We start from the raw sequence: 56,821 nt of genomic DNA on the forward strand, positions 1-56,821 counted from the left end.
CGGCTTGGTGCGCCCGCCCACTCGTTCGCCCCGGTCGGGCGTTGCTTCAATCGCCGTGTCGAGCTCCTGACGACGAGGACGGTGGTGGCAGGTGGACCTGAACACGGTGGTGGAGTGGCGCGACGCGCGGCAGCGCGACGCCTGGCGTCCCGGCGACGCCTGGCTCGGCGGCGGCACGTACCTCTTCTCCGAGCCGCAGCCGCAGCTGCGCCGGCTCATCGACCTCAGCCGGCTCGGCTGGGACCCGGTGCGGCTGACTCCTGCGGGCGACCTGGAGATCGCCGCGACCTGCACGATCGCCCAGCTCTCGCGCTTCGCCCAGGGCCAGGACTGGCCCGCGGCGCCGCTGTTCGAGCAGTGCTGCCGCGCCTTCCTGGCCTCGTGGAAGATCTGGAACATGGCCACCGTCGGCGGGAACCTGTGCAACGGCCTGCCGGCCGGTCCGATGATCTCGCTCACCGCCGCCCTCGACGGCGTCTGCCGACTGCAGTCGCAGTCCGGTTCGTTCCGGGAGGTGCCGGTCGCGGACTTCGTCGTCGGCGCCGGGGTCAAGGTGCTCGAACCGGGCGAACTGCTGCGCTCGATCACCGTCCCGGCCCGGACGCTCGCCGCCAGGACCGCCTTCCGACAGGCCTCGCTCTACGGACTGGGCCGCTCGGGGGCGCTGCTCGTCGGCGCCCGCGACCCGATCGACGGCGAGCTGACGCTGACGGTCACCGCCGCCACGGTGCGGCCGATCCGGTTCCGCTTCGCCCTGCCGCCCAACGCCGAGGCGGTGCACGAGGCGCTGGAGCTCGGCATCGCGTCCGAGGACTACTTCGACGACATCCACGGCCTGCCGGCCTGGCGGCGGCACATGACCTTCCGCTTCGCCGAGGAGATCCGCAGGGAACTGATCGACTGCCAGGAGGCCGACAGATGAGCTTCTCCGTCACCGTCAACGGCCGCGAGGTCGACGCCGAGCCGAGGGCCGGTCAGTGCCTGCGCACCTACCTGCGCGACCGCGGCTGGTTCGGGGTCAAGAAGGGCTGCGACGCCGGCGACTGCGGCGCCTGCACCGTGCAGGTCGACGGCGAACCGGTGCACAGCTGCCTCTACCCGGCGCAGCGCGCCGAGGGCCGGGCGGTGACCACCGTGGAGGGCCTGGCCAAGGACGGCGAACTGCACCCGATGCAGCAACGGTTCCTCGACGCCCAGGGCTTCCAGTGCGGCTTCTGCACCGCGGGCTTCCTGATGACCACGACCGCCGCCGGATTCGACGAGGAGAAACAGGCCGACCTGCCCAGGGCGCTGAAGGGCAACCTGTGCCGCTGCACCGGCTACCGGGCCGTCGAGGACGCCATCCGCGGCGTCAAGCACACCGAACGGCCCTGCGCCGGCCAGGCGGTCGGCCGCAGCCTCGGCGCGCCCGCCGGGCCCCAGGTGGTGACCGGCACCGCACGCTACACCTTCGACATGGAGGTCGAGGGTCTGCTGCACATGAAGCTGCTGCGCTCCCCGCACCCCCACGCCCGCATCGTCTCCATCGACACCGCCGCCGCCCTGCGGGTCCCCGGCGTGCACGCGGTGCTCACCCATCACGACGCTCCCGACACCCTCTACTCCTCGGCCCGGCACGAGCACCCGACCGAGGACCCGGACGACACCCGGGTGCTGGACGACGTGGTGCGCTTCGTCGGGCAGCGCGTGGCGGCCGTCGTGGCCGACAGCGAGGCCGCGGCCGAGGAGGGCTGCCGCCGGGTGGTGGTCGAGTACCAGCCGCTCCCCCACGTGATCGACCCGGAGGAGGCGATGGCGCCCGGTGCGCCGGTCATCCACCCGAAGGGGCCGGAGTCGCGCATCTTCCGCGCCGGGAACAACGTCTGCGGCGAGGTGCACGGCGAGACGGGGGACGTCGAGCGGGGCTTCGCCGAGGCCGACGTCGTCTACGAGGAGACCTTCCGGACCCAGCGCGTGCAGCACGCCAGCCTGGAGACGCACGGCTGCCTCGTCTACTTCGAGGGGACCGACGAGGAGGGTGCCGACGGTGCGGACGGTGCGAACGGCGAGGAGCGGATCGTGGTCCGCTCCAGCACCCAGGTGCCCTTCCTGACCCGCCGCGCCCTGTGCGCGCTGTACGGACTCCCGGAGGAGAAGGTGCGGGTGGTCGCGGGGCGGGTCGGCGGCGGGTTCGGCGGCAAGCAGGAGATGCTCACCGAGGACATCGCCGTACTGGCCGCGATGAAGCTGCACCGGCCGGTGAAGCTGGAGTTCACCCGCGCCGAGCAGTTCCACGGCGCCACCACCCGGCACCCGTTCACGGTCACGGTGAAGGTCGGCGCCCGGCGCGACGGCACCCTGACCGCCCTCCGGTTCCGGGTCGTCGCCAACACCGGCGCCTACGGCAACCACGGTCCGGCCGTGATGTTCCACAGCGTCGGCGAGTCGATGGGCGTCTACAAGGCGCCGAACAAGAAGGTGAACGCCTACTCGGTCTACACCAACGTCGTGCCCGCCGGCGCGTTCCGCGGCTACGGGCTGGGCCAGGTCACCTTCGCCCTGGAGTCCGCCATGGACGAGCTGGCCCGGCTCCTCGACATGGACCCGCTCGTCCTGCGCGAGAAGAACGTGATCGGTCCCGGCGACCACATGGAGGGCCCCTGCGGCGAGGAGGAGGACCTGCACATCGCCAGCTACGGCCTGGACCAGTGCCTGCAGGTGGTCCGCGACGCCCTCGCCGACGATCGCAGCGCCGAACTGGCCCCGCCCGGCTGGCTGGTGGGTCAGGGCTTCGCGATGGCCGCCATCGCCACCGGTCCGCCCGGCGGACACTACGCCGACGCGACGGTCAGCCTGCTCGACGACGGCAGCTACGACATCGCCGTCGGCACGGCCGAGTTCGGCAACGGCACCACCACCGTCCACAAGCAGATCACCGCCGGCGCGCTCGGCACCACCGTCGACCGGATCGCCGTCCGCCAGTCCGACACCGACGTCGTCCGGCACGACACCGGAGCGTTCGGCTCGGCCGGCACCGTGGTGGCCGGAAAGGCGGTGATGAAGGCCGCCAACGCCCTGGCCGGGCAGATCCTGTCCTTCGCCGCCGAGTACGCCCGCGTGCCGCAGAGCCAACTCCGGCTGACGGCGGACGCGGTGGAGTGCCAGGGCCGGATCGTGACGTTGAAGGAACTCTTCGAGGCCGCCCGCGGCCAGGGAGTGGAGCTCGTCGGCACCGGGCACTGGGGCGGCTCGCCGCGCTCGGTGGCCTTCAACTCCCAGTGGTTCCGCGTCGCGGTGGACCCGGACACCGGGGAGATCAGGATCCTGCGCAGCGTCCACGGCGCCGACGCGGGCAAGGTGATGAACCCGCTGCAGTGCCGGGGCCAGGTCGAGGGCGGCGTCGCCCAGGCGCTCGGCGCGACGCTCTTCGAGCGGGTCCTGGTCGACGAGCGCGGCGAGGTCACCACCGCCGCCTTCCGACGCTACCGCCTCCCGGCCTACGCGGACGTGCCGCGCACGGAGGTGCACTTCTCGGAGACCTCCGACGCGATCGGCCCACTGGGCGCGAAGTCCATGAGCGAGAGCCCGTTCAATCCCGTCACCCCGGCCTTCGCCAACGCGCTGCGGGACGCCACCGGCATCCGCTTCACCGAGGCCCCCTTCCTGCGCGACCAGGTGTGGCAGGCGCTGGACCGGCGGCGCTGACGGTCCATTAGGCCGTCGGAATGGATCTCCGACGATGAGATGACAAACGCGGGCGAGAGTGGGGATCACCGTTCGTGTCCAAATGGAGCGTGTTCGCCCTAGAAGTTCACGCTCCGTCATCAATGGAGGATTCATGAGGCTTTTCCGCAAGGCGCTCCTGGGTGCCGTGGCAGTCAGCACCATCGTCGGTGTGATGGCCCCGGTCGCGGCATCGGCCGCTCCGCGTGCCGCAGCTGCCACCACCCACGGCGTGGTCGCCAGTGACCGTGACCACAAGCGTCACCACTGCCACCACGGCTGGCGCTGGGTGAAGGACGACGGCCGCTGGGTCAAGGTCCGTTGCCACGACCACGACCACGGCGTCGACGCCGGCGGCGGCGGCATGGCGAAGTCCGTCGCGGACCTGACTCGGCACGTTGGTGGCTGAGAAACGCCTCCTCGGTGGCGGTTGCCGTTCCGCGGCATCCGCCACCGCGTCGTTGTGCGCGGCGGCCGCCGTGCTGGCGCTGACCGGGTGCGGCACGGACGCCCCCGCGAGTCGGCCCGCCCGGCCCGCGCGGGCGGCCGCGCCTGCCGCCGCGTCGCCAACCTCCGCGGCGGCGGTGGCGGCCGCGGCCCTGCCGGTGACCGTGCCGACCGTCGGCCCCGCCCCCGTCCCGATGCCGGCCTCGATCCCGGTCCGCGTGGACCTGCGACGCATCGGCGTGGACGCTCCGCTGATGCAGGTGACCCGCGGCTCCGACGGGAACGTCGAGACGCCCCCGTACAGCAGGCCCACCACGGCCGGCTGGTTCAACGGCTCGGTGACGCCGGGTCAGACCGGAACCGCGGTGATCGTCGGGCATGTCGACACCCGGACCGGACCGGCCGTCTTCTACCCGCTCAGCACCAGCCGTCCCGGTGATCTGGTGGACGTCCGCCGGGCCGACCGCACGACGGCCGAGTTCACCGTCGACTCGATCCAGGTCATCCCGCGGGAGTCCTTCGACGAGTCCGCGGTCTACGGCTCCACGGGGCGGCCGGAGCTGCGCCTGATCACCTGCGGCGGCACCTTCGACAAGGAGACCCAGGAGTACTCCAGCAACGTCGTCGTCTTCGCCCACCTCACCCGGACGGCCCCGGGCGGCTCCGACTGAGGCCCTGCCCCCGGCGGCCGGTCAGGACCAGCTGCGGGAGCAGAGGACGAGCCGGTAGCCGTCGGGGTCCGCGACGGTGACGCCGTGGACGTCCCAGTAGGGGTTGTGCGCGGGGACCCTGGTGCCCCCGGCGGCCAGCAGCCGGTCGATCAGCTCCTGATCGGCCGGCCGGCCCAGGTAGACGACGAAGAGGTCGTCGACGGTCGGGGTGGGCTCCAGCGGATGCTCCGGGTCGTGGGTCAGCTCGAAGTGCCAACGGCCGCCCTCCGGGCCGACCATGAGCAGGTCGTGCTCGCCCGGCACGCGCTCGGTGGTACGCCACAGCACGGCCAGGCCCAGCGCCTGGACGTAGAAGCGCTCGGCGGCGGCCAGGTCGCGCGAGGGCCTGGCCACCCGGACGTGGGTGTCCGCGGCGATCACGCGGACGCCTCCAGGGCGGCGCGCCAGACCGGACTGTCGACGTAGTGGTTGTCGAACCGCTCCGCGGACTCGGCGATCTCCCGCGGATCGGCCTCCCCGCGCATCACCCGGCCCAGCAGGCGCAGGTAGTCGAAACGGCCCATGCCAGGCGTGAAGACGAACAGCACGTCGGCCTCGCAGCCGGGCGCGGCCGCGAAGGCGTGCGGGGTGTGGGGCGGGACGGCCAGGAGGTCGCCCGCGTTCAGCACGCTGATCTCCTCCCCGACCAGCACCCGCAGCGAGCCGCCGACCACGAAGAAGATCTCCGTCGCCTTCGTGTGCAGGTGCGCCGGAGCACCCACGGCTCCCGCCGCGAAGGTGGAGCGGTAGCTGGTGAAGCCGTCTGCGGTGCGGTCGGAGTCGGCCAGCAACGTGATGACGCTGCTCGGGTCGGCGCAGGTCTCGGCGTCCGCGCCGCGGGTGAGCAGCGGGGCGAAAGGGGCTTGTCCTTCGGTCATGACCGCCACCATATGATCTTGAAACTGGCTTGGCCAGCGGGTTCGGGGCCCCGCCGGCCGAGCCGGATCAGCTGGGCGGGGCGGCCGCGGAGGAGGGCGCCTGTTCGACCGGGGCGCTCGCCGGGGCCCCGGAGGAGACCGCGGGTGAGGGCGCCTGCTCCGAGGGCGAACCGCCGGAGCCTGACCCGGAGCCCGAGGGCGCAGGGGACGGCGAGCCCGAGCTGCCCGAGGGGCTGGGGGACGAGGTCGACGGCGATCCGGACGGGCTCTTCAGCAACGCGCCGGTCGACGGGCAGGGCGAGCCCGAGGCGGCGCCGGACGCGCTGGCGGAGGCGTCGGGGGACGCGCACGGCGTGGCCGAGCCGGTGGTGGCGGAGCCCGCCGATCCGCTCGCGGAGGCGCTCGGGTTCGGCGGCGGGATGCTGTGGTCCCCACCGCCCCGGCTGCCGACCGGCCGGACGAACCACTGCCCTGTGTCCTGGTCGTAGAGCGTGATGGTCTGCTGCTCGGTCACCGCGGGCTGCACGATCACGACGTTCTCGACCCTGAAGGTCGGCCAGGCGGTCCCGGTGAAGGTCTCGTCGCCGGTGGACTGCGGCGCGAGCAGCGGGTTGCCGCAGGCGCAACGGGCCCGGGGCAGACCGCGGTTGTCGATCAGTACCGCGGTGCCCACCTGCAGCACCGACTGGAACGAGGTCGCCTGCCCGTTCGCGAAGCCGTGGTTGGTGACCCTGGTGTCGGCGCGGAGCACGACCGGGGTGAGGGTCCGCAGGAAGGCGGCGATCTGGTCCTGCGGGATGCCCTCGACCCCGGCCCAGGCGCGACCCTTGTCCTGGTGCGTGGTCAGGAACGCGGAGAGCTGGGCCACGTCACAACTGGAGACGGACTCCGTGCCGCCGTACAGGCCGAGCGCGGTGCCGCGCACGACCCGCGTCGTCTGCCCGGTCGCGACGGGCGAGGCGCTCGCCGAGCCGGTCGCGCCGGTGTGCCGGGGCGAAGGACTCGCGCTGGGGTGACCGGGCGGCGGCGGGGTGAAGGGCTCGGGCCCCGTGGAGTCCGCGGGCTGGAGTGCGACGGCCTGGCTGGTTCCCGATCCCGTCAGCACCAGCGGCACCACCACGGCGGCCACGACCGCCGCGCCCAGCCCGGCCAGCAGACCCGGCCGCCGCCACCAGGGCCGGTGCGGGCCGCCGCCCTCGGGCGAGGAGCCCAGTCTGCGTCCGCCGGACGGCGGCTCACCGGGCGGCGGCGGGCCCGGCCGGTCCGCCATCTGCGTCGGCGGCTCGGCGCCGGGCTCGGGCGAGGGGGGCTGGGCGGAGGGGGCTGCGTCTGCGGGGCCGACAGGGGTCCTGAGGGCGGACCCGAGGGCGCGGCCGTGGGCCGTTCGGAGGGCGGGACACCGGACTCTCCGCCGGGGCGCTGCCAGGACGGCTCGGCCGGCGGTTCCATCGGGGGTTGGCTGCTCACGTGCCTTGCCTTCCGGGATCTCGGGGTCGCGGCCACCGATCACCGCCATTCTCCGGCGACCCTTCCGCGCTCGCACACGCGGCGACCGGGCCCGGTCGCCGCGCGTCACCCGGCCCGCCGCGTCGGACGCGCGCCGCGGGCCCACCTGAAGGAGCCTGGACTTGCCCGGCGGAACCGCGCGAACAGGGGCCGCCCCCGGCCGAGGGCCGGGCTGCCTCGCACCGGGCGGGCGCACCGCCCGGTGCGACCTCCGGTCCCGACGCGGCAAGGAGCACCATGCAAGCGGGTGACCGACACACCGGCACGGCGTCCCTGCCCGCGCGCAGCCTCGGCGCCGCGGCGGTGCTCGTCCTCGGCGCGCTCGCGGTGATGGCCGCGCTCGGCGCGCTGGGGCTCTGGCTGGCCGGGGCGGACGCCCTGCCCGGCGACTCGTTCGGGCCGGTGCTGGCCGCCACCATGCTGATGGCGCTCGGGGCTCCGGTGACCGTGGCGGGCACGGCCGGCGGCCTGGCCCAGGCGAACGCGGCCCTGGAGGTCCTGCCGCTGACCTTGAGCCTGGCCGGCGCCCTGGTCGTCGGGCTGGCCTTCCTGCGTCCGCTCCGGCACCGCGCGGTAGCCCATACGGGTGAACTGCTCGCACGTCTCGCGGCCGCCGCGCTGCTCTGGGCGGTGGCCGTCTGGCTGCTGGCGCTGACGGCCAGGCACAGCTTCGTCATCTCCACCGGCAGTTCGCTGACCGACCAGATCGGCAGCGCGCTGGGCGCCTCGCCGACGGTCGGCTTCCGGGTCGGTGTCGGCCCGGCGATCGGCTTCGGGCTGCTCTGGCTGCTGGTGGTACTGGCGCTCACCTTCCTGGTCTCCCGGTCGGCGCCGCTCCCGCCCCGGCTGCTGCGCTTCCAGGACGCGGTGCGCCCGGCGGGTTCGGCGGTGCTGGCGGTGCTGCTCGGCTACGTGCTGGTCGCCCTGGTCGCGGGGCTGGTCACCGCGGTGGTGCACGGCCCGGCCAGGGACGTGCTCGCGGTGGTCGTGCTGGCGCTGCCCAACGTCGCCTGGCTGGCCTTCGGCGTCGGCCTCGGCGGCTCCTGGCACGGCCATCTCAACGCCGGCATCGGTCTGCCGATGCCGAAAGTCCTCTCCGCCGCGCTCAGGGCCGCGGGCGCGGGGACCCACGACACGACCGTGGACCTGGCCACCCTCGCGCAGCGCGACGGCCGGGTCTGGCTGCTGCCCGTCCTGGCGGGCCTCGCCCTGCTCGGCTGCGGGGTGGCGCTGGGCGCGGGCGGCGTACGGCGGGCCTCCGAGGGCGGCACGTCACCGCTGTGGCGGCACGCGGTCAGCCTGGGCGTGGCGACCGCCTGCGCGATGCTGCTGGTGGGGCTGCTGACCCGGGTGTCGGCGGCCTACGGCCTCTCCCTGTTCGGGGTGGGCGGCACCGGCGGGCTCTCGGACCTGCTGGGCGATCTGACCGGCGGCGGCTCGGGTGGGTCCGGAGGCTCCGGCGGACAGAACAGCCTGGCGGCGGGCGCGGTCTCCCTGGTGCCCGACCTGGCCAGAGGTGTCCTGCTGGGCGCGCTGTGGGGCGCGCTCGCGGGCGCGGCCGGCGGCTGGCTCGGCGCCCGCCTGTGGCGCGGGCGCTACGTGGTCGGGGGCGCCGGGTCCGTCGGGTCGGCCCCGGGCGAGTAGACGGGCCAGGCCCAACGGGGCGGCGGGCGGATGCCCACGGACGGTCGCTCCTCGATCCCGGACCGGGACTCGCGCGGCGCGTGCACGATCCGGGTCGGCGCGTGGCCCGCCGCGGCGGGCGCGGCCGCGAGCGGCTGCGGGCTGAGCGCGCTGCGCAGCGCGGCGACGAAGTCCAGGCAGCTGTCGAAGCGGTCCCCGGGCACCTTGGCCAGGGCTCGGGCCAGCACCGCGTCCGCGCCCGAGGGGAGCCCGGCGCGCAGCTCGGTCGGCGGCGGCGGATCGTCGTACTGGTGCGCCCAGAGCAGGGCCATGTCGTCCTCGCGCCGGAACGGCGGCCCGCCGGTGAGCATCTCGAAGACGACGCAGCCCAGGCTGTAGACGTCGCAGCGCCCGTCGACGGGCTTGCCGGAGATCTGCTCCGGCGCCACGTAGTCCAGCGTGCCGACGAACTGGCCGACGCTGGTGAAGCCGGTCAGCGAGAGGGACTTCTTGGTCAGCCCGAAGTCCGTCAGGTAGACGTGCTCGGGGTGGTCGGCGTCGGTGCCCTCGGCGACCAGCACGTTGCCGGGTTTCACGTCCCTGTGCACCAGCTGGTGCGCGTGCGCGGCGTCCAGCGCCGAGGCGACCTGGACGGCGATCCGCCCGGTCTGCGGCAGCGGCAGCGGTCCGGTGCGGTCCAGCAGGGCCCGCAGGTCGCGTCCCTGGACGTAGCGCATCGCGATGAACAGCACGCCGTCGGCCTCGCCCGCCTCGAAGATCGGGACGATGTTCGGGTGGTCGATCGCGGCGGCGACCTTGGACTCGTGCTCGAAGCGCCTGCGGAAGACCTCGTTGCGGGCCAGCTCGGGCGCCAGCAGCTTGACCGCGACGGTCCGGTCCAGCCGGACGTCCCTGGCCCGGTACACGACGGCCATCCCGCCGCGGCCGAGCACCCGCTCCAGCTGGTAGCCGGCGATCCGACGGCCGGCCAGGTCGTCGGAGTCGGGGCCCATCAGGCGTCACCCGGCACCCGGGTCGGCGGCCCGCCGGCCGCGGCGGCCGGACGCGCGCCCGACTCCGGGGGCTCGACGGGCGCGTAGGTGCGCAGTTGCAGGCCGTCACAGTAGACCCAGCGGCTCTGGTCCAGATCGAGCAGCCAGGCCGCGTCCCCGTCCAGCACCAGGCCGAGGCGCAGCCCGTGGGTGAGCTGCCGGAAGGTCTCCAGGTCGATGGTGCCCTCGGTGACGTCCTCGACCTGCTCCCGGTAGTGGGCGAGCGCCTGCTCAAGCCGGCGGAGCAGGGGCCGTGGGTCGGCGGAGGGCGCGAGCGGCTGGGTGGTCCCCGGCGGACTGTGCGGGAGGGAGACCAGCAGCCGGCCGTCCACCCAGGCGGTCCAGCCGTTGGAGCAGACGACGCGGGTCCAGTCGCCGCGGACGTCGACGGCCAGCAGCGGCAGCAGCGGGTCGAGCCGGGCGCTGGGCTCGGAGAAGTCGGGCCTGGCCCAGGTGGCCAGACCGTCGGTCGGCGCGACGTGGGTGGGCCGGAACTCCGCGGGGTCCAGCGGGTCGGGGCCGTCGGCCGGGCTCACCGGCGCATCACCGCGGGCTCGTGCCGGCGCAACAGCCGGGCGACCAGGAGGGCCAGCACGGCGGACAGCACGACCAGCATGCCGACGTCCAGCAGCCAGGTGCCGGTCCGGTGGACGAACAGCGGATCGGAGGTCAGCGTGCCGGGCACCACCGTGTGCAGGTCGATCGTCCCGGCCATCGCGCCGAGGGCCCAGCGGGAGGGGACCAGCCAGGAGAGCTGGCCGAGGACGGGGACGCCGTTCAGCTTCAGCAGCGCGCCGCAGAAGACCACCTGCACGATCGCCAGCAGCACCAGCAGCGGCATGGTCACCTCCTCCTTCCGCACCAGCGCCGAGACCAGCAGGCCCAGCATCATGGCGGTGAAGGAGAGCATGGCGACGGTGATCGTGATCTCCAGCAGCGGCGGCATCAGCACCCCGCCGCCGCCCCTCGGTCTCAGCCGGACACCGAAGAGGCCGACCATGGTCAGCACCACGGCCTGCACCACGGTGACCGTGCCCAGCACGACGATCTTCGAGCAGAGGTAGGCGGAGCGGGACAGGCCGACCGCCCGTTCGCGCTGGTAGATGGTCCGTTCCTTGACCAGCTCGCGCACCGCGTTCGCGGCGCCGGTGAGCACCCCGCCCACGCACAGGATCAGCAGGGCGTTGAGCGCGCTGTTCTGGTCCAGCCTGCTGCCGGCCAGGGCGTGGGCCATCGCGCCCATCACGAAAGGCAGCGCGATCATGATCGCCAGGAAGGTGCGGTCCGCCACCAGCGCGGCGGCGTAGCGCCGGATCAGGGTGCCGAGCTGGGAGAACCAGCTCTGCATCGGCGGGCTCGGGGCGACCTGACGCCCGGTCGGCCCGGCGGCGCCGGCTCCGGCCGTCGCCTGGGCGATGTAGCGCTGGTAGGGGGCCGAGCCGTGGAACTCACCGGCCCAGTCGCGGTCCCTGTCGTTCTCGAACGCCTCGAAGGCGTCGGGCCAGTCGGGGAAGCCGAAGAAGGGCAGCGTCTCGTCGGGCGGCCCGTAGAAGGCGATCCTCCCGCCGGGGGCGAGCAGCAGCAGCCGGTCGCAGACCCCGAGGCTCAGCACGCTGTGGGTGACCACGACGACCGTGCGTCCGTCGTCGGCCAGGCCGCGCAGCATGTGCATCACCGACCGGTCCATGCCGGGGTCGAGCCCCGAGGTGGGCTCGTCGAGGAAGAGCAGCGAGGGCTTGGTCAGCAGCTCGAGCGCCACGCTGACGCGCTTGCGCTGGCCGCCGGAGAGGCTGGAGATCACCTGGTCCGCCCGTTGCTGCAGACCGAGTTCGGCGATCACCTCCTCCACCCTGGCACGCCGCTCCTCCTTGCCGGTGTCGCCGGGGAAGCGCAGCTCGGCGGCGTAGCCGAGGGCCCGGCGCACGGTCAGCTGGGTGTGCAGGATGTCGTCCTGCGGCACCAGGCCGATGCGCTGGCGCAGTTCGGCGTAGTCGCGGTAGAGGTCGCGGCCGTCGTAGCGGACGGTGCCCTCGTCGGCGGGCCGCAGCCCGGTGAGGGCGTTCAGCAGCGTCGACTTGCCGGCGCCGCTCGGGCCCGCGACGGCCAGCAGGCACTTCTGCCCGACCGGGAAGGAGACCCGGTCCAGCAGCGTCCTGCCGTCGCCGACCCTGACCACGATGTCGTCGACGTCGAGGGTGACCTCGCCGGTGTCGACGAACTCCTGCAGTTCGTCGCCGACCAGGCAGAAGACCGAGTGGCCGATGCCGATCAGCTGGCCGGGGCCGACCGGCGCGGGGCCGGTGACCGGCTGCCCGTCGAGGAAGGTGCCGTTGTGGCTGCCCAGGTCGACGATCTCGAAGCGGCCGCCGTCGCGGTGGAGTTCGGCGTGGTGCCGGGAGACCACCAGGTCGTCGACGACCAGGTCGTTGTCGGCCGCGCGGCCGATCCGCAGCGTGTGCTGCGGGGTCCGCAGGATCCTGGTCGGCTGCCGGCTGGAGCCGGTGATCGCGGTGAGCGCGGAAGGGCGTTCGGTCACCCTCGTCGGCTCCGGCAGCGCGGCCAGCGACGCCCAGGCGCCGTCGGCCGCGTCGCCGAAGCGCAGCGTCGTGCCGGGGCCGACGTCGAGATGCCGGACCCGGTGGCCTTCGGTCCAGGTGCCGTTGGTGCTGCCCACGTCGTCCAGGGTCCAGTGGTCGAGCTCGACGTGGAGCACGGCGTGGTGCCAGGAGACGCGCGGGTCGGCGAGGACCACGTCGCTCTGCGGATCACGCCCGATGTGGTAGCTGCGGTTCGGGCTGATGAGCTGCGAGTCGCCATCGATTTCGAGCAGGAGCTGCGACGCACCCGGGCGCTCTGCCATGTTCTGGATTTTATCGCCGCCCGCCGCACCCGGCCCGGCGACGGAGGAGCGCCGGTCACCAGGGCCGTTGCCTAAGCTGTTGGTCGTGTCCGACCCACGCCTGCGCCGCGCCGCCGTCCTCGTGCTGGAGGGCGCCAAGCCGCTGGACGTGGGGATTCCTGCCCAGGTGTTCACCAACCGGGCGAGCATGCCCTACGAGGTGCGGGTCTGCGGCGCCGCGCCCGGGCTGGTGACCGGCGGCGACGGTCTCTCGTACCACGTCGCCCACGGCCTGGAGGCGCTGGACTGGGCCGACATCGTCTTCGTGCCCGGGTACCGGCACCCCGACCGCGAGGAGCCGCCCGCCGCCGTCGTCGCCGCCCTGGTCTCCGCCCACGAACGGGGCGCGCGGCTGGCCGCGATCTCCACCGGGGCCTTCGCGCTCGCCGCGACCGGCCTGCTGGACGGCCGGCGCGCCACCACCCACTGGCACTACACCCGGGCGCTGGCCGAGCGGCACCCGCAGGTGCGGGTCGACGAGAACGTCCTCTTCGTCGACGAGGGCCCGGTGCTGACCTCGGCGGGCGCCGCCTCGGGGATCGACCTGTGCCTGCACATCCTGCGCGGCGACCTCGGCGTCGCCGCGTCCAACCACGCCGCCCGGCGGCTGGTGGCCGCGCCCTACCGCAGCGGCGGCCAGGCGCAGTACGTGCCGCGCAGCGTGCCCGAGCCGATCGGCGAGCGGTTCGCGGCCACCAGGGAGTGGGCGGTGCACCGGCTCGGCGAGCCGCTGACGGTGCGGAGCCTGGCCCGGCACGCGGCCGTCTCGCCGCGCACCTTCTCCCGGCGCTTCGTCGAGGACACCGGGTACACCCCGATGCAGTGGGTGATGCGCGCCCGCGTCGACCTCGCCAGGGAGCAACTGGAGCGCTCCGAGCGCAGCGTCGAGCAGATCGCCGCCGACGTCGGTCTCGGCACCGGCTCCAACCTGCGCCGGCACTTCCAGCAGATCCTCGGCACGACCCCGGGCGAGTACCGGCGCACCTTCACCAAGGGCGAGTAGGCAGCCGGATCGCGCGACGGGTGCCGGCCACGGCGACGACGGCGCAGGTCCGGGCGCACGCGTTGGCACGATCCTTGCGGACCGTGGCACTCACGCCACTGCCGCCGGTCCGCGCCGCGCGCGAGGGTTGATGTGCCACCCCACAGAAGGAGCACCACTCATGACCCGCATCGCCATCAACGGATTCGGCCGCATCGGACGCAACGTGCTGCGCGCCCTGCTGGAGCGCGACAGCAAGCTGGAGGTCGTCGCCGTCAACGACCTCACCGAGCCGACCGTGCTGGCGCGGCTGCTCGCCTACGACAGCACCGCGGGCCGCCTCGGCCGCCCGGTGACCGTCGAGGACGGCGCCCTGGTCGTCGACGGCCGCCGCATCGCGGTGCTGGCCGAGCGCGACCCGGCCCAGCTGCCGTGGGCGGAGCTCGAGGTCGACGTGGTGCTGGAGGCCACCGGCCGGTTCACGGCGGCCGAGGCCGCCCGCGTGCACCTGGCGGCTGGCGCGGCCAAGGTGCTGGTCAGTGCGCCGTCGGACGGCGCCGACGTGACCCTGGCCTTCGGCGTCAACAGCGACCAGTACGACCCCGAGCGGCACACCGTCGTCTCCAACGCCTCCTGCACGACCAACGCGCTGGCCCCGCTGGCCGCCGTCCTGGACGAGCTGGCCGGCATCGAGCACGGCTTCATGACCACCGTGCACGCCTACACCCAGGAGCAGAACCTCCAGGACGGTCCGCACCGCGACCCGCGCCGCGCCCGCGCCGCCGGGGTCAACATCGTGCCGACCTCGACCGGTGCCGCCAAGGCCATCGGCCTGGTCCTGCCGCAGCTGGACGGCAAGCTGTCCGGCGACTCGATCCGGGTCCCGATCCCGGTCGGCTCGATCGTCGAGCTCAACGCCACGGTGGCCCGCGACGTGACCCGCGACCAGGTGCTGGAGGCCTACCGGGCGGCCGCGGCCGGCCCGCTGGCCGGGATCCTCGAGTACTCCGAGGAGGCGCTGGTCTCCAGCGACATCGTCGGCAACCCGCACTCCTCCGTCTTCGACTCGGCGCTGACCCGGGTCGACGGCCGCCACGTCAAGGTCGTCGCCTGGTACGACAACGAGTGGGGCTTCTCGAACCGGGTCATCGACACCCTGGAGCTGCTCTCCGCGAACGGCTGAGCCGCTGCGCACCGCCCCGGGTCAGACAGTGCGGCCCGGGGCGACGTTCGGGTCGAGCGGCAGCTCGGCCAGCGGGTCCTCGCACCGGACGCCCGGTGACGGCACGAAGGTGAACTGGACCATGCCGCGGGTGGTCCCCTCCGGCGGGATGCCGGCACGGTGCAGACAGCGGGTGGTGTTGACGAACGCGCCCTGACCCGCGGGGGCCGTGAAGGGGACGACGCGCCCCGGGTCGTCCAGGTGCCGCCGCGCCGGTCCCTTGGCCCAGCCCTGACCGAGGAAGCCGCTGCGCATCAGCCGGCGGGTGCTCGGGACCGGATGCAGCCGGAAGGCGCCGCCCTCGGCGGTCACCCCGTCGCTGATCTGGACGAAGAACTTCAGCGTGGAGATCGGGTGCTGGTCGCAGTGCCAGAGGTTCCCGTAGTGGTGGAACCGGCGCTCGGGCTCGGGGATGTGGCCGATTCGCCACATGCGCACGTGCTGCACCCGCCACCGCCCGCCGTAGTAGGCGTCGAGCACGCTCAGCACGGGGGCGTTCAGCAGCTCCCGCAGGGCGGGCGCGCGGCCCACGGGGTCGAGCACGTAGCGGACCGTGTCCTTGATCCGGCCGCCCATGTCGACGGTGACCGTCGGATCGCCGATGAGCGCGTCGTAGCTCTCGCGGACCTCCTCGATCAGACCGGCCCGGTAGCCGGGATCGACGACCGCATAGCCTTCCCGCTCCGCCCTGGCCGCCAACACGCCACCGGCCGTATCGGCGAGAACGGCCGGTTCCGAACGCGACTTCATGAGGAGTCGACGCTGGCCCCTGTTGTTCTCCGTCCAGGCGTCGTTGCCCCAGTACAGGCGTGCACCCTCCAGAGCCGCAAGGCGCCGGAGCTCCCCGATGCGCATCTGACCTCCCCCGCTCTTCACTTGGTCTTCACAAGGTAGAGTCTCGGGGTCTTCGCGATCAATACTGTTGACGTTCAAGATTTCTGACGCGATGCCCGGCTTGACGTGGGCACCGACAAGGACGATTTCAGCCTTTTTGACGAAACGTCACACAGCATCGATATGAGCCGAGTTGCACAAACGTCCGCCCGGCGCGGAGTTGTGTGCTTATTGTGTGGAGTCACCTCCTCGGAACGTCCCTCAGCACGTCGCACGTCCTCCTGCACGTCTTGTCGCCTTCGACGCGGTGAAGGACCCGATGACCACCACACGCACCACGGCCCTCGTCGCGGCCGAGCCCGACCTCGCTCCGCTCCTGGAACGTCTGCTCCGACTGGCCGAGTCAGGCCTGCCCGAGATGTTCCGCACCGGACCGGAGAACTTCGTCTTCACCCGGGCGGCCGCCGCGCCGCCCGCAGCCGACGGCACGGTCCGGCTGGAGCAGCGCGGGGAGAGCCTGCGCTACGCCGCCATCACCGTGCTCGGCGCCCGCCTGCTGCCCGAGGATCGCCAGCGGCCGCTCTTCGGCGGCCGCACCGCCGCCGAGTACGCGGGCGTCCTCGTCGAACGGCTGCCCGGCGTCGGGAACCTGGGCGACGCCGCCCTGGTCGCCTGGGCCGCGGCCGACACCCGGCACCCGAAGCTCGACGACGCGCTGGCCCGGCTGGCCGCCCTGGACGACCTGGAGGACGGCGCCCGGCAGCCCCGTTTCACCGTCGAGGCCGCCTGGGTGCTCTCCGCCCTGGCCGCCGCACGCGGCCTCAGCGACGCGACCGGCGTGGAGCGCAGGCTGTGGACCGCCAGGGACCGTCTGCTGCGCGCCAGGATCGGCGGCAGCCCGATCTTCCCGCACGCGACGGGCCCCGGACTGCTGCCCTGGTACCGCGCCCACGTGGGCTGCTTCGCCGACCAGACCTATCCGCTGCAGGCGCTGGCCCGCGCCCACGCCTCAGGCGAGCGGAGCGGTTCGGGCGGCGACCCCGAGGCACTGTCCGCGGCCGACGCCTGTGCCGCCAGGATCTGCGATCTGCAGGGCGAGGGCGGCCAGTGGTGGTGGCACTACGACGCCCGGCGCGGCACCCTCGTCGAGGGCTATCCCGTCTACAGCGTGCACCAGCACGCCATGGCCCCCACCGCGCTGCACGACCTCGCCGAGGCCGGCGGCGCGGACCACGGCGCCGAGATCGGGCTGGGGCTGCGGTGGATGACCGAGGTCCCCGAACTGCACGCCGCGGGCTCGGGCGTCACGCCCGAACCGCTGATCCAGGACGAGCTCGGGGTGACCTGGCGCAAGGTCTTCCGCGGCGACCCGCGCAAGGCGGTCAGGGCCGCCCGCGGCGTCGGCAGCCGGCTCGTCCCCGGCCTGCGGATCGAGCCGCTGGAACGGCTCTTCCCGCCGGTGGCCGTCGACCGCGAATGCCGTCCCTACGAGTTCGGCTGGATGCTGCACGCCTGGCTCGGCTCCCTCGACAACGCTGCGGGTGAGGACATATGACCATCAGTCAACTTCCCCCGAGGCAGCAGGTCCTCGGGATATCCCTGGATCCGCTGACGCTGGCGCAGGCGGTGGACGTCTGCGCCTCCGCCGCGCAGGACGGACGGCGCCTGGAGGTCGGCGTGGTCAACGCGGCCAAGCTGGTCACCATGCGCAAGGACCGGCGGCTGGCCGACGCCGTCACCGGCTGCGACCTGGTGCTGGCCGACGGCCAGGCCGTGGTCTGGGCCTCCCGCCTGCTGCGCTCGCCGCTGCCCGAGCGGGTGGCCGGCATCGACCTCTTCCAGCAGCTGCTGGCCGTGGCCGAGCAGCGGGGCCTCTCCGTCTACTTCCTGGGGGCCAGGCGCGAGGCGCTGGACGCGATGCTGGCCGAGATCGCGGCACGCCACCCGCGGCTGCGGGTCGCCGGGGCCAGGGACGGGTACTTCAGCGACGCCGAGCAGCCGCAGGTCGCCGACGCCATCGCGGCCAGCGGCGCTCAACTGCTCTTCCTCGGCATGACCTCGCCGAAGAAGGAGCTGTTCACGGCCGCCTTCGGCGAGCGTTCCGGGGTGCGGGTGGTGCACGGCGTCGGCGGCTCCTTCGACGTGCTGGCCGGGGTCACCCGCCGCGCGCCGGAGCGCTGGCAGCGCCTGGGCCTGGAGTGGCTCTACCGGGTCGCCCAGGAGCCGCGCCGGCTCGGACGCCGCTACCTGGTCACCAACGTCCAGTTCGTGCTGATGACCCTGCGGGCGATGCTCGCCCGCACCACAGCACCTTCGCAACCGCAGGCACAGGCAGGGGGAAACTGATGCGCGTGGTCGTGGTCGGGCAGGGCTATGTGGGCCTGCCGCTCGCCGTGCGGGCCGCCGAGGTCGGGCACGAGGTCGTCGGGTACGACGTGGACACCGGCCGGATCAAGCGGCTGGCGGACGGCGAGTCCTATGTGGAGGACGTCGCCTCCGAGCGGCTGCGGGCCGTGCTCGCGTCGGGCGCCTACCGGGCCAGCGACGCCGCGCGGGACTGCGGGGGCTTCGACGTCGCCGTGGTGACCGTCCCGACGCCGCTGCACGAGGGGGTGCCCGACCTCACCTACATCGAGGAGTCCGCGCGCACCCTCAGCCGCTACCTTCGTCCCGGCGCGACGGTGGTGCTGGAGTCGACCACCTATCCGGGCACCACGCAGGACCTGTTCGGGCCGCTGCTGGAGGACGGTTCGGGACTGACCGCGGGCACGGACTTCCACCTCGGCTACAGCCCCGAGCGGATCGACCCGGGCAACGCGGTGTGGGGCTTCCAGCAGACCCCGAAGGTGGTCTCCGGCGTGGACGCCGCCTCGCTGGAGGCGGTGCGCTCCTTCTACGGGCAGCTGGTGGACACGGTCGTGCCGGTGGCCTCGCCGAAGGAGGCGGAGCTGGCCAAGCTGCTGGAGAACACCTTCCGGCACGTCAACATCGCGCTGGTGAACGAGATCGCGATGTTCGCCCGGCACCTGGACATCGACGTCTGGCAGGCCATCGACGCGGCCGCCACCAAGCCCTTCGGCTTCATGCGCTTCACCCCGGGTCCCGGCGTCGGCGGACACTGCCTGCCCATCGACCCCTCCTACCTGTCCTGGCGGGTGCAGCGCGAACTGGGCCAGAGCTTCCGGTTCGTGGAGCTGGCCAACGACATCAACAACCACATGCCCGAGTACGTGACCCGCCGGCTGATCGAGGCGTTCAACGAGCGCCGCCGCTCGGTCAACGGCTCGCGGGTGCTGCTGCTGGGCCTGGCCTACAAGAAGAACACCGGCGACGCCAGGGAGTCGCCCGCGCTGCGGGTGGCGCACCTGCTGCTGGACCTCGGCGCCGAGGTGCACGCGGCGGACCCGCACGTGGTCGAGCCGCCCGAGGCCGACGCGCGACTGGCGAGGGTCGAGCTCACCGCCGAGGAGCTGGCCGCGGCGGACGCCGTGGTGATCCTGACCGACCACGACTCCTTCGACTACGGGCTGGTGCGCGAGCACGCCCGCTACGTGCTGGACTGCCGCCGCCGCCTGGCCGCCGACGACGCGTCGGCCGGCCGGGAGGGCTCCCTGGTCGAGGTGCTCTGAGGAACGATGCGAATCATCTGCGTGGTGGGGGCGCGCCCCAACTTCATGAAGGTCAAGCCGGTGATGGACGCGCTGGAGCGGCGCGGCGCCGAGGTCCTGCTCGTCCACACCGGCCAGCACTACGACGCGGCGATGAACGACGTGTTCTTCGCCGACCTCGGCATCCGCCGCCCCGACCGCAGTCTCGGCGTCGGCTCCGGCAGCCACGCCGAGCAGACCGCCAAGGTGATGACCGGCTTCGAGCCCTTGCTGGCCGAGGTCGCACCCGACGCGGTGGTGGTCGTCGGCGACATCAACTCCACCGTGGCCTGCGCCCTGGTGACCGCCAAGACCGGACCGCTGCTGGCCCATGTCGAGGCCGGGCTGCGCAGCCGTGACTGGCGGATGCCGGAGGAGGTCAACCGCGTCGTCACCGACCGGGTCAGCGACTACCTGCTGGCTCCCTCGGCCGACGCGGTGGCGAACCTGCGGGCGGAGGGCTACCGCGAGGACCAGATCCATCTGGTCGGCAATGTCATGATCGACTCGCTGCTCGCCAACCTGCCCCGGGCGAAGGAGTCGGGCGCGCTCGCCCGGTTCGGGCTGGAACCCGGCGGCTACGGCCTGGTGACCCTGCACCGTCCGGCCAACGTGGACGACCCCGCCGTGCTGTCGGGGATGCTCAAGGCGCTCGGCGAGGTGGCGCGGCGTTGCCCGCTGCTGCTGCCCGCGCATCCGCGTGCGGCGGACCGGCTGACCGCCCTGGGGCTCCCCGAGGGGCTGCGGCTGGTGCCGCCGGCGGGCTACCTCGACTTCCTCGCGCTGCAGGCCTCGGCGCGGGTGGTGCTGACCGACTCCGGCGGGGTGCAGGAGGAGACGACCGCGCTGGGCGTCCCGTGCGTGACGCTGCGGGAGAACACCGAGCGCCCGATCACCGTCTCCGAGGGCACCAACGTCCTGGCGGGGGTGGAGCCCGAGGGCATCGTGGCCACCGCGCTCGCGGTGCTGGACGCGCCGCCGCCCCCGCGCCGACCGGAGCTGTGGGACGGCAGGGCGGGCGAGCGGATCGCCGAGGTGCTGCTCACCGGCGGCCCGGCCGGGAGCCGTCCGCGCCCGACCGACCTGCTGCCCGCCGATCCGCCGGACGGACCGCGTCAAAGCCCTCTCCTCCGAGGCCCTCAGGACATATGATCGTTCGTCAGTCGCGTGTCCCCGAAGCCGCCGACCGACCCACCGGACAAGGAGACTGAGTGGATCTCGCCGAGATCGCTCGGGTAATGCGGCGCCGCTGGCTCGTGCTGCTGCCCGGCGTGCTGCTGACGTTCGCGCTGGCCGTGGGCCTCTACGTGCTGTCGCCGACCAAGTACCAGTCGCAGGCCACGGTCGAGCTGCTCAACTCGCAGAAGGCGACCGTGCCGTTCGACGGCAACCCGTTCCTCAGCACCCAGACCTCGCTGACCGGGATGGCGGACTCGCTGGCCAGGAACGTCAACTCGGACGCCTCACTGGCCGAGCTGAAGTCGCTGGGGCTCACCGGCACCTCCGAGGCGAAGATCGCGGACAACGCGCAGGCGCCGCTGCTCTGGCTCACCGTCACCGGAGTGGACGGGCCTTCGGTGCTGAAGTCGGACCAGATCCTGGTCGACTTCACCACGCGCAAGCTCCAGCAGTTCCAGAACGACCAGCAGGTGCCGACGGCGGCGATGATCCGGATGACCGTGATCGTGCCGCCGCAGCAGCCGGCCGCCCAGCTCAAGACCAAGATCGAGTACGTGGTGCTGATCTGCCTGGCCGGACTCGCGATGAGCCTGGTCGCCACCTTCTACGTGGAGGCGCGGCGGCGTCCGCGCCCGGCGGCGGAGCAGCCCCCCGTCCAGGCCGTGGCCCCGACCGCGGTGCCGCCGCAGCCCGGTGGCGACGAGGCGGCGCGGGTCCCGGCCCGGCCCGAACCCGACGCGGCCGAGGAGCAGGCCGTCCAGGAGCCCGAACCGGAAGACCCGACCATGCAACTGGCCGTCCTTCCCACGCCCGGTGCCGCGCCCACCAAGCAGCGATCCAACTGGTTCGGCTGACCGGCGCCGGCCCCCGAGCCGCCCCTGAGGAGTCCCGCCATGGACACCGCGCCCGCGACGGGCCTCGATCCCCGCGGAACGAACGACAGACCGGACGGCCCGCCGGACGGTGACCTGCCCACCGGCGCCGCCCATCACGGCGACACCGGCCCGCCCGGCCCGGCCGCCGAGTCGGCTGCCGAGGAGCCGCCCGCACTGGGCTCCCGGGTCCGCAACGCCGCCCGGTGGAGCCTGATCAACACGGTGGTGATGCGACTGGGCAACTTCGCCGCCGGCGTCGTGCTCGCCCGTTTCGCGCTGGGCCCTGCGGCCTGGGGCGTCTACGGCGTCGCCCAGACCGTGCTGCTGGTCCTGCTCTCCGCCAACGAGCTGGGCATCGGCCTGGCCGTGGTGCGCTGGGACGGGGACGTGCGGCGCTTCGCGCCCACCGTGCTGACCCTGAGCACCCTGTCCAGCAGCCTGTTCTACCTGGTCCTCTTCGTGGCCGCGCCGCACCTGGCCACCGCCCTGGGCTCGCCCGGGGCCACCGGCGTGCTGCGGGTGATGTGCCTGTGCGTGATCCTCGACGGCGTCTCGCAGGTACCCGCGGGCATCCTGACCAGGGAGTTCGCGCAGGGCCGCCGGATGACCATCGACGCGCTCAACTTCGTGCTCAGCACCGCCGTGACGCTGATCCTGGCCTTCCGCGGCTGGGGCGCCATGAGCTTCGCCTGGGGCTCGGTCGCGGGCAACGTCGCGGCCCTGCTGGGCTGCGTGATCGCGGCTCCCGGGTCGCTGCGCTTCGGGTTCGACACCGCCCAGGCGCGCGCGCTGCTGCGCTTCGGCCTTCCGCTGGCCGGGGCCAGCCTGCTCGCGCTGGGCGTGCTCAACGTCGACACCTTCGTGGTCGGCTCCACCCTCGGCAAGGTGCAACTCGGCTTCTACGTCCTGGCTTTCAACATCTCCGGATGGCCGGTGCGGATCATCTCCGAGGCCGCCCGCCGGGTCTCCTTCGCCGGTTTCTCCCGCCTGGCCTCGTCACCGCAGGCCCTGGCGAAGGGCTTCGGCCGTGCCCTGGGCGTGCTGGTCACCGGCAGCGTGCCGCTCTGCGTCCTGCTGGCGGTGCTGGCCGCCCCTTTGATCCACCTGGTCTACGGCGGCCGCTGGCTGCCCGCGGCCGGCGCGCTGCCCTGGCTGATGGCCCTGGGCCTGGTCCGCATCTGCTGCGAACTGGCCTACGACTGCCTGGTGGCGATCGGGCGACGGCGTCTGCTCATCCTCGCCCAGGGGCTGTGGCTGGCCGCCCTGGTGCCCGTGCTGGCCACCGCGGCGCACCTGCACGGCATCGTCGGCGTCGCCGAGGGCCACGTCCTGGTGGCGGTGGGCGTGGTGGTGCCGGTGTTCACGGTCGGTCTGGCCCGCACCGGGATCACCCCGCGCGCGCTCGCCCGGGCCTGCGCCTGGCCGTTCGTCGGCGGCGCGGCGATGGCCGCGGTGGCGTGGGCGCTGCGCGGCCTGCTCGGCGCGAGTCTGCCCGCCCTGCTCGCGACCGGCGTCACGGCCATGGCCGTCTACGTCGTCTGTGTCCTGCCGAGCCGCAACCGGCTGCGCGGCATCGAACCTGAGCGCGGCCGGCACGCACGACCGCGGCGAGGAAGGTGAGCCCGATGCCGGGAACCAGACGCGCGGCCGCGCCGACGCCCCCTGACCGCTCGGGCAGACGGCGCACCGCCGTCCGCTTACTGCTCGCGGCCCTCGCCCTGGTCGCCGGGCTGCTGGTCGCCGACGCCCTGGGCGCCCACCTGGACGAGCGGTCCACGGCGGGCTGCCCGACCGGCTCCCCCTCGGCCTGCCGAACCGGTTCCTCCGCCGACGGCGCCTCCGGGCCCTCGGGCAGCGGCACGCGAACGGCCACGGGTTCCGCCACCCCGACGGCGACCACCTCCGGTTCGTCCTCGGCCTCCGCCTCGCGGAGCCCGTCGGCGACCGCCGGGGCGCCGGCCACGACCTCCGGCGGCCACACCGGCCCGTGCTCCTCCCCAGGCGCCTGCGGCTTCCCCTCCGCCGCCACCACCGGTCCGCGCGGCACGCCGGGCAGCCGGCACAGCGGCGACATCACCGTCAGGACCGACGGCGCGGTGATCGACGGATGGAACCTCACCGGTTCGCTGGACATCTACGCCAACGACGTCACCGTCGTGGACAGCAGCATCACCTCCAGCAACTGGTGGGGCGTCAACCTGCGCTCCGGGTACCACGGGCTCCGGGTGCTGCACAGCCGGATCACCGGCGTCCCCGGCAAGGGGCAGGACAACGGCGGGGAGGACTACGCGGTGTCCAACATGGGGACCAGCTCCGTGGAGGTCGGCTGGAGCGACATCTCCGTCTTCGGCAACGCGCTGTCCATGGGCCAGGGCAACCTGCACGACAACTACGTCCACGACCTCGCGCCCTTCGTCAACGCGAGCGGCCAGTGGCAGCACCTCGACGCGGTGATCAGCGACGGCGGCGGCAGCGGACTGCTGGTGATCCGCCACAACACCCTGCTCAACGCGGCCGGGGTGGACCGCGGCGCCTCCGCTGCGATCGGCCTGTACCCGGACACCGGCACGGTCAACAACGCCGTGGTGGACGGCAACTGGATCGCCGGAGGGTCCTACGCGCTCTACGGCGGCGGGCCGGGGTCGACCGGCGTCAAGGTCACCAACAACGTCTTCTCCGACATGTACCACCCGTCCTGCGGCTACTACGGCAACGTCGCCTACTGGAACGCGGGCGGCGCGGGCAACGTCTGGGCGGCCAACACCACGTCGGACGGAAAGCCGGTGACGCCGCAGTGAGCCGCGTGAAGAAGCTGGTGCGGACCGTGGCGCGGGCTCCGTGGGAGCTCGCCAAGCACCTGTTCGGCTGGCACGTCCTGTTCGAGCTGCGCAACAAGGTGCTGCTCGGCCACACGGCCCGGGCGCTGCGCCGGACCGAGGATGCGGAGGTCCGCCGGCTCGACCAGGGGACGTTCCCGTCCGCGCTGGTCGCCACGGTGATCGCCACCTACCGGCGGCCCGAGGCGCTGCGCGCCGCCGTGGCCTCCGCCCTCGCGCAGACGGTCGAGGACCAGGTCGTGATCGTCGTCGACGACGGGGCGGGCCTGCCCGACCTGCCGCAGGACCCCCGGCTCACCGCCGTCTCACTGTCCCGCAACGTCGGCATCGCAGGAGTGGTGCGCAACGTCGGCATCCGGCTGACCGACTCCCGCTTCGTCGCCTTCCTCGACGACGACAACCTGTGGGAGCCGGACCACCTGGAGCGGGCGCTGGACGCCCTGACCGCCGACGGCGGCCCGGAGGCCGTCTACACCGCGCTGCGCCGGGTCCTGCCCGACGGGACCGAGAAGGACGTGCTGTCGGTGCCGTTCGACCGGCGGCTCGCTGCACGCAAGGCGTTCCTCGACACCAACGCCTTCGTCGCGCGGCGGACGCCCGACCTGCGGTTCAGCCGGATCCGCCGCACGCCGGAGGTCCTGCCCAGGGAGGACTGGGAGCTGGTCCACCGCTACAGCCGCCGCCACCGGGTCGTCCACATCCCGCATGTGACGGTTCGCTACCTGACCAACCCCAGCAGCTACTACACGGAATGGCAGAGCTAGCCGATGCGCTCGCAAGTGATCCACAACGTGTCCTTCCACGGAGTAGGGACGCCCGGCCCGGAACGCGAACCCGGTGAGCACGACTACTGGGTGAGCCGGGACTCCTTCCTGCGCGTCCTGGACGAGTGCGCCGCCAGGCCCGAGGTCAGGCTCAGCTTCGACGACGGCAACGAGTCCGACGTCGCGATCGCCCTGCCCGCCCTGGTCGAACGGGACCTGAAGGCCGACTTCTTCCTGATCGCCGGCCGGATCGGCACCCCCGGCAACATCTCCGCCGAGGGCGTGCGCGCGCTGGTCGCCGCCGGGATGGGCGTCGGCAGCCACGGCCAGGGCCACCGGGCCTGGCCCGAGGTCCCCGACGCCGAGCTCGGGGCCGAGCTGGCGGACGCCCGGATCCGGATCGCGGAGGCGGCCGGACGGCCGGTCGACACCGCCGCCTGCCCGTTCGGCGCGTACGACCGGCGGGTGCTGCGACGGCTGCGGGCGCTCGGCTACCGGCGCGTCTACACCAGCGACCGCCGCCCGGCGGCCGGGGACGCCTGGCTGCAGGCCAGGTTCAGCGTCCTCGCCGACGACACCCTCGACTCCTTCCGGGCCGGGGTGCTGTCGCGGCGCGGCCCGGGCCGGCAGCTGCGCGACGCCGCCGTCGGCGCGGTCAAGCGGTGGCGGTGAGCGCGATGGACCGGGTGCTGATCGGCTTCGCCGACGCGCTGGCGGCGCCCGAGTCGGCGTTCTGCCTCGCCGACCAGGGCTATCGGGTGGTGGCCTTCGCCCGCCGCGGCAGCAGGCCCGCGCTCGCGGCCGCCCGAAGCGTCGAGATCGTCGAGGTGACGGCCCCGGAGACCGACGCGGACGCCTGCGTGCGCGACATCGCCGACGCCGTGGAGCGGTACCGGCCCGTCGCCGTGCTGCCGCTGGACGACCACGCGCTGTGGGCGTGCAGCCGCAAGGACCTCGCCGCGCCGCTCGCCGGGCCGCGCGGGGAGGCGGCCCGCTTCGCGCTCGACAAGCGCGAGCAGATCGACGCCGCGCGGGCGGCCGGCCTCGCGGTGCCCGGCCGGGAGGACGCGGCCGGGCCGTGGATCGTCAAGCCCGCGCTCGCGGTCGTCGAGCACGAGGGCCGGCTGCTGCGGCCGACCGGCGCACTCGCGCGCGACGAGGACGAGATCGAGACGCTCGGGGCGCGGATCGACGGACCGGTGCTCGTGCAGCGGGCCGTCACGGGGGTCGGCGAGGGTGTCTTCGGGTTCGCGACCGCCTCGGGCGTGCGCGCGTGGAGCGGTCACCGGCGGATCCGGATGATGAACCCCCGCGGCTCGGGTTCGAGCGCCTGCCGGTCGGTGCCGGTGCAGGAGCCGCTGCGCGAGGCGGCGGAACGCCTCGTCGAGGGGATCGGCTGGCGCGGTCTGTTCATGGTCGAGCTGCTGCGCGACCCGGAGGGGACGGCCTGGTTCATGGAGGTCAACGGCCGGACCTGGGGCAGCATGGCGCTGGCGGTCCGCCGTGGCTACCCCTACCCGGTCTGGGCGGTCCGCCAGGCGCTCGACCCCGGATTCACCCCCGAGCCGCCGCAGGGCGCGCCCGATCTGCTCTGCCGTCACCTGGGCCGGGAGCTCGTGCACCTCGCCGCCGTGCTCCGCGGCCCGTCCGGCGCCGACACCGGCCGCTGGCCGGGGCGCGCCGAGACGCTCAGGGCGGTGCTCCCCCGCCGCGGCGACCGCTGGTACAACTGGCGCCGCGGCGAGGCGGGGGTGTTCATCCGCGACACGTACACGACGGTCGCCGGACAGATCAGGAGTCGCACATGAAGCGCGTCAGGGCAGCCGCCCACATCCACTCCGAGTGGTCCGACGACGCCGCCTGGCCGCTGGAGAAGCTGGTCGAGTCGTTCCGCCGCCGCCGGGTGGACGTCCTGCTCATGTGCGAGCACAGCCGCGGGTTCAGCGACGAGCGGTGGTCGCGGTACATCGAGGCCTGCGCGCGGGCGAGCACGCCGGACGTGCTGGTCGTCCCCGGGCTGGAGTACAACGACGCCGACAACGTCGTGCACGTCCCGGTCTGGGGCGACGTGCCGTTCCTCGGCGAGACGCCGGAGATCGGGGAGGTCCTGGCACGGGCGGAGGCCGAGCGCGGAGTGGCGGTCTTCGCCCACCCCTGGCGCCGCGACGCCTGGCGGCGCTTCGATCCGCAGTGGGCCAAGCGCCTGACGGCCGTGGAGGTCTGGAACCGCAAGTACGACGGCTGGGCGCCGAACCGCCGGGCGCTGGCGTACCAGGAGGAGCTGGGCCTGCCAGGCTTCGTGTCGCTCGACTTCCACACCGCCCGTCAGTTCTTCCCGCTGGCCATGGAACTGACCCTCGACGGCGGGACGAGCAGGGAGACGGTGGAGGCCGCACTGCGCGACGGCCGCTTCGAGGCACTCGCGTTCAGCCGCAGCGCGCTGCGGCTGGCCGCCGGCGCGAGCGGCCGGGTCCTCGCCGCCGCCGAACTCCTGCGCGGCGTCGCCGCGAGGGCCCTGCGCGGCATCCGGTAGAACCCGGGCCTGGTCTCGCAGCTCCCTGCGGCCCGCTGCCGAGCGCGACCCGGGCCCCCGGTGCTGTCGACCGCACGAGGGCAGAACGCCCTCGACGTAGCGGCCCACGCGGTGTGCGGCTGCGGCAGACCACGCCGCGCGCAGGACGCGGGCGATGGCCGGTCGGCCGAAGGCCACGGGCAGCCGGGCCGACGCCCGCACCCCGTCGCACTCCGGCAACCCGCCCAGGTCGACCGCACGGCGGCGGCGCGGGGTCAGGGGCCGGGCTTCTCCGCCAGTCGGGACGGGCTGAGCAGGGCGGCCGCGGCCGCCCTGCTGGGTCCGCGGCCGAGCAGGGCCCTGGATCCCTCGCGCAGCAGTACGCCGGCGCGGAACGCCGCGGTGGCCGCGGCTCCGTGCCGCAGCCGGAACAGCCGCACCCGGTTGAGGGTGAGCAGCGTCCAGAGCCGGGCGGAGACCCGGGAGTCGCCACCCAGGTGCACGGCGGTCGCCTCCGGCGCCAGGCAGGTGGCGTAGCCCAGGTCCTTGGCGCGCAGGCAGTACTCGGTCTCCTCGGAGTAGAGGAAGAACGACTCGTTCCACGGTCCGCAGGCGTCGAGACAGCTCCTGGACAGCACCATCAGCGCGCCGCCCGCCCAGTCCGCGCGGGTCGGCCGGGTGTACGCCGCCGGGTCGGTGATCATCTCGCCCCAGCGCCGGAAGCGCCCCGCCCGGCGGTTGCCGAGCACCGCCTCGCCGAAGGCCCTGGCCACGCTCGGCTCGCGGCGCAGCGAGGGGAAGAGCGCGTCGTCCTCCTCCCTCAGCACCGGGACCGCGATGCCGGTGCGCGAACCGTCGGGCTGCGGCGCGTCCAGGGCCTCGACGAGCGCCCGGGCGCAGCCGGGACGCATCCGCACGTCGGGGTTGCACACCAGCACCGCCCTGGTGGCCGCCGGGTCGCAGGCGGCCAGTGCGGCGTTGAGGCCGGCCGCGTAGCCGGCGTTGCGGCCAGTCTGCACCACCTCGGCCCGTGGGGCCAGCTCCCGGAGCACGGCGACGGTGTCGTCGGCCGAGGCGTTGTCCGCCACGACCAGGCGCCAGTCGTCGAGGCCGGCCATCCCCTCGGGCAGCGCCGCCAGGAATCCGGGCAGCACGGCGGCGCTGTTCCAGGTCACCGCGATCACGACGACCTGGCCGCCGACGGTGCTCCCCGCCGCCGCTCGCGGGGTGGCGAAGGACTGCTGGTCGATGGTCATCGGGTGGCCTCCAGAACGGGCACGGGGACGGGCGGGGACGCCACGGCCGCGGCGGCGGGCCGACGCGCCGCCGCCTGCTCCGCCGCGGCGTGGTCGCGGCGCAGGAAGCCCAGGTGGCTGGCGCCGGTGCCCAGGGTGACGAAGAAGATGCCGGCGAACATCGGGAAACTGAGTGCGTCGAACGTCGCGGCGATGACGAGGGTGACCACGGCGGTGGCGAGGTACGCCTGACCCAGCTCCCGGTCGGCGTCGGTGCGGGCGAGCCGCCGGATCGCGCCGCCCTGGTGGATGCCGGTGAAGCAGAGGACCAGCAGCGCGATCACGCCCAACGCGCCCATCTCGGCGGCGATCAGCATGTACTGGTTGTCCGTGAAGAAGTACAGGTCGGGTGTGAAGGTGCCGAAGCCACGCCCGAACAGCGGGCGTTGTTCCAGGTAGGGCAGGATCTCGGCGTACTTGACGGTGCGGGTCTGGGTACTGCTGTCGGAGTTGCTCAGGAACGAGCTGAACAGGTTGGTGAGCGTCCCGATGAGCCCGGGGATGACCACCTTGAAGCCCGCCACCGCGCCCAGCATCACCGCGATCGCGGTCCAGCGCCGTTGCGGCTTCCAGCGCGGCACCATCACCAGCAGCACCAGCGCCACGCCGATGATCGAGGTGCGCGAGACGGTCAGCGGCAGCGCCCCGCCGATGACGGCGGCGGGAACCCAGCGCCGCAGCCTGCCGCCGGGCCGGCTCGGGTCCAGGGCCTGCTGGATCGCGAAGGGCAGCAGGATCGCCAGCATCCCGCCGAACTCCAGCGGCTGCGCGGTCAGGGAGCGGGGCCGGACGAAGTCGCCGCGGTTCATCGCCTCGATGCCGGACACGCTCGCGTTCAGCCCGGGGATCTGGATCGAGTCGGCGATGTTGGTCCCGGAGAAGAAGTCGTAGTACCCGATGGCGGCGACGACGGCGCCGAGCAGGACCAGACGGCGCATCAGCACCTCGAGCCGGCTGCGGTCGTGCATCCCCGCCGTGGTGAGCACGACCAGGCCGACCCAGACCAGCAGCGCGATCACGCCCCGGTCGGCGCCCAGCTGCTCCTCGTGCGAGCTGTCGCGGGCCGCGTCGGCGATGTAGCTGAGCAGTACGGCCGCCGACAGCACGCACATGGCCAGCCGCGCCGAGCGGGTCCCGGCCGGGGCGGTGATCCGGCCACCCAGCCAGGACGCCAGGAACCAGAGCAGCCCCAGCAGCGCGAAGACGTTCGCGGGCGTCCCCACACCGCCCAGTGCGGGCACCGCCAGGTTGGAGGGGATGAACAGCGCCAGGCAGAGGTAGACGGTGAGCACCGCGGTCGCGTCCAGCGGCCGGTGCAGCAGTCCGCGGCGGGCGGGAGCCGGCGGCGCCACCGGCAGCGGCGGGGCGTCGGGCTCCTCACCGCGCCGCAGGCGACGGGCCCGGGCGAAGGAGTCGACCACGAAGGCCAAGAGGAACGCGACCGTGAAGCCGACGATGATCGTCCCCGCCACGTCCTGCAGCTTCGTCTTGAACTGCGAGACCGGCTGCTGCGGCAGCACGACCGGCGCGGACTGCACCTGGAACGCCGCGGGCACGGCCGCCTGCAGCTGGAGGGCCCGCAGCTGCTGCCCGGCGAAGCGGGTGAGCGCGGCCGTCTCGTCCAGCACCCGGGTCTTGCCGACGCCGGTCACGCTGAGGGTGAGCAGCGGTCCCGGGGCGTCGGCCGCGAAGCCCACCTTGTAGGTGTCGGTGACACCCAGTTCCTGGAGCGAGTGGGCCGCGTCGGCGGACTGCAGCGTGCGGATCAGCACGTCGGCGGTGACGATGAGCGGACCGCCCGCGTTGGAGATCGGGTTGCCGAAGGTCGGCGCGAGCCTGGCGACACCGGTGGAGTCCAGGAGGCTGATCGAGCTCTCCGACTCGTAGATGACGGGCACCGTGCGGTACAGGTAGCCGCCGGCGAGCAGGCTCAGCACACAGATCGGCACCACCAGGTACCAGCGTCGGCGCAGGGTCGCCAGGATCTCGGCCAGGCTCACTGTCGGCGCTCCCCCCGGCGGTCCCGATCAGGACCATCAGACTCACGGATCATGTGGCGTGCGGTCAAGAGCGGCTGGCAGTATCGGACCTGACGGAAGGACAGCCCGTGACGCCCGAAGCGTTCGTCAGTGCCCTGGTCCGACGCTGGTACGTGCTGCTGCTCGCCCTGCTGCTGACCGCTGCCGGGGCGTACCACGTGCTGAAGCCCACCGAGGTCTACCGGGCCTCGGCCGTCGTCGTGCTCAAGCCGCCGGTCACCGGGAACCAGCCGAACCAGCTGGCCAACCTCCAGCCCACGCTGGCGACCGTCTCGTACGACGTGGTCCAGCAACTCGGCACGCCCGCCGGGCAGGCAGAGCTCGCGGCGGCCGGGGTGCACGGCACCTACGCCCTGGCGCCGCGCAACAGCGGCACGAACGCCACGCCGCAGTACCTGATCCCCTCGCTGCAGATCACCACCGAGCAGCCGAGTCCGGACGCGGCGGACGCGGCGGCACGCCGCATCGTCGAGGTGTACGCGGCGCACGTCGACCGGTTGCAGGACGGCGAGCACGTGCCGCAGGCGTCCCGGATGACGGTGTCGGTGCTGGTGCCGCCCAACGCCGCGCTGCTGAGCGGCACCAAGAGCCGCGGCCTGGTGGGCGTGGCGCTGTCGGGCGCCTTCGGCGGAACGGCGGCGGCCCTGTGGACCGACCGCTGGCTGCTCGGCCGGGCCCGGCGCCGACGGGCGCTGCCCGCGCCCGCCTGAGGCCCGGCGGAACGCCCCGGCCACGGTCCGGCGGCTCACAGTCCCCGGCGCTTCCAGGACCGCCACCACAGCCACTCCCGGCCCCGGTCGTACACCGCGGAAAGGACCAGCGGCTGCAGGTAGGGCATGGTGCGGGCGCCGACCAGGCGGCGCAGCCGCAGCGCGCGGAACTCCGGCAGCGCGTCCGCGTCGGGCGTGCAGGCTCGGGCGAAGTCGACCAGCTCGTCGACGGGCACCACGTCGGTGCGCCCGCGGTCGTAGGCGCGGTAGGCGCGCCGCAGCGCGTAGCGGGCCAGCCGGCGGCGGACGGTCGCGGCCAGCCGGTCGGCGTCGGGCAGCAGCTCGCCGCACTTGGCCAGCGCCGAGTCGTAGGCCACCAGGCGCTGGCGCAGGTCGTCCAGCTGGCCGCCGAAGTCGGTGGTGGACATGTTCTGGCCGTGGACCCGGTAGTACGCCTGGTCGGCGCCGCTGACGTAGCCGACGTCGGCGTGGGCGGCCAGTCGCATCCACATCTCGATGTCGCCCGCGTGGGGCAGTTCCGGGTCGTAGCCGCCGACCTGGCGCTGGAGCGAGGTGCGCACCACCACCTCGGGCGAGGTGATGCAGCCGGTGCCCTCACGGAAGCGGCGCTCCAGCCACCAGTGCCCGGGATAGACGATCCGACCGCCGCTGCCGGCGCGGGCGGCGGGCAGGGGGAGGCCGTGCTGGAAGTGGATCGGGCGGCCGTAGGCGAAGCCGGCCTCGGGGTGGGCGTCCAGCAGGGCGGCCGCCCTGGTGAGCGCGCCGGGCACCAGCCGGTCGTCGGCGGAGAGCAGCGCGCAGTAGTCGCCGTCGGCCCACTCCAGCAGGCCCTCGTTGTAGGTGGCGATGTGCCCGCGGTTCCGCTCGTGCACGCGGACCTCGATGCGGTCGTCCCCGCCGGCGAGCTTGCGGGCGGTCTCGGCGGAGTCGTCGGGTGAGGCGTCGTCGATGATCAGCACCCGTACGTCCACGCCGGGTTGCTCGTCGAGCACGCTGCGGACGCAGTCCTCCAGGTAGTGGCCGTACTTGTAGCAGGGGATGACGACGCTGACGCTGCTCATGGAGGTGGGGCCAATCCCCGGGCGGCGGGGAGGCCGGCGCGAGGGCCGGTCTCCCCGCCGCCCGGTGGGTCGGAACGGACGGGATCATTCAGTGGTGCGGCGTGCTCAGATCAGGGTCCTGACCCCGACCGTGGGCTCCAGGCGTCCGGGGACCCAGCCAGGGAACCGGGCGAACGGCGGGAAGAACACCGAGTTGAGCCGCGGGTGGTGCGGCAGGTGCGGTCGCGGGTAACCGGTGCGCAGCAGCCAGGTGCGGGTGGCCACGGTGTGCCCGTGCCTGTCCTCGGCGGTCAGGGTGATCCGGTAGACGACTCCGTAGGCCAGCGGCGCGGCCGGACGGAGGCTCACCTTGTGGGTGGCCGGGTCGTAGCCGACGACGGCGGTGTAGCTGTCGTCGTCCGGCCAGTCGCCGACGGACGGAGTGGTGCTGATGTCCGCGTCGATGTGGGCCGGGTCCGTGGCCGCGGGCAGGGTCGCGGTGAGCGGGTGCGCCGCGTCCACGATCCGGTTCGGCCCGGTGGTCTTCGCTCCCCGGCCGGAGCCGGAGAGCGGGGCCGCCGAGAGCACCAGTCCGCTGGGCGAGGACGTCGGCAGTTTCGCCACCGCCGCCCCGACCGCCGTCCTGGCCGCCGCGCCCATGGTGGCGCTCGGCGAGAAGACCGGGCTGACCCAGTAGTTGGCGGATCCCGCGGAACCGCTGGGGAACGCGGAGGTGCTGCCGTAGGCGTAGACGCCGTTGGGAGCGCCGTTCGCGTCGGCGGGCGCGGTCAGCGGGTAGGCCAGGTGGGCGCCGGTGAAGTAGCTCTCGTTCACCGCGTAGTTGCCGTTGGGCGCGTGGTACGAGACCACGTAGGTGGTACCCGCGGTGATCGCGACCGGAGTGGTGAAGGTCAGCGTCTGCCAGCCCGTGGCGGACTCGTTGGTGAAGGTGCCGGTCGCCAGCAGGCTGCCCGAGGCGGACCAGAGGCTGCCGGTGTGGGTGCCGGTGTTGCCGGTCCCCTTGTAGAAGGTGACGCCGGTGACGTTGCCCACCACGGCGGCCTGGAAGCGGGCGCCCAGCTCAAGGGAGTTGGGGTCGGCGGTCACGTCCGTGGTGCCCGGCACGGTGGTCGACGGCCACAGGGCACAGGGACAGCTGGTGGCCGGCGGCGTCGAGCTGGTGGTGAAGGTCCAGCTGACCGGGGCGGCCATGGCGTTGCCCCACAGGTCCGAGACCTGGACCGAGGCCGTGTAGACCCTGTTCAGCGCGAGCTGCGTGGACGGCGTGAACGTCGCCACGTTGCCGGAGGTCACCGCGGCGGTGCCGGGGACGGCGGTGCCGCTCGGGTCCTTGACGGTGAAGGCCAGCGTGCTCTGGTCGATGCTCTCGTTGAACGTCGCCGACACCGGGCTGGTGATGGAGACGCCGGCCGCCCCTGAGGTGGGCGACTTCGCGGTCACCGAAGGCGGCGTGGTGCTGGCCGTCGAGGTGTCGAGCACCACGTCCACCCAGTAGTTGCTGCCGCTGGACGCCGTGGAGGGGAAGGCGCTGGTCGAGCCGTAGTGGTAGACGCCGTTGCCGCCCGAGGCGCCGCCGCTCTGCAGCGCGGTCAGCGGTGCGAGGCCCGCGGCCTGGCTGCTGAAGTAGCCGCCGTCGTACGAGTAGCCGCCGTTGGGTGCGAAGTAGGAGGCGACATAGGTGGTGTTGGCCTTGACCGGCACCGGCGAGGGGAAGTTCAGCTGCTGCCAGCCGGAGGCCGTCTCGTTGGTGAACGTCCCGGTAGCCAGCAGCTGGCCGCTCGCGGTCCACAGGTTGCCCAGGTGCGTGCCGGTGTTGGCGGTGGACTTGTAGAAGCGGACGCCGGTGACCGAACCGGGGGCGCTGGTCTGGAACTTCACGCCCAGTTCGAGCGCGCTGCCGTCGCCGCCGTTGACCGTTCCCGGCACCGCGCTGGCGGGCCAGACGGTGCACGGGCACTGCTGCGGCCCGACGGTGAGCGGCACGGAGGCGACCGCGCCGGTGTTGACGCTGTCGTCCTCGGCGCGGACCTGGATCTGCGCCGAACCCTGGGCGGTCGGCGTCCAGCTGTAGCTCCAGGACGTCAGCCCGGTGGCCTGGTTCCAGGTGGCGCCGCCGTCGGTGGAGACCTCGACGCGGGCGACGACGCCCCCGCCGTTGTCGGCCGCGGTGCCCGTGACCGTGATCGGCTTCAGCGCCGGCACGGTGCTGCCGGAGGACGGGCTGGTCACCGTGACGGTCGGGCCGACGGTGTCCGTCGAGGCTGCGGCGGCGACGAGGTTGCTCTGCAGCGTGACCGGCTGCAGACCCATGTCGGCCAGGATGTTGACGGTGGCCTGCTGCATCCGGGCGTCCTCGGTGACCGTGGGCGTGCCGGTGGTCGGCACGTTGGTCAGACCCCAGGACCACTGGACGGTGGCCGAGCCGAAGACGAGCGCGTGCGAGGTCGGGTCGCGGAACTCCACCAGGCTGTGCGTGGCCGTCCCGTTGCCGTAGTTGTTGCCCCAGTCCAGGCGCAGGGTGCCGTTGGTGACGTCGACCGTCGTCGAGGAGAGGTCGATCTCACCGCTGGGTCGTGAGGCGTCGGGCACGTCGCTGTCCCACTCGTAGCCGAGGGTCCCGGTCGGGAAGACGGCGGTCTGCGAGGGGGTGAGGTTGGCGACGGAGGTGTTCCGCCAGAGCCGCATCTTGGCGTAGGCGCCCGGCACGGTGATCGCGTCGCTGCGGTAGCCGTTGACCTGGAACAGGGAGCCGGTCAGCTGGTTCTCCGGCTGGTAGGGCTGGTTGTAGTTGGCGCTGGCCGGGTCCATCCAGGTGCCGGTCCAGGTGCCGCTCGGGTCCGCGACGCCGTCGGGGGTCGGGAACTCGAGCTTGGTCATCTTGTAGCTGACCATGGTCCGGTTCGGCGTGTTGGTCCCGTCGATGCTGGGCGCCAGGCGGGTCTTCCAGAAGACCTCGTTGCCGCTGAAGAACGCCTCGTTGACCCCGGCCTTGCGGGCGGCGAGGACGTTGTTCCACTGCGCCTGGTTCCAGTACTCGTCGTGCCCCGAGGACATGAAGACCTTGTGGTTGAGCAGCAGCGAACCGTTGGTGGACACGTCGAGCCCGGAGAGGTAGCTGACGTCGTAGCCGTTCCGCTCCAGCCACGAGATCATCTCGAACTCGGAGCCGTAGACGCCGTTGTCGCCGCCGATGTCCAGCGGACGGTTGTAGCTGACCTGGTAGGCGCGGCCGTCGGGCGCGGGCCCGTTGCCCTGGTAGAGGTTCTGGCCGCCCCACATGTTGTAGGCCTGCCAGGTCTGGTCGGAGGTCTGCACGACCAGACCCGAGTGGCTGGAGTCGTCACGGACCACGAACGGGTAGGGCATCAGGCCGTTGCCGTCGGACTGGTCGAAGTTCGCGATGTAGAGGCCGGAGACCGCGTCACTCGGCACCGTCCAGCTCGCGGTGACCGGCCAACTGCCGCAGTCCACCAGTCCGGTGCTGCTGACGGTCGCACAGGAGGCGGCCTTGGTCGTGTAGTTGGCCGAGTAGGTCTGCGCGGCCTGGGCGGCCGTGGACATCTCGCGGGCGCCGTCGCCGCCGTACCAGCCGAGCCGGTAGATCTCGACGTGGTAGGAGACCGGCGACTGGATCTTGAACTGGATGGTGGAGCCTGCGGTCACGCTCTCCTGTGTGGAGAACCCCTGGATGTCGCCCCAGGCGTTCGGGGAGAACCAGTCCGACATCGGCGTGCCGGTCTTGGAGTTCTCACAGGTGATCGGGTTGGAGCCGGTCCCGCACGGGTCGACCGCGTGCGCGGCGGAGCCGAGGGTGAGAGGCAGCAGCACACCTGCTATCAGCGCCAGGACGGCGAGCAGGCCGAGTCGGACACGGGATCGGACGGAGAGTTGTCGGTGGTTCGTGACGGTGCTTTTCATGGGTTCCCCGGGGGTACAGCAGTTCAGCTCGCGAAACACGGAACCGGCGTCAGGGCCCTGACGCCGTCCGCGGTGACGACGCCCTGCGGCGTCGCGTGACCAGTTCTCCTCGGTGGTGGTGCGGTGGTGCGTTCTCCCGTCAGCCCAGAGCGCCGGCCAGTGCGTCGACGACGCGCTGCTGCTGGTCGGCGGTGAGCTGCGGGTGGAGCGGCAGCGAGAGGATCTCCTCCGCCGCGCGCTCGGCCTCGGGGAAGGAGCCGCGTCCAAGGCCCAGGTGGGCGAAGGCGGCCGTGAGATGGACAGGAGTCGGGTAGTGGATGGCCGCGCCGATGCCGGCCGCGTTCAGCTTGCCGACCACGGCGTCACGGTCGGCGCCGGGGACCCGCACCACGTAGAGGTGCCAGACGTGCTCGTTGCCCTCGGCGACCTCCGGCAGCACCACCCGTCCGGCGGCCGCGAGCTCGCCCAGCAGCTCCCGGTAGCGGGCGGCGGCGTCCCTGCGCGCCTGGTTCCAGCCGCCGAGGCGGGCCAGCTTGGCCCGCAGCACGACGGCCTGGAGGCCGTCGAGCCGGCTGTTGAATCCGGCGATGTCGTGGCGGTACTTGGCCGCGCTGCCGTGGTTCGCCAGCAGGCGCACCCGCGCGGCGAGGTCGGGGTCGTCGGTGAGCACGGCGCCGGCGTCGCCGTAGGCGCCGAGGTTCTTGCCGGGGTAGAAGCTGGTCGCGGCGATCCCGCCGACGCCGGGCGTCCGCCCGTTCCGGCTCGCCCCCTGGCTCTGCGCCGCGTCCTCCACCACGCGCACCCCGTCCGGCAGCGCGGCGGCGAGCTCCGCGGCGGGCGCGAGCTGCCCGTACAGGTGCACCGGCACGACGGCCCGCGTGGCCGGACCGACGGCGGCGAGGGCCGCGTCCGGGTCGATCAGGAAGCTCTCCGGCAGGCAGTCCACCAGCACCGGCACCGCGCCGATCCGGGCGACGGCCCCGGCGGTCGCGATGAACGTGTTCGCGGGCAGCACCACCTCGTCGCCCACGGTGACGCCTGCGGCGCGCAGGGCGAGCTCCACCGCGTCGGTGCCGTTGGCGACGCCGACGCAGTGCGAGACCCCGCCGAACGCGGCGTACTCCCGCTCGAACGCGGCGACCTCCTCACCCCCGACGAACGCGGTGGCCGCGAGCACGCGGTCGAACCCGGCCCGGATCTCGTCGGCGACCTCGGCATGCGCCGCGCCGAGATCGACGAGGGGGATCTGCTCCATGGAACTGGACTCCTGACTTCTGAGAGGGACGTTGCCACTTCCTGGGGCACGTGGCGGTGGTTGATCAGCTGCGTGCGCGGTCGACCACTGACATGCGGACGGCCCGGCACGCTCGGTCCGCCACCTAGGTGGGTGGCTCGGCGCGCGGTTCCCCGCGCCCCAGGTCGTGCAGGTGCAGCTCCGCTCGAACACTTTCCGGCACAGGTCGGAGCTTCCTGGCCGGACTGCCGACCCAGATCTCCCCCGGCGGCAACGACTCCAGCAACATGGAGCCCAACCCCAGTTGGGACCAGGCCCCGACCATCACGCCCTCGCGGACCAGCGCTCCCGCGCCCACGTACGCGCCCGCGCCCACGTCCACGCCGCCGCCCAGGCGGACGCCCGACGCGAGCGTGGCGAAGTCGCCGACGACGTCGTCGTGCGTCAGCACGACCTGCGGCATGACGGCGACGTGCGCGCCCACCCGTACCGACGCCGTCAAGGCGCAGTGCGCCAGCAGGACCGAGCCGGGACCGACCCGCGCGCTGCCCGCCACCGCCGCCGTGGGGTGGACGACCGTGCCGTAGCGGTGCTCCGGCAGCCCCAGGCGGCGGACCAGGCGGGCCCGGCCCGCCCAGTCGCTCGGGTTGCCGACGCAGATCACCACCGGCGCGTCCGGATGCGCGTGGACCAGCTCGCTGCCGCCCAGAACCGGGACGCCGTCGACCTCGCCACCGTGGCGGGAGGGGTCGTCGTCCAGGTGGCCCAGGACCGCGTCGGGGCCGTACGCGTCGCGCGCGGCCTGCGCGGTCTCCCGCGCGAAGCCGCCCGCGCCGACGAGCAGCAGGCCCTTCACCGCCGCACCTCGCGGGCCAGCGCCGCGACCACGCGGTCCTGCTGCTGCTCCGTCATGGTGTGGAAGAGCGGCAGGATCAGCGAGTCGCGGGTGATCCGCTCGGTGACCGGCAGCTCCGCATGCGGGTGGCCCGCATAGGCGGGCTCCAGGTGCGAGGCCATGATGCCGCGCCGCGCCGAGATCCCGGCCTCGGCCAGTCCGGCCAGCACGGCGTCCCGGCCCTGCGGCCAGCCGTCCTGCGGCAGCACCCAGTAGGACTGGAAGGTCGTCGTCCCGTGAGCGGGGTCGCGGACCGGACGCAGCGCCGGCGCCGCCTCCGCCAGCAGCGCGTCGTAGCGCGCCGCCAGGGCCCTCCGCCGGGCCACCACCTCGTCGAGCCTGCCCAACTGGACCAGGCCGACGGCGGCCTGGATGTCGGTCATCCGGTAGTTGAAGCCGACCTCAAGGTACTGCTCCAGCACCGGCGTGCGGCTGGCGTGGCGCTGCGCGGCGGAGGCGTTCATGCCGTGCTCGCGCAGCCGCCGGAGCCTGGCGGCGACCTCGGCGTCGTCGGTGGTGACCATCCCGCCCTCGCCGGTGGTGATCACCTTGCGGGGGTGGAAGGACCAGGCCGCGAGCAGCGCGCCCGCGCCGACCGGGCCCCCGGCCACGGTCGCCCCGATCGCGCAGGCCGCGTCCTCGACGACCGCCGCGTCCCACTGGGCGCAGGCCTTCCGCACGCTCTCGACGTCGGCGGGCACGCCGCCCTGGTGCACCAGGACCACCGCGCGGGTGCGTTCGGTGCGCACGGCGGCGATCGTCTCCGCGGTCAGGTTGCCGGTGGCGAGGTCCACGTCGGCGAAGACCGGCTCAGCGCCCACGTAGCGCACCGCGTTCGCGGTGGCGATGAAGGACAGGGAGGGCACGACCACCTCGTCGCCGGGGCCGAGGCCCAGCGCGACCAGGCACAGGTGCAGCGCGGTCGTGCAGGAGCTGACGGCGACGCCGTGTCCCGCGCCGACCCGCTCCGCGAACGCCTGCTCGAAGGCGGCGACGCGCGGCCCCTGGGCGACCCAGCCGGAGCGGACCGCCTCGGCGGCGGCCTGCGCCTCCTCCTCGCCGAGCCACGGGATCATGACCGGTATCCGGTCCTCCCCCGCCTCCGCCGCCGGAGCGCCCGCGCTCATCGGCCCGCCTCCTGCGCGTCGGCCAGGCGCTCGGCCCGCCACCAGGAGACCAGGTCGGACAGGCCGGTGCGCAGGTCGATCTCGGCGCGGAAGCCGAGCCGCCGCGCGCTGTTCTCGACCTCCGCCAGGCGCCGGGTGACCCCGTTGACCGCGCGGGCCGGGCCGTGCACCGGCTCCAGGCCCTCCGCGCCCATCGCCTCCAGCAGGCCGAGGGCCAGCTCGCGCAGGCTGGTCTCGGAGCCGCTGGCGACGTTGAAGACCTCGTCGGTCAGCTCGGACTCCGCGGCCAGCAGGTTCGCCCTGGCGATGTCCCGCACGTCGACGAAGTCCATGGTCTGGGTGCCGTCGCCGAGGATCAGCGGGGGCTCGCCCGCCTCGATCCGCTCCATCCAGCGGATCAGCACCTCGGTGTAGAGGCCGTGGATGTCCATCCGCGGCCCGTAGACGTTGAAGTAGCGCAGCGCCACGTAGTCCAGCCCGTACATGGCGTGGAAACTGCGCAGCATCCCCTCGTTGAAGGCCTTGGCCGCCCCGTAGAAGGTGTCGTTGTTGTAGGGGTGGTGCCGTTCGGTGGTCGGGAAGGTCTCCGCGAGTCCGTAGACCGAGGCCGACGAGGAGGCGACGACCTTGCCGACGCCCGCCTGCGCGGCGGCCTCGACCACGTTGAAGGTGCCGTCGACCATGACCTCGTTGGCCAGCCGCGGCTCCTCCGCGCACTGGGTGATCCGGATGGCCGCGAGGTGGAAGACCAGCTCGGCCCCCTCGGTGACCTTGCGGACCAAGTCCGCGTCGCGGATGTCGCCCTCGACGACCTCCACCACGCCGCTCGGCAGGGCGGCGGCCAGGTTGGCCATCCGCCCGCGCACGAAGTTGTCGAGGACGGTGACCTTGCCCGCCCCCTCCTGCACCAGCAGGTCGACCAGGTTCGAGCCGATGGTGCCCGCTCCGCCCGTCACCAGGATCTGCTTGCCGCGTACGGTGCCCAAGTCGCTTTCCCTTGCTAGCTGATGAACGTAGGAACTACGGACGGAGCGGTCAGTGGCCGGTGCGCAGACCGACGACCGCTCCGTGGAAGGCGAGGCTGCGCGAGGCCGCCTCGAGGATGTCCAGCACCCGCAGCCCTGCCCGGCCGTCGGTGAGCGGCGGACGGCCGGTGGTGATGGCGTCGGCGAACTCCTCGACCATGGACCGCAGCGCCTCCCGCTCGGTCAGCGCCGGGGCGACCATGTCGCCGGTGCGGTAGGAGACGAGCATGTCCCGCCGCTCCTCCGCGCCGATCTCCTGCGGCGTGGCCAGGTCGACCCCGCGGTCGAAGAGGGCGATGCGCTGCGCCGGGTTGAGGTCGTCCCAGACCAGGGTCCGCTTGGCGCCGCCCACCATGGTGGTGCGGACCTTGGTCGGGGAGAGCCAGTTGACGTGCACGTGGGCGATGGCGCCGGTGCTCAGCTGGAGCGTCAGGTAGCCGATGCAGGCCTGGCCGGCGCCGATCGGGTCGGCGCCGTGGGCGGCGACGGCGACCGGCCGCACGTGCTCGGGCAGGATGAAGTCCAGGATGGACAGGTCGTGCGGGGCCAGGTCCCACAGCACGTCGACGTCCTTCTGCACCAGGCCGAGGTTGATCCGCACCGAGTCCACGTAGTGCAGCTCGCCCAGCTCGCCGCCCAGGACCAGTTCGCGGATCCTGGCCACCGCCGGGGTGTAGCAGTAGGTGTGGTCGCACATCAGGGTGAGCCCGCGCTCCTCGGCCTCCTCGACCAGCCGCAGCCCGTCGGCGTAGGTGGCCGCGAGCGGCTTCTCCACCAGCACGTGCTTGCCGGCGCGCAGCGCGGCCAGGGCGACGTCGAGGTGGGTGCCCGCCGGGGTGGCCACCGCCACGGCGTCGATCTCCGGGTCCGCCAGCACCTCGGCCAGGTCGTCGGTGGCCTGGACGGTGGAGTAGCCGCCCAGCACCCGCCGGGCCCGCTCCAGGTCCAGGTCGCACAGCCGACGCAGCCGGAACCGGTCGGAGGCCTGGAAATTGCGAACCAGGTTCGGCCCCCAGTAGCCGGCCCCGACCACGGCCACGCCGAGCGGTCCGTCCGGTCGCTCCCGCGTGCCCTCGGCCGCGTCCTGCTGCTCGCTCCGCGCCATCCGTGCGGTCCCCCTCGTCGGTGATGAACTCTGCGTGTGCCGCATCAGTGGTCCCCCGTCATCAGTACGCCCCGGTCCCGCGCACCACGGCCGGGCCCGTGCGCCGCAGGATGTCCGCGTCCAGCGCGACGGACCAGTTGTCCACGTAGGAGAGGTCCAGCCGGACGGCCTCCTCCCAGGGCAGGTCGGACCGGCCGCTGACCTGCCACAGACCGGTGAGTCCCGGCTTCACCAGCAGCCGCCGCCGCATCTCGTTGGTGTAGCCGTCCGCCTCCGCGGGCAGCGAGGGACGCGGGCCGACCAGCGACATGTGTCCCGCCACCACGTTGATCAGCTGCGGCAGTTCGTCGATCGAGTAGCGCCGCAGCACCGTGCCGACCCTGGTGATCCGCGGATCGGCCTTGATCTTGAACAGCAGCCCGTCGTCGTTCTGGTTGAGCTGCTCCAGCTTCGCCCTGCGCTGCTCCGCGTCCTGGTGCATGGTGCGGAACTTGTACATGGTGAAGTGGTTGCCGTACTGGCCCACCCGGCGCTGCCGGAACAGGGCGGGGCCCGCGCTGTCCATCCGCACCACCAGGGAGACGGCCAGCAGCAGCGGGGCCAGCGCGATCAGCATCACCGCGGCCAGCGACCGTTCGACGATCTCGGTGGGCAGCCTGGCGCCGCGGCCCAGCTGGGGCGCGCGGACGCCGATCAGCGCCATGCCGTCGGCCACCCGCACCGAGAGCCGCGACGCGGCCACGTCGGTGAGCAGGGGCGCGACCAGGAAGTCCGCCCCGGCCGCGGCGGCGCTCCAGGAGAGCCGCCGCATCTCGGCCGCGCCGATCTGCGGGCCGGGAACGACGACGACGGTGCCGCAGTCGGTGTCGTGCAGGGCGGTGGTCAGCTCGTGCAGCCCGCCCCACACCCGCGCCTCCCACGGGCCCAGCGCCGCGGCCTTCTCCGGGTCGGCCAAGCAGACGCCGGCCACGCTCAGGGCGCCGCCAGGCGCCGCCCCCAGCCGCGGCAGCAGTTGCAGCACGCCCTCGGCCGAGCCGACCACGACCGCGACCCGGTGCCGCCGCTCGGCGGCGAAACGCCGCAGCAGCCGGCGGCGCAGCAGCAGCCGCACCAGCACCGCGGCCAGCGCGACCGGGACCGCGGCCAGCATCATGGAGTGCAGGAACTCGTCGTCCCGCAGCACCATCCAGTAGCAGCTGACGGCGACGGCCGGCAGCGCCACGGCGCCGCGCAGCACCCGCCGGAACTCCTCGACCCCGGCGCCGAGCGTCTCGGTGTCGTAGGCCCGGTAGGCGCCCATGGCGAAGAGCCAGGCCGGCGGCAGGCCCAGGACCAGGGCCCAGTGCCGGTGCTGACCATGGATCAGCAGCCCTGCCGCCAGGGCGGCCATGGCGTCCGCGATCAGCAGGGTGCGCCGATAGGTGCGCAGCCTGCGTCTCCGTCGTGCGCTCCCGTGGGAGCGGTTGGTGTGTTGGTGCCCGTGCGTAATCGGTCCGACGATCATGCACCCCCCCGGGTTTCCGGCTACCGCCTCAGCCCGCGTCTGTCACATCCGAACTGGCCGAACTAGTCGATCTGTCGCCGTGCAAGAGGTCGTGCAAAAGTGGTGCCGAAGCCCGAACACGCCCTGCCGCATCGATGCAGAGGAGTCTCGGCGGTCCCCCACCCCCTGGGAGACCGGAAACGGTCAAGGACAGGTAAACCCCGCCTTTGCCGCCGCTCGCGCAGCAATCTAGACCATCGGGGAACAAGCGCGGGAAAGAATCCGATAGTTCACGATTCCGGTGGCGCAAGATCTGGCCATACTGCGGTGGTGACGTATGTGACTCGTGAAGACATCAGCCTGGTCATCCCCGCGCACAACGAGGAGCGAGTCATCGGCCGACTGCTCGACGCGCTGCTGGCCGACGGGCCCGACGGACTCGACATCGTCGTCGTCTGCAACGGCTGCAGCGACGGCACCGCCGAGGCGGCCCGCGGGCACGGCCCGGCCGTGCGCGTGGTGGAACTCGAGAAGCCTTCCAAGCACTGGGCGTTGAGAGCCGGGGACGAACACGCGCTGACCTTCCCCCGGCTCTACGTGGACGCCGACGTGGTCCTCTCCGGGGCCGACGCGCGGCGCGTGGCGGCGGCGCTGGACACCCCCGGCATCCTGGCCGCGGCCCCCGAGCGGGAGCTGCCGCTGGCCGCGAGCGACTGGCGGGTCCGGGCCTTCTACCGGGTCTGGCTGCGCCTGCCGACGGTTCGTCAGAGCCTGTTCGGTCGAGGGGTCCTGGCGGTGTCCGAAGCGGGCCATGCCAGGCTCGCCGCGCTGCCCGAGCTGATGGCCGATGACCTGGCCTTCTCTCTCGCGTTCAGGGCCGAGGAACGCCGGGTCGCGGAGGACGCCCACGTGGTCATCCAGCCTCCGCGCAGCTGGCCGGATCTGATGCGTCGTCGCATCAGGGCGATGACGTCCACCGCGCAACTGGAGCACCATCAGCGCAGCAACGGCGTGGCCGCCGAGGGCGACGCCGCAGGCCAGGCCCGCACCGGACTGGGCGACCTGCGCGCCCTGGTGCGGGCGGAGCCGCGGTTGCTGCCCTCGGTCGTGGTCTTCGCCGCCACGGCCGTCCTCGCCCGCCGCGCCGCGCGCCGCGCGGTCCGCGCGGGGGACTTCGACACCTGGCTGCGGGACGAGAGCAGTCGTTCCTGAGCCCACCCGATCCGCCCGACCCGCCCGACCGCTCCGACCCGTCCGCCCGCTCCGCGTTCGAGAGGCCCCTCCATGAGCGACTCCGTCAGTGTCCGCGCCACCGCCCAGGTCGACCCGTCCGCCGAGGTCGGCGACGGCACCACGGTCTGGGACCTGGCCCAGATCCGCGAGAAGGCCGTGCTCGGCCGCGAGTGCATCATCGGCCGAGGCGCCTACGTCGGTCCCGGCGTCCGACTGGGCGAGCGGGTCAAGCTGCAGAACCACGCGCTGGTCTACGAGCCGGCCGTGCTGGGCGACGGGGTCTTCGTCGGCCCGGCCGCGGTGCTGACCAACGACCACTTCCCCCGCTCCGTCACGCCGGAGGGCAAGCTCAAGCGCGGCGAGGACTGGGAGGCCGTGGCCGTGGTGGTCGAGGAGGGCGCGTCGCTCGGCGCGCGCTCGGTGTGCGTGGCCCCGGTCAGGGTCGGCCGCTGGGCGCTGGTCGCCGCGGGCGCGGTGGTCACCCGCGACGTGCCGCCCTTCGCCCTGGTGGCCGGGGTCCCGGCCCGCCGCATCGGTTGGGTGGGCCGGGCCGGCGCCAGGCTCGTCGCCGTCGAGGGGCACCCCGGGATCTGGGAGTGCCCCTCGACCGGCGCGCGCTACGAGGAGCGGGACGGGCTGCTGCGGGAGCGGTGACCGACCGGACTCCCCCGCCGGGTCCGTCAGCGGACGACGTCGAAGACGTTCTTCTGCAGGCCGTTGGAGTAGGTCTCGTGCTCGACCAGCTTCAGCTTCTGGGTGTCCTTGTCCGTGGTGCTGAACAGGCGCTTCCCCGCGCCGAGCAGCAACGGGTAGACCAGCAGGTGGTAACGGTCGATCAGACCGGCGTCCGAGAGGGCGTGGTTGAGCGAGGCGCTGCCGTGGACGATGATCGGGCCGCCCTCGGTCTCCTTGAGGGCGGCGACCTCGTCGACCGAACGCAGGATCGTGGTCTCGCCCCAGTCGGAGACCAGGTCGGCGTCGGTGAGCGTGGTGGAGACGACGTACTTGGGCAGCGTCCGGTACCGCGCGAACTCCGGCATGTCCGGCCACACCGGACTGAAGGCCTGGTAGCTGACCCGGCCCAGGAGGACGGCGGTCGCCTCCTCCTGCTCCCGCCCCTTGATCTCGAAGGCCTCGGGCACGAACTCGACCTCCTTGAAGGTCCAGCCGGAGTTGCGGTAGCCCGGCTCGCCGCCGGGGGCCTCCACCACGCCGTCGAGGGAGATGAAGGCGGTGCTGATCAGGGTGCGCATAGGGGTTCCTTCGTCGTGGGTCACAGCGGTGCGGGTCAGCCGAGCAGGCCGGTCAGCCACTGCTGCCAGGCGCTCTCGGCCAGGTCCGGGTCGGTGCCCGGCGCGAAGAGGTGGTGGGAGCCGAGCACGACGCCCGGTCCCTGGTGGAAGGTGCAGATCGCGTCGGCGGCACGGATCTCGAAGCGTTCGTCGTCGGCCCAGACGACCTCGCCGTCCAGGACCGGCAGCTCTGCGGGGCCGCCGTGCGCGCGGGCGCCCGTGGCGACCGGCGTCGGCAACGACAGACCGCGGACGAGCGCCGCCCGGACGTCCTGCGGCGACCGGTCACCGGTCGGCGCGAAGACGAACACCGGCGCGGCGGTGCGGCCGCGGAAGTGCGCCAGGTACTCGCGCAGGGTGTGCAGGTGGAACGGCCAGCCGCGGCGCAGCGCGTCGTACTCGTCCTGCCAGTCGTCGCCGAGCAGCCCGCTGTGGACCAGGCGGAGCACGGTGCTGCCGCCGTCACGCCCCTCGATCAGGTACTCGAAGGCCATGAACCGGCCGTCCTCGGCGGGCTCGGTGCGGATGGCGAAGCGCTTGCCCGGCTCGTAGCCGGTGATCAGCGCCTCGACCCGCTGCCCTCCGGTCTCCATGGCGGCGACCCCGCCGGTGCGGGGCTCGACCTGGTTGCGGCCCATGAACCAGGAGTCGATCCCCGGTCCGGTGGCGATCGCCTCCCAGACCTGTTCCGGGCTCGCCGGCAGGCTCGTCTCCAGCTCGATCTCGAACGGATGGGTCATCGTCGGTTCTCCTGTCCCGTCGGGGACTCCGGTGCTGTCGGGGGCTCAGGTGCTGTCGTTTCTCCGCCCGGCCTGCCGGGTATCTGGTGCAGCCCGACGACCAGCCGATGGCTGCGGCCCCCCGGGGCGGCCTCGTCGTGGTAGCGGCCGACCAGCTCGGCCACCGCCTCGGCCAACTCCTCGGCGAAGGCACCCCGGTCGCCGGCGGAGGCGAAGCGCACCTCCGCGTCGATGCCGAAGGTGGCCACGCGCCTCCCGGCTCTGGAGGCGCCGGACAGCAGCGCCCCCACCTCCTGGACCAGCCGGGAGCCGAGCGCCAGCAGCCAGCGGGCGGAGAGCTGGTCCGGCGCCCGGGAGGGATCCGGGCTCACGGCCGCCAGCGCGCTCGGCGAGATGACGTAGGAGGCGGCGGTGGCGCGGTACACCCGCTCGGTGACGTTGCCCTTGCGCCGCTCCTCGACGAGCTCGACGAGCGCATGCCGTTCGAGCTCCTTGAGGTGGTAGTTGACCTTCTGTCGCGGCAGCCCGAGCCGGGCGGCCAGCATGGCGGCCGACCCCGGCTCGGCCAGGGCGGCGAGGATCCGGGACCTGATCGGGTCCAGGGAGGCCTCGGCCGCGGCGGGTTCTTCGATCACGGCGACGTCGAGCATGTCTCCATGCTGCGACCGACAAATAAATTTGTCAAGACAATCGAAACTGTCGGTCGGCCCGTCGCCCCGGCCGCGTCGTCCCGGTCGCGTCGGCCTGATCGAGCCGTCCCGGTCGCGCGGGCGGGGTAATCCGCTCGCCCGTGGCCCGGACCGACGGGCACACTGCCGAGGACGTCCGCGAACACCCGCGCACCGCCAGGAGCAGGCATGACGACAGACCCGACCGCCGCCTCGGACCCCGTCCCGCAGGTCCGCGTCTCCGCCGGGGCGCTCCGGGGTCGGACGGAGGCGGGCGTGGCGGTCTTTCGCGGGGTGCCGTTCGCCGAGCCGCCGACGGGACCGCTCCGCTTCGCCGCCCCGCGGCCGGCCCGCCCCTGGGAGGGCGTGCGGCCCGCCGAGGCCTACGGTCCGCCCCCGCCCCAGGCCGAGGTATTCGGCATGGACGCGCTGGCGCGGCAGGCCCCGGGACCCGACTGGCTCACGCTCAACGTCTGGTCGCCCGAACCGCGTCCGGGCGCGGGGCTCCCGGTGCTGGTCTGGATCCACGGCGGCGCCTACAGCATCGGCATGTCCGGTCTTCCCGAGTACGACGGCGCCCGCCTCGCCGGGGAGGGCGGGGTCGTCCTGGTGACCTTCAACTACCGCGTCGGCCTCGAGGGCTTCGGCTGGTTCGAGGGGGCGCCCGCCAACCGCGGCCTGCTCGACCAGGTGGCCGCGCTGGAATGGGTGCGCGACGAGATCCGCGCGTTCGGCGGCGATCCGGACCGGGTCACCGTCTTCGGCCAGTCCGCCGGGGCCGGATCGGTCGCCGCCCTGCTGGCCATGCCGCGCGCCGCCGGTCTCTTCCGCCGCGCCGTGGCCCAGAGCGTCCCGGGCACGTTCTTCACTCCGGCGCTGGCGGCCGACGTCGCCCGCGCCTGCGCCGCCGAGCTCGGGCTCCGGCCGACCGTCGCCGAACTCGCGGCGGTGGACCCGGAGCTGCTGTCCGCCGCGGGCGACGCGGTAGCCGCCGACACCGGCTCCTTCACCGGACGCTGGGGGCGGCCCGCGCACCGGTCGATCCCCTTCGCCCCGGTCGTGGACGGTGACGTGCTGCCGGTCACCCCCTGGCAGGCGCTGGCCGACGGCGCGGCGCGCGGGATCGACCTCCTCGTCGGACACACCCGGGACGAGCAGCGGCTGCTGACCGCACTCGAGGGCCTGCTCGGCCAGGTGACGCCCGAGCAGGCGGCGGCGACGCTCGGGATCTTCGCACCGGCCCCGGGCGGCGCACCCGGGTTCCGCGCGGCGCATCCCGGCGCGGGTCCGGACGAGCTCTACGAACTGGTGCTCTCGGACTGGCTGTTCCGCATGCCGAGCCTCCACCTCGCCGAGGCGCAGACCGCCGGCGGGGGGCGCGCCCATCTGTACGAACTGACCTGGTCCGCACCGGGGATGGGAGGCCTCATGGGGGCCTGCCACGGCTTGGACGTGCCCCTCGTCTTCGGCAACCTCGACCGGGGCCAACCCGCCGCGCTGATCGGCGAGGCCCCCTCCGCCGAGGCGGAGCGGCTGTCGGCCGCGATGCGTGCGGCGTGGACGGCCTTCGCGGCCCACGGCGACCCCGGCTGGCCCCGGTACGACGCCGAACGTCGGCTGACCCGGATCTTCGGCGCGGGACCGTCCGTCGTCGCCTATCCGGAGGAGAGCTCCCGGCGCCTCTGGCGGGAGCACGCCTTCGCCCCGCTCCCGCTCGTCGACGGATAGCGGCCGAGCCCCGGGGGCCGCCGCCCTTTCACGCGGCCGCGGTCGGCACCGCCTCCGGGTCCTCGGCGGGGTCCGGTGGACGGAGCCGGCCCGCCGCCCAGAGGCCTCCGGCGATCATGAACAGGGCGCCGACGGCGAAGATGCTGTCGATGGGGCCGAAGTGGACGCCCGCGACCCTGACGCTCAGTCCGCGCAGGGCCGTGCTGGCCAGGAAGCCGGCCAGGGCCATGGTGATCAGCGAGGCGAGCTGCTGCACCGGGCCGATGACGGTGACCACCCGCCCGAGCAGCCGCTGCGGGGTGACCGCGAGCAGCATCGGGCCGATCACCACGTTCACCGCACCGACCGGCAGACCCAGCACGGCGATCACGGCGACGGCCGCCGGAAGGTTCGTCAGCCGGGAGTAGCCGAGGATCACCACGCCTGTGGAGACCAGGCAGAGCCAGTACATCCGGGTGTCGCTGAGGCGGCGCGCCAGCGCCCCCGCGAGCAGCGCGCCGACCAGGGTGCCGACCGCGAACGCCGCCCCGAGCGTGCCCAGCCAGGAAGCGGCCGAGTGGAGGTTGTCGGTCACGAAGAACACGTCGAGGACGTTCAGCGCGCCCACGCCCAGCGTGTAGACGCAGACCGAACCCAGCAGCGCCGTCAGCACCCTGTTGCGGACGAAGAAGGAGATCCCCTCGCGGAAGTCCGCCAGGAAGGTCGACCAGGGCCGGTCGGCGGGGCACTCGACGGCTTCCGTGCGCAGCGACCTGACCAGGAGGAAGGAGCAGAGGAACGAGAGCGCGTTGAGGATCAGGGCCCACTGCACGCCGACGCCGAACAGCAGCGGTGCGGCCAGCGCCGGGCCGACGATGCCCGCGGCGCTCCCGGTGGCCTGGGAGAGGCTGAAGGCCCGGGTGCGGTCCTGCTTGGGGATGGCCGCCGCGATGATCGCGAGCCGGGCGGGGTTGAAGAACTGCGAGGCCCCGGCGGCCAGGGCCACCACCGCGTAGACGAGGGCGAGCCTGAGCCCCACCGGCAGGCGGGCGCCGGTCGCGGGGATCACCAGCAGCGCGGCGATCAGCGCGGCCCGCAGCGCGTCCATGGCCAGCATCAGCCGGCGGCGGTCCCAGCGGTCGACGAACACGCCCGCCACCGGCCCGATCAGGAAGACCGGCAGCGCCGCCGCCATCAGCACGCCGCTGACCGCGGCGGGCGCCCAGGTCTGACCCTTGGCGATCACGGTGCCGACCCACAGCAGGACCGTGGTGTCGAAGACGAAGTCGCCGACCACAGAGATGCCCTGGCCCAGCCAGAGTCTGTGCCAGTTGCGGTTGGCGCGCAGCCCGCCGGCGGGCGCGGCCTGCGGGGTGAGGGTGTCGGTCATGTCGTCGCCTCCGGGGTGTGGGTGAGGGCGGCCAGCAGAAAGCCCTCGGCGGGAGCGGTGCGGGCGGGCCCGGTCAGCCGGTCGAGGATCCGCTTGGCGTCGACCTGGACCCCGTGGTCGGCGACGCGCTGCGACAGCCGGGCCGCGAGGCGGCCGGCCCGTGCGGCGGCCTGGTCGGCCAGCGCGCCGGGGTCGGCGCGGTGGAAGCCGTAGGGCAGGCACTCGCGCAGCGGTTCCTCCTCCAGCGGCTCCGCGAGCAGCTGACGGACGATCATTCCCCAGGTGACGGGCTTGAGTCCGACGGAGAGATGGACCGAGGCCTGGTCGGTCGCGGTGCCCACGTGGGTGAAGCCGCGCGGGATGTAGAGGCACTCGCCCGCCCGCAGCACCACGTCGAGCAGCGGCTCCCGCTCGACGTCCGTCTCGCGTCCCGGGACCCACTCCGCCACCGGCCAGCGGCGACGCGGACGCCCGATCCGCCAGCGCTTGGAGCCGTGGACCTGGCGCAGCAGCACGCTCGCCGTGTCGTAGTGCGCGGCGACCCCGCGCGCTCCGGCGGGGGTCAGGAACGCCGCGCTGTAGGTGCGGAAGCCGGTCTCCCCGGTGACCTCGGCGCACAGGTCGGCCACCGTCGGCCAGTACGTCTGCACCTCCTCCAGCACGAGGGTGGCCCCGGCCGCCAGCTCGCGTGCCACCGCTGCGGCGTCGACCAGCGGTTCGCGGGCGGCGGACGCCCGCTCCCTGCGCCGGGCCACCCCCGCGACGGGCAGCTCGGCGCCGTCGCGGAAGAGCCGGATCGAGGGCAGCGGCAGGCCGCCCTCCTGGAGCAGCCGCTCCACGAGGGCCAGGCCGAAGACGTCGTCGAAACCGCCGAGTCCGGTGGCGACGAAGGGCTCCGCCTCCCAGTGGGACCGGAGCAGGTCGGTCGGACCGGTCAGCCGGTGCAGGGCCGGAGGCCGGATCTCCGCCACGGCGTTCACACCCCGGCCGGTGCGCGGCGCGGCCCCGGCCTGACGGCCAGGGCCGCGGAGACCCGCGCGAGCGCCTCGGCCAGCTGCGACTCCAGCCGTTCCGCCGCCGCGAGGTCGACCGGCGCCGCGGGCCCGTCGGCGGGCCCGTCCAGTCGCAGCCGCAGGCCGCGCGCCAGCGCGCTGTCGCCGCCCGGGTCTGCGGCGACCAGCGCCTTCCGCATCAGCTCCTCCCCGCGCCGCTCCTCCCCCGCGAGCAGCAGCGCCGCGCCGAGGACGCCCTGCCAGCGCGGCACCGTCAGCGGCGACGCCCAGGGCCCCTCGGCCGCGGCGGCGGACAGGGCCGCGTCCAGCCGGTGGGCGAGCCGCAGCGCCGCCGCCCGGCCGCCGCCCGGGCCGGTGTGGAAGGCGTGCGCGACGCCGTGCAGCCCGCGGACCAGGGCGAGCCGGCGCTCCTGCGTCGTGCCGGCGCCCAACTGCTCGGCGGTGGGCGGTCGCTGCGCACCGGGCCGGGCCGCCCAGGGCGTCTCGGCGGCGTGCTGGAGCCCGGCGGCGGTCAGTCCGGGCCAGAGCACGCCGAACCTGGCCGCCTGGTCCAGGAGTTCCTCGATCCGGCCGCGCCGCAGCAGGATCTTGCAGGTGTCCGCGACCCGGATGTTGCGGGCCAGCAGCCGGACCCGGCGTGCGAGCAGCGGATCGGGTTCGACGTCCTGCGGGAACCACTCGAGCTCGGCCGTGTGCACGTCCTGCCCCGCCGCGACCCGCTCCAGGGCCGCCAGCCCGGCCAGGCAGTGGTCCAGGCTGCCCGCGTAGCCCTCGATGCGGAGCAGGTTGACCTGCGGCTGCAGCGCCAGGGCGGCCGAGCGGGGGCGGTGCGGTCCGGGCGGACAGCTGCGGGCGAAGCCGACCTCGGCCCGGCACAGCGTCCGCGCGGCGTCGAGCCTGCCGCGCCGGAAGAGGACCAGCGACAGGAGGTTGGCGGCGACGAAGAGCGGCTCAGGGTCCGCGCCGGACGGCTCCCCCATCTCCAGCACCCGCCGCACGGCCGACGCGTCGTCGTGCGGAACCCGCTCCTCGTCCGAGAGCAGGCCCAGCCAGTTCGGGGGCGGCGCGGTCGCGACGCGGTGCGTCGGCACCACGGCAAGGGCGGCGACGGTGATGGGGTCCGGGCTGGAGTCCTGGCTCATGGTGAGGCGACCTCTTTCGTCGGGAGCGCGCCGGTGGTCCGGGCGGTGTGGGCGTCGACGGCGAGCAGGCGACGCCACACGCCGAGGGCGGTCGCCTCCTGGGTTCGGTTCAGGCCCATCCGGTTGGCGTGCAGATGCAGGACGGCGGCGGTCTCCGGCAGGCCGGCACAGGACCGGTAGGCCTCGGCCGGGGCGTTCCAGTGCCCGGCCGCGTCCTCAAGGCGGTCGCGCACCGGGCCCGGGGCGTCGCGGCCGGCCGTCAACGCGGCGCGGTGGGCCCGGAACTCTCCGGCCCCGGCCTCGGCCGTGCCGGAGCGGGCGGCGAGTTCCCTCCGGTCGTCCAGGTCGGGGAGCAGCAGCCGGGAGAGGCGGTCCAGGCTCAACGCCGTCAGCAGCGTCCGGTCCAGCCCGGCCTGGGGCGATGTGGCGTGGGGTGACGTGGCCCGGGGCGGGGCGGAGCAGCGCGTCAGCAGGCCGAGGACGGCGGCCGAGTCGGCGCAGAACAGCCGCTCCGCGTGGCCGATCGCGTCCGGGCCGCCGTAGCGGTCGGTCTCGGGGCGGTAGGTGCGCAGGGCGATGTCGGTCACCGGCAGGGCGCGGGCCGCCTCCCTGGCCCAGGCGAGGAGCGCGTCCGCCGTCCGGTGCCCGCAGCGGACCCGGAGCCGGATCTCGTCGGCCGGGTCGGCGTAGCGGAGGAAGAAGCACGCCTCCGGGCCCAACTCCTCGGCGAGCCGCCGGAGCGGGCCGGTGAGCAGGGCGTCGTGCAGTCCGGCGGCCAGCGCCAGATGGAGCGCGAACCAGCCGTCGCCCGGCGGTCGGGCGCGGCGGAGACCGGATGCGGGCGCGGCGGCCGGGGTCGCCGCCGGCGCGGCCGTCCGGTCGGCGAGGACGGGGAGGACGACCTCCATGGCGTAGCGCTCGCCCCCGGCGTCCGTGAGGACGTCGTGCCCGGGGAGCGGCAGGGCCTCCTCCAGCAGCACGCCTGCCTCCCCCGAACGCCGGAGCGCGGCGCGCAGTTGGGCCAGCGAGACGGCGCTGTCGAGATCGAGCAACAGGTGCCCCGAGCCCTCCACCAGCCGGACGTGACGCGGGGCCATCCAGACGCCGGCCCACTCCCCGACCTCCGCCGCGAACTCCTCGCCGGTCGCCGGGAGGACGAGCCGCCAGCGGGCCGGGGAGAGCACCAGCGCGCCCCGGCCGAGCCGGGGCAGGAACGGGCCGAGGGCGGCGCGGCCCCAGTCGAAGGGCGCCGGGTGCCGGAACTGGTTGGCGCTCGCGTCGAGCAGGAAGCGGCAGACCGGCGGAGCCAGTCGCAGGGACAGTCCGTGCGACTGGGTCAGGTGGAGCCGCTGCCCGAGCCGGGCGCTGAAAAGTGCGAACCGGCCGGCCTCGACGCCCACCAGCACGTCCGCCAGTTCAAGCGCGCCGCTCGGGTGGACCACCGCGGGCAGGTCGACCGCGAGTTGGCGGGTCCGCCAGAGATCCGCGCCCGTCACGTCGGCCGCGCGGGCCGCGCGGGGGCGGTAGCAGAGCTCGGCGAAGGCGTAGCCGGGCGCCGCCGCCTCCTCGGCCCGGACCACGGCGCGCAGGCCCCGGCGGGTGGCCGGGTCGAGCAGGTCGGTGAACCGGCCCCAGCCCACCCCCGTGGGCACCGCCCGCGGCCCGCTGAGCACCCCCTGCCAGGGCGCGTCCGCCCGGCCTGGCTCCCGGCCCGCGCGCAGGCAGATGTCCACGCCGGGCAGCGGCGGCCTGGGGTCGCGCTCACCGGGCGCCAGCCGGGCCAGCAGCGCGTCGTCGAGCTCGACCCGGGTCCTGCGCTCGGCGAGGGCACCGGCGACCAGACCCGCCAGCAGCGTTTCGCGGGCAAGGTCGGACGCTGCGGGCGGTTCGCCGCCGAGGGCGCGCAGCGCGGTCAAGGTGTGCACCGCCTCCAGCGCCGGTACGCGGGCCGACGTGCCGAAGTGGCGGCGGAACACCGTTGCGGCCTGGGCGAGATCGGCGGGGTAGCGGCTGCCGCGGCCGATCAGCGCGAGCACGGACGCCGCCTCCTCGGCCAGCGTCGCCAGCGCTGGATCGACGGTGGGCGCGGCGATGTCGGCGACGGACGCCACCCGCAGGTGGGAGGCGGCCTCGCCGGCGGGTCGGCCGCCTCGCCGATGCAGGCCGGCCGCCGCGTCCAGCTCGGGAAGCGCGGCCGGGTCGGGGGCCGCGTTGAAGCGGGCGCAGAGGTCGAGGACGGCCTTCGGCGCGCCCGCCTCGCGGGCGGGGTCCGCGACGCCCGCCGTGCGGCGCAGCACGCCGAGCCGCAGCAATTGCTCCACCAGCCGCCTGGCGCTTGCCGGTTCGGCGGCCGGATAGCGCTCGGCCAGCAGGGCTTGCAGCGTTCCCGCGGTCATCGGGCTCTCGGCGACCGCGCCCAGCAGCAGCTCGACCGGGGCGCTCCGGCGCAGCCAGCGCGGCCGGCCGGAGCCCTGTGGCTCCAGCCACAGATGACCGTCCGTCACGTGCAGCAGGGAGGCGGCCACGATGCCCACGTCCTCCACGTCCGCCGCGCCCGCCGACCAGGAGGCGTCGGGGCTCACCCTGGCCCGCAGCGGCCCGTCGAGCCGGGGCGCGGGACCGCGGGCGACTCGCGCGCCGACGACCCCGGCCAGCAGGCCGAAGGGCGTCGGCCGGGTGCCCATCCGGTTGAGGTAGCGATCGAGCGCCAGGGCGACGCGGGGCCGGTACAGGGCGTCCTCGGCTCCGAGGGCCTGGGCGAGCGCGGGAGCAGCCTGCCGGATCGCGGCGGCGGTCCGGCCGCTCCGCCAGCGCCGGGCGAGCAGGGCGCGGTGCGTCGCCGGCCAGGCGGGATCACCCACCGGGCAGGCCGCCAGCAAAGCGGTGACGGAATCGACGGAGAGCGCCGGAACGCGCAGCAGCGCCGGGCCCGCCGCGCGGTAGCGAGGAGCCCCCTGGGGCGGCTGCGGTGTCATGGGGCGCACATCGCCCTGTCTTTTCTGCGGCATCCTTCTCGGCCGTCCCCTCTCGCGGGAATTCAGGGGCGTCGCAGGAATTCGGGGACGGCTGCGCCCGGAAATGCGTGCGGGAAATCGGCCGTGCGCGCCGACGGTCCGTACCGGACCGCCGACGCGCGACCATGCGGCGCCGGCGTCGGATCAGAGAGCGGAGTGGCAGCCGAAGTTGATGTCGGTGAAGCCCTCTTCGCCCTCGACGTCGGCCGAGTGGCCCTCGACGTCGGCGTCGGTGGCCAGCTCGGCCTCGGCGGCCGCGGCGGCCAGTTCCTCGACCTCGGTCTTCTCGGGCTCGTTCGACATGAATCCTCCCGGGGATCGGTGGAATGTAAGGCCCCCCATTGTGGCCCATTCATATTCTTTCCCCCGACTCCCCTCCCGTCAATAGAGAATGCCGGGGACAATCAATATCCGGCGCCCCGGAAAAGGGAATGCCGAATATTCTCGGGAGATGGAATTCTCCCGAGATCGGCGAGCGCTTCCTTTGTTCGCGGAACTCTTCTCCCGCTGTTTCAGACGGCCGGTCGCACCGCCCCTCTCGCCGCCGCGGCCGCGTCGAGCGCGGCCTCGGCCTCCCGTTCCCTCTCCTCGGCGCCGCTGCGACGGGCCAGCCGGAGGCAGCCCGCGAGCGGCAGCAGGCGTGCGCCCGCGCCGCGCACGGCGCCGATCACGTCGAGCGCACGGCGCAGCTGCTCCCGCGCCACGTCACGGTCACCGGAGAGCGCCCGCACCTGACACTCCAGCAGCTCGGCGTCCCAGCCGAAGGCCGGAGCGGGGAGTTCCGGCGCGGCCGGGGCGCTGCCGGTGCCGGAGGCCGGCTCCGCGGAACGCTCCAGCACCCAGGCCGCCGCCCGGCAGCGGGCCGCCGTCGCGTCGGCGCCGAGCCCCAGGTAGACCTCCGCCGCCTCGCGCAGCTCCGCCGCCGCCTCCGACAGTTCCCCGGCGTACTCGGCCACCGCGCTGCGGAAGCGGTGCAGTCCGGCCAGTCCGGCGGGGTGCCCGACTCCGGCGAACACCTCGGCCGCCCGGTCGAGCAGGCC

48 protein-coding genes (1 of these 48 cut by a window edge) are annotated in these 56,821 nt (G+C 73.8%); 22 read left to right on the top strand and 26 right to left on the bottom strand.

All coding sequences use genetic code 11. The annotated features are described in order from the left end of the window. The first annotated feature begins 91 nt into the window (after positions 1 to 91). The 4 genes from BS83_RS32680 (at position 92) to BS83_RS32695 (ending at position 4,820) form a co-directional block, all read left to right on the top strand. Positions 92 to 922 carry an FAD binding domain-containing protein gene (locus BS83_RS32680; protein WP_037607055.1) on the top strand — a complete coding sequence of 277 codons (831 nt, stop codon included), beginning with the start codon at positions 92 to 94 and terminating at the stop codon, positions 920 to 922. Then, complete coding sequence (locus tag BS83_RS32685; RefSeq protein WP_037607056.1) at positions 919 to 3,684, top strand: molybdopterin-dependent oxidoreductase; 2,766 nt, start codon at positions 919 to 921, stop codon at positions 3,682 to 3,684. Before BS83_RS32680 ends, BS83_RS32685 begins: the two co-directional genes overlap by 4 nt. Positions 3,685 to 3,817: 133 nt before the next feature. Next, on the top strand, positions 3,818 to 4,111 hold the full coding sequence (locus tag BS83_RS32690) for a hypothetical protein (protein WP_037607057.1): 294 nt from the start codon (positions 3,818 to 3,820) through the stop codon (positions 4,109 to 4,111). Continuing rightward, positions 4,104 to 4,820 carry a class F sortase gene (locus BS83_RS32695; RefSeq protein WP_157597417.1) on the top strand — a complete coding sequence of 239 codons (717 nt, stop codon included), beginning with the start codon at positions 4,104 to 4,106 and terminating at the stop codon, positions 4,818 to 4,820. The genes BS83_RS32690 and BS83_RS32695 overlap by 8 nt, the downstream gene beginning before the upstream one ends. A 21-nt stretch (positions 4,821 to 4,841) precedes the next feature. Here the strand turns inward: BS83_RS32695 and BS83_RS32700 are convergent, their stop codons facing one another. From BS83_RS32700 to BS83_RS32710, 3 genes are all read right to left on the bottom strand, one after another. Beyond that, the gene (locus BS83_RS32700) at positions 4,842 to 5,240 is read right to left on the bottom strand and encodes a VOC family protein (protein ID WP_037607058.1); all 399 of its coding nucleotides are present in this window, start codon (positions 5,238 to 5,240) and stop codon (positions 4,842 to 4,844) included. Then, a complete protein-coding gene (locus BS83_RS32705) occupies positions 5,237 to 5,737 on the bottom strand; it encodes a cupin domain-containing protein (protein WP_037610334.1) in 501 nt (166 codons plus the stop codon). The genes BS83_RS32700 and BS83_RS32705 overlap by 4 nt, the downstream gene beginning before the upstream one ends. 67 nt (positions 5,738 to 5,804) lie before the next feature. Continuing rightward, a complete protein-coding gene (locus tag BS83_RS32710) occupies positions 5,805 to 7,007 on the bottom strand; it encodes a DUF6777 domain-containing protein (RefSeq protein WP_084714503.1) in 1,203 nt (400 codons plus the stop codon). A 473-nt stretch (positions 7,008 to 7,480) separates the two neighbouring features. Here BS83_RS32710 and BS83_RS32715 point away from each other — a divergent pair, with 473 nt between their 5' ends. Next, positions 7,481 to 8,887 carry a streptophobe family protein gene (locus tag BS83_RS32715; RefSeq protein ID WP_051944452.1) on the top strand — a complete coding sequence of 469 codons (1,407 nt, stop codon included), beginning with the start codon at positions 7,481 to 7,483 and terminating at the stop codon, positions 8,885 to 8,887. On the opposite strand, the gene BS83_RS32720 is transcribed toward BS83_RS32715, so the two are convergent. Genes BS83_RS32720 through BS83_RS32730 form a run of 3 tightly spaced genes read right to left on the bottom strand, consistent with a single transcriptional unit; the run spans position 8,839 to position 12,778 of the window. Next, positions 8,839 to 9,879 carry a serine/threonine-protein kinase gene (locus BS83_RS32720; protein WP_051944453.1) on the bottom strand — a complete coding sequence of 347 codons (1,041 nt, stop codon included), beginning with the start codon at positions 9,877 to 9,879 and terminating at the stop codon, positions 8,839 to 8,841. The two genes, BS83_RS32715 and BS83_RS32720, sit on opposite strands and share 49 nt — an antisense overlap. Beyond that, entirely contained in the window at positions 9,879 to 10,454 is a 576-nt protein-coding gene (locus tag BS83_RS32725; protein WP_198035357.1) for an SH3 domain-containing protein, read from the bottom strand. Before BS83_RS32725 ends, BS83_RS32720 begins: the two co-directional genes overlap by 1 nt. Continuing rightward, positions 10,451 to 12,778 carry an ABC transporter ATP-binding protein/permease gene (locus BS83_RS32730; protein WP_037607059.1) on the bottom strand — a complete coding sequence of 776 codons (2,328 nt, stop codon included), beginning with the start codon at positions 12,776 to 12,778 and terminating at the stop codon, positions 10,451 to 10,453. Before BS83_RS32730 ends, BS83_RS32725 begins: the two co-directional genes overlap by 4 nt. Positions 12,779 to 12,863: 85 nt before the next feature. Here BS83_RS32730 and BS83_RS32735 point away from each other — a divergent pair, with 85 nt between their 5' ends. Beyond that, entirely contained in the window at positions 12,864 to 13,820 is a 957-nt protein-coding gene (locus BS83_RS32735) for a GlxA family transcriptional regulator (protein ID WP_037610339.1), read from the top strand. A 160-nt stretch (positions 13,821 to 13,980) separates the two neighbouring features. Beyond that, on the top strand, positions 13,981 to 14,982 hold the full coding sequence (gene gap, locus BS83_RS32740) for a type I glyceraldehyde-3-phosphate dehydrogenase (protein WP_037607060.1): 1,002 nt from the start codon (positions 13,981 to 13,983) through the stop codon (positions 14,980 to 14,982). Between the two features lie 21 nt (positions 14,983 to 15,003). Here gap and BS83_RS32745 read toward each other — a convergent pair whose 3' ends face one another. Beyond that, complete coding sequence (locus BS83_RS32745; protein WP_037607061.1) at positions 15,004 to 15,876, bottom strand: hypothetical protein; 873 nt, start codon at positions 15,874 to 15,876, stop codon at positions 15,004 to 15,006. A 298-nt stretch (positions 15,877 to 16,174) separates the two neighbouring features. On the opposite strand from BS83_RS32745, the gene BS83_RS32750 reads away from it, so the two are divergent. Genes BS83_RS32750 through BS83_RS32800 form a run of 11 tightly spaced genes read left to right on the top strand, consistent with a single transcriptional unit; the run spans position 16,175 to position 27,690 of the window. After that, entirely contained in the window at positions 16,175 to 17,410 is a 1,236-nt protein-coding gene (locus BS83_RS32750) for a hypothetical protein (protein ID WP_037607062.1), read from the top strand. Beyond that, positions 17,407 to 18,201 carry a WecB/TagA/CpsF family glycosyltransferase gene (locus BS83_RS32755; protein ID WP_037607063.1) on the top strand — a complete coding sequence of 265 codons (795 nt, stop codon included), beginning with the start codon at positions 17,407 to 17,409 and terminating at the stop codon, positions 18,199 to 18,201. The genes BS83_RS32750 and BS83_RS32755 overlap by 4 nt, the downstream gene beginning before the upstream one ends. Next, positions 18,201 to 19,484, top strand: a complete 1,284-nt coding sequence (locus tag BS83_RS32760) for a nucleotide sugar dehydrogenase (RefSeq protein ID WP_051944454.1) — start codon at positions 18,201 to 18,203, stop codon at positions 19,482 to 19,484. The genes BS83_RS32755 and BS83_RS32760 overlap by 1 nt, the downstream gene beginning before the upstream one ends. A gap of 6 nt (positions 19,485 to 19,490) precedes the next feature. Beyond that, positions 19,491 to 20,654 carry a non-hydrolyzing UDP-N-acetylglucosamine 2-epimerase gene (gene wecB / locus BS83_RS32765; RefSeq protein WP_051944455.1) on the top strand — a complete coding sequence of 388 codons (1,164 nt, stop codon included), beginning with the start codon at positions 19,491 to 19,493 and terminating at the stop codon, positions 20,652 to 20,654. 59 nt (positions 20,655 to 20,713) lie between these two features. Beyond that, positions 20,714 to 21,535 (top strand): YveK family protein, encoded by an 822-nt coding sequence (locus tag BS83_RS32770; protein WP_157597418.1) that lies wholly within the window; start codon positions 20,714 to 20,716, stop codon positions 21,533 to 21,535. Positions 21,536 to 21,574: 39 nt separating this feature from the next. After that, entirely contained in the window at positions 21,575 to 23,176 is a 1,602-nt protein-coding gene (locus BS83_RS32775; RefSeq protein WP_084714505.1) for an oligosaccharide flippase family protein, read from the top strand. Positions 23,177 to 23,181: 5 nt separating this feature from the next. Then, complete coding sequence (locus BS83_RS32780) at positions 23,182 to 24,354, top strand: right-handed parallel beta-helix repeat-containing protein (RefSeq protein ID WP_157597419.1); 1,173 nt, start codon at positions 23,182 to 23,184, stop codon at positions 24,352 to 24,354. After that, on the top strand, positions 24,351 to 25,157 hold the full coding sequence (locus BS83_RS32785; protein WP_232248570.1) for a glycosyltransferase family 2 protein: 807 nt from the start codon (positions 24,351 to 24,353) through the stop codon (positions 25,155 to 25,157). Before BS83_RS32780 ends, BS83_RS32785 begins: the two co-directional genes overlap by 4 nt. Before the next feature lie 3 nt (positions 25,158 to 25,160). After that, positions 25,161 to 25,829, top strand: a complete 669-nt coding sequence (locus BS83_RS32790; RefSeq protein WP_037607064.1) for a polysaccharide deacetylase family protein — start codon at positions 25,161 to 25,163, stop codon at positions 25,827 to 25,829. Next, entirely contained in the window at positions 25,826 to 26,965 is a 1,140-nt protein-coding gene (locus BS83_RS32795) for a hypothetical protein (protein ID WP_157597420.1), read from the top strand. The genes BS83_RS32790 and BS83_RS32795 overlap by 4 nt, the downstream gene beginning before the upstream one ends. After that, positions 26,962 to 27,690, top strand: coding sequence for a PHP domain-containing protein (locus BS83_RS32800; protein WP_037607067.1), 729 nt, complete (start codon positions 26,962 to 26,964; stop codon positions 27,688 to 27,690). The genes BS83_RS32795 and BS83_RS32800 overlap by 4 nt, the downstream gene beginning before the upstream one ends. 254 nt (positions 27,691 to 27,944) lie before the next feature. Here the strand turns inward: BS83_RS32800 and BS83_RS32805 are convergent, their stop codons facing one another. Together BS83_RS32805 and BS83_RS32810 are read right to left on the bottom strand one after the other, a co-directional pair. Next, positions 27,945 to 28,925 (bottom strand): glycosyltransferase family 2 protein, encoded by a 981-nt coding sequence (locus tag BS83_RS32805; protein ID WP_084714507.1) that lies wholly within the window; start codon positions 28,923 to 28,925, stop codon positions 27,945 to 27,947. Continuing rightward, on the bottom strand, positions 28,922 to 30,964 hold the full coding sequence (locus BS83_RS32810; protein WP_051944457.1) for an O-antigen ligase family protein: 2,043 nt from the start codon (positions 30,962 to 30,964) through the stop codon (positions 28,922 to 28,924). Before BS83_RS32810 ends, BS83_RS32805 begins: the two co-directional genes overlap by 4 nt. Positions 30,965 to 31,071: 107 nt before the next feature. Here BS83_RS32810 and BS83_RS32815 point away from each other — a divergent pair, with 107 nt between their 5' ends. Beyond that, positions 31,072 to 31,713, top strand: coding sequence for a hypothetical protein (locus BS83_RS32815; protein ID WP_037607068.1), 642 nt, complete (start codon positions 31,072 to 31,074; stop codon positions 31,711 to 31,713). A gap of 35 nt (positions 31,714 to 31,748) precedes the next feature. On the opposite strand, the gene BS83_RS32820 is transcribed toward BS83_RS32815, so the two are convergent. The 8 genes from BS83_RS32820 to BS83_RS32855 form a co-directional block, all read right to left on the bottom strand. Then, on the bottom strand, positions 31,749 to 32,795 hold the full coding sequence (locus tag BS83_RS32820) for a glycosyltransferase family 2 protein (protein ID WP_037607069.1): 1,047 nt from the start codon (positions 32,793 to 32,795) through the stop codon (positions 31,749 to 31,751). A gap of 105 nt (positions 32,796 to 32,900) precedes the next feature. Then, positions 32,901 to 36,713 (bottom strand): DUF4082 domain-containing protein, encoded by a 3,813-nt coding sequence (locus tag BS83_RS32825; RefSeq protein WP_063774271.1) that lies wholly within the window; start codon positions 36,711 to 36,713, stop codon positions 32,901 to 32,903. Between the two features lie 139 nt (positions 36,714 to 36,852). After that, positions 36,853 to 37,968, bottom strand: coding sequence for a DegT/DnrJ/EryC1/StrS family aminotransferase (locus BS83_RS32830; protein WP_037607070.1), 1,116 nt, complete (start codon positions 37,966 to 37,968; stop codon positions 36,853 to 36,855). Positions 37,969 to 38,092: 124 nt separating this feature from the next. Then, the gene (locus BS83_RS32835; protein WP_051944458.1) at positions 38,093 to 38,803 is read right to left on the bottom strand and encodes a NeuD/PglB/VioB family sugar acetyltransferase; all 711 of its coding nucleotides are present in this window, start codon (positions 38,801 to 38,803) and stop codon (positions 38,093 to 38,095) included. Then, on the bottom strand, positions 38,800 to 39,969 hold the full coding sequence (locus BS83_RS32840) for a DegT/DnrJ/EryC1/StrS family aminotransferase (protein ID WP_198035358.1): 1,170 nt from the start codon (positions 39,967 to 39,969) through the stop codon (positions 38,800 to 38,802). The genes BS83_RS32835 and BS83_RS32840 overlap by 4 nt, the downstream gene beginning before the upstream one ends. Beyond that, positions 39,966 to 40,955 carry an NAD-dependent epimerase/dehydratase family protein gene (locus tag BS83_RS32845; RefSeq protein ID WP_037607071.1) on the bottom strand — a complete coding sequence of 330 codons (990 nt, stop codon included), beginning with the start codon at positions 40,953 to 40,955 and terminating at the stop codon, positions 39,966 to 39,968. The genes BS83_RS32840 and BS83_RS32845 overlap by 4 nt, the downstream gene beginning before the upstream one ends. A 49-nt stretch (positions 40,956 to 41,004) precedes the next feature. Then, positions 41,005 to 42,099, bottom strand: a complete 1,095-nt coding sequence (locus tag BS83_RS32850; RefSeq protein WP_051944459.1) for a Gfo/Idh/MocA family protein — start codon at positions 42,097 to 42,099, stop codon at positions 41,005 to 41,007. A gap of 61 nt (positions 42,100 to 42,160) precedes the next feature. Next, positions 42,161 to 43,603 (bottom strand): exopolysaccharide biosynthesis polyprenyl glycosylphosphotransferase, encoded by a 1,443-nt coding sequence (locus BS83_RS32855; RefSeq protein WP_063774272.1) that lies wholly within the window; start codon positions 43,601 to 43,603, stop codon positions 42,161 to 42,163. Positions 43,604 to 43,921: 318 nt separating this feature from the next. On the opposite strand from BS83_RS32855, the gene BS83_RS32860 reads away from it, so the two are divergent. After that, entirely contained in the window at positions 43,922 to 44,794 is an 873-nt protein-coding gene (locus BS83_RS32860; RefSeq protein ID WP_232248571.1) for a glycosyltransferase, read from the top strand. 72 nt (positions 44,795 to 44,866) lie between these two features. Further along, entirely contained in the window at positions 44,867 to 45,469 is a 603-nt protein-coding gene (locus BS83_RS32865) for an acyltransferase (protein WP_037607072.1), read from the top strand. 26 nt (positions 45,470 to 45,495) lie between these two features. Here the strand turns inward: BS83_RS32865 and BS83_RS32870 are convergent, their stop codons facing one another. Genes BS83_RS32870 through BS83_RS32880 form a run of 3 tightly spaced genes read right to left on the bottom strand, consistent with a single transcriptional unit; the run spans position 45,496 to position 47,497 of the window. Beyond that, on the bottom strand, positions 45,496 to 46,068 hold the full coding sequence (locus BS83_RS32870) for a dihydrofolate reductase family protein (RefSeq protein ID WP_037607074.1): 573 nt from the start codon (positions 46,066 to 46,068) through the stop codon (positions 45,496 to 45,498). A 35-nt stretch (positions 46,069 to 46,103) separates the two neighbouring features. Continuing rightward, positions 46,104 to 46,847: an SRPBCC family protein gene (locus BS83_RS32875; RefSeq protein ID WP_037607076.1), complete on the bottom strand. Its 744-nt coding sequence runs from the start codon at positions 46,845 to 46,847 to the stop codon at positions 46,104 to 46,106. Further along, positions 46,844 to 47,497 (bottom strand): winged helix-turn-helix domain-containing protein, encoded by a 654-nt coding sequence (locus BS83_RS32880; protein WP_051944460.1) that lies wholly within the window; start codon positions 47,495 to 47,497, stop codon positions 46,844 to 46,846. The genes BS83_RS32875 and BS83_RS32880 overlap by 4 nt, the downstream gene beginning before the upstream one ends. 207 nt (positions 47,498 to 47,704) lie before the next feature. Here BS83_RS32880 and BS83_RS32885 point away from each other — a divergent pair, with 207 nt between their 5' ends. Then, on the top strand, positions 47,705 to 49,243 hold the full coding sequence (locus BS83_RS32885) for a carboxylesterase/lipase family protein (RefSeq protein ID WP_037607078.1): 1,539 nt from the start codon (positions 47,705 to 47,707) through the stop codon (positions 49,241 to 49,243). 28 nt (positions 49,244 to 49,271) lie between these two features. Here the strand turns inward: BS83_RS32885 and BS83_RS32890 are convergent, their stop codons facing one another. The 6 genes from BS83_RS32890 to BS83_RS42455 all read right to left on the bottom strand — a co-directional run. Further along, positions 49,272 to 50,612 carry an MFS transporter gene (locus BS83_RS32890; protein WP_051944461.1) on the bottom strand — a complete coding sequence of 447 codons (1,341 nt, stop codon included), beginning with the start codon at positions 50,610 to 50,612 and terminating at the stop codon, positions 49,272 to 49,274. After that, the gene (locus tag BS83_RS44490; RefSeq protein WP_051944462.1) at positions 50,609 to 51,583 is read right to left on the bottom strand and encodes a JmjC domain-containing protein; all 975 of its coding nucleotides are present in this window, start codon (positions 51,581 to 51,583) and stop codon (positions 50,609 to 50,611) included. The genes BS83_RS32890 and BS83_RS44490 overlap by 4 nt, the downstream gene beginning before the upstream one ends. A gap of 5 nt (positions 51,584 to 51,588) precedes the next feature. Beyond that, a complete protein-coding gene (locus BS83_RS46785) occupies positions 51,589 to 52,767 on the bottom strand; it encodes a hypothetical protein (RefSeq protein ID WP_037607080.1) in 1,179 nt (392 codons plus the stop codon). Further along, positions 52,764 to 55,742: a thiopeptide-type bacteriocin biosynthesis protein gene (locus BS83_RS32905; protein WP_037607082.1), complete on the bottom strand. Its 2,979-nt coding sequence runs from the start codon at positions 55,740 to 55,742 to the stop codon at positions 52,764 to 52,766. The genes BS83_RS46785 and BS83_RS32905 overlap by 4 nt, the downstream gene beginning before the upstream one ends. A gap of 183 nt (positions 55,743 to 55,925) precedes the next feature. Beyond that, on the bottom strand, positions 55,926 to 56,084 hold the full coding sequence (locus tag BS83_RS45930) for a hypothetical protein (protein WP_157597421.1): 159 nt from the start codon (positions 56,082 to 56,084) through the stop codon (positions 55,926 to 55,928). 209 nt (positions 56,085 to 56,293) lie between these two features. Further along, on the bottom strand, positions 56,294 to 56,821 hold the end of the coding sequence (locus tag BS83_RS42455) for an adenylate/guanylate cyclase domain-containing protein (protein ID WP_051944463.1). 2,541 nt of this gene lie beyond the right edge of the window; 528 of the gene's 3,069 nt are visible here — the last part of the coding sequence; the start codon falls outside the window, past its right edge; its stop codon occupies positions 56,294 to 56,296.

This window comes from Streptacidiphilus rugosus AM-16, assembly GCF_000744655.1.
Classification (GTDB): domain Bacteria; phylum Actinomycetota; class Actinomycetes; order Streptomycetales; family Streptomycetaceae; genus Streptacidiphilus; species Streptacidiphilus rugosus.

Coding starts and splice junctions, on each gene's coding strand:
- BS83_RS32685 (WP_037607056.1), top strand. CDS start 919: ATGAGCTTCTCCGTCACCGTCAACGGCCGCGAGGTCGACGCCGAGCCG.
- BS83_RS32690 (WP_037607057.1), top strand. CDS start 3,818: ATGAGGCTTTTCCGCAAGGCGCTCCTGGGTGCCGTGGCAGTCAGCACC.
- BS83_RS32705 (WP_037610334.1), bottom strand. CDS start 5,737: ATGACCGAAGGACAAGCCCCTTTCGCCCCGCTGCTCACCCGCGGCGCG.
- BS83_RS32710 (WP_084714503.1), bottom strand. CDS start 7,007: ATGGCGGACCGGCCGGGCCCGCCGCCGCCCGGTGAGCCGCCGTCCGGC.
- BS83_RS32715 (WP_051944452.1), top strand. CDS start 7,481: ATGCAAGCGGGTGACCGACACACCGGCACGGCGTCCCTGCCCGCGCGC.
- BS83_RS32720 (WP_051944453.1), bottom strand. CDS start 9,879: ATGGGCCCCGACTCCGACGACCTGGCCGGCCGTCGGATCGCCGGCTAC.
- BS83_RS32730 (WP_037607059.1), bottom strand. CDS start 12,778: ATGGCAGAGCGCCCGGGTGCGTCGCAGCTCCTGCTCGAAATCGATGGC.
- gap (WP_037607060.1), top strand. CDS start 13,981: ATGACCCGCATCGCCATCAACGGATTCGGCCGCATCGGACGCAACGTG.
- BS83_RS32745 (WP_037607061.1), bottom strand. CDS start 15,876: ATGCGCATCGGGGAGCTCCGGCGCCTTGCGGCTCTGGAGGGTGCACGC.
- BS83_RS32750 (WP_037607062.1), top strand. CDS start 16,175: ATGACCACCACACGCACCACGGCCCTCGTCGCGGCCGAGCCCGACCTC.
- BS83_RS32755 (WP_037607063.1), top strand. CDS start 17,407: ATGACCATCAGTCAACTTCCCCCGAGGCAGCAGGTCCTCGGGATATCC.
- BS83_RS32760 (WP_051944454.1), top strand. CDS start 18,201: ATGCGCGTGGTCGTGGTCGGGCAGGGCTATGTGGGCCTGCCGCTCGCC.
- wecB (WP_051944455.1), top strand. CDS start 19,491: ATGCGAATCATCTGCGTGGTGGGGGCGCGCCCCAACTTCATGAAGGTC.
- BS83_RS32775 (WP_084714505.1), top strand. CDS start 21,575: ATGGACACCGCGCCCGCGACGGGCCTCGATCCCCGCGGAACGAACGAC.
- BS83_RS32780 (WP_157597419.1), top strand. CDS start 23,182: ATGCCGGGAACCAGACGCGCGGCCGCGCCGACGCCCCCTGACCGCTCG.
- BS83_RS32790 (WP_037607064.1), top strand. CDS start 25,161: ATGCGCTCGCAAGTGATCCACAACGTGTCCTTCCACGGAGTAGGGACG.
- BS83_RS32800 (WP_037607067.1), top strand. CDS start 26,962: ATGAAGCGCGTCAGGGCAGCCGCCCACATCCACTCCGAGTGGTCCGAC.
- BS83_RS32805 (WP_084714507.1), bottom strand. CDS start 28,925: ATGACCATCGACCAGCAGTCCTTCGCCACCCCGCGAGCGGCGGCGGGG.
- BS83_RS32820 (WP_037607069.1), bottom strand. CDS start 32,795: ATGAGCAGCGTCAGCGTCGTCATCCCCTGCTACAAGTACGGCCACTAC.
- BS83_RS32825 (WP_063774271.1), bottom strand. CDS start 36,713: ATGAAAAGCACCGTCACGAACCACCGACAACTCTCCGTCCGATCCCGT.
- BS83_RS32830 (WP_037607070.1), bottom strand. CDS start 37,968: ATGGAGCAGATCCCCCTCGTCGATCTCGGCGCGGCGCATGCCGAGGTC.
- BS83_RS32840 (WP_198035358.1), bottom strand. CDS start 39,969: ATGAGCGCGGGCGCTCCGGCGGCGGAGGCGGGGGAGGACCGGATACCG.
- BS83_RS32850 (WP_051944459.1), bottom strand. CDS start 42,099: ATGGCGCGGAGCGAGCAGCAGGACGCGGCCGAGGGCACGCGGGAGCGA.
- BS83_RS32855 (WP_063774272.1), bottom strand. CDS start 43,603: ATGATCGTCGGACCGATTACGCACGGGCACCAACACACCAACCGCTCC.
- BS83_RS32865 (WP_037607072.1), top strand. CDS start 44,867: ATGAGCGACTCCGTCAGTGTCCGCGCCACCGCCCAGGTCGACCCGTCC.
- BS83_RS32870 (WP_037607074.1), bottom strand. CDS start 46,068: ATGCGCACCCTGATCAGCACCGCCTTCATCTCCCTCGACGGCGTGGTG.
- BS83_RS32875 (WP_037607076.1), bottom strand. CDS start 46,847: ATGACCCATCCGTTCGAGATCGAGCTGGAGACGAGCCTGCCGGCGAGC.
- BS83_RS32880 (WP_051944460.1), bottom strand. CDS start 47,497: ATGCTCGACGTCGCCGTGATCGAAGAACCCGCCGCGGCCGAGGCCTCC.
- BS83_RS32885 (WP_037607078.1), top strand. CDS start 47,705: ATGACGACAGACCCGACCGCCGCCTCGGACCCCGTCCCGCAGGTCCGC.
- BS83_RS32890 (WP_051944461.1), bottom strand. CDS start 50,612: ATGACCGACACCCTCACCCCGCAGGCCGCGCCCGCCGGCGGGCTGCGC.
- BS83_RS46785 (WP_037607080.1), bottom strand. CDS start 52,767: ATGAGCCAGGACTCCAGCCCGGACCCCATCACCGTCGCCGCCCTTGCC.
- BS83_RS32905 (WP_037607082.1), bottom strand. CDS start 55,742: ATGACACCGCAGCCGCCCCAGGGGGCTCCTCGCTACCGCGCGGCGGGC.
- BS83_RS45930 (WP_157597421.1), bottom strand. CDS start 56,084: ATGTCGAACGAGCCCGAGAAGACCGAGGTCGAGGAACTGGCCGCCGCG.